The sequence below is a fragment of the Candidatus Thiodiazotropha sp. AKAK2 genome, assembly GCF_058244685.1.
In genome coordinates, this window is sequence record NZ_JBSYOP010000004.1 from 1 (window position 1) to 46,027 (window position 46,027).

Annotated in this window: 41 protein-coding genes and 2 pseudogenes; 31 read left to right on the top strand and 12 right to left on the bottom strand. The window is 49.9% G+C overall.

Annotated features, from left to right (window positions below; genetic code table 11):
* Window positions 1-68 precede the first annotated feature (68 nt).
* From AC4IE8_RS00465 to AC4IE8_RS00510, 10 genes and pseudogenes are all read left to right on the top strand, one after another.
* Window positions 69-221: pseudogene (locus tag AC4IE8_RS00465) on the top strand (transposase); the annotation flags it as partial.
* A 246-nt stretch (window positions 222-467) separates the two neighbouring features.
* The gene (locus AC4IE8_RS00470) at window positions 468-1,496 is read left to right on the top strand and encodes a transposase (RefSeq protein ID WP_490790028.1); all 1,029 of its coding nucleotides are present in this window, start codon (window positions 468-470) and stop codon (window positions 1,494-1,496) included.
* A 385-nt stretch (window positions 1,497-1,881) separates the two neighbouring features.
* Entirely contained in the window at window positions 1,882-3,540 is a 1,659-nt protein-coding gene (locus tag AC4IE8_RS00475; RefSeq protein ID WP_490790029.1) for a hypothetical protein, read from the top strand.
* Window positions 3,541-3,899: 359 nt separating this feature from the next.
* The gene (locus AC4IE8_RS00480) at window positions 3,900-5,339 is read left to right on the top strand and encodes a TolC family protein (RefSeq protein WP_490790030.1); all 1,440 of its coding nucleotides are present in this window, start codon (window positions 3,900-3,902) and stop codon (window positions 5,337-5,339) included.
* Between the two features lie 22 nt (window positions 5,340-5,361).
* Entirely contained in the window at window positions 5,362-6,252 is an 891-nt protein-coding gene (locus tag AC4IE8_RS00485) for a phosphate/phosphite/phosphonate ABC transporter substrate-binding protein (protein WP_490790031.1), read from the top strand.
* 8 nt (window positions 6,253-6,260) lie between these two features.
* Complete coding sequence (locus AC4IE8_RS00490; protein ID WP_490790032.1) at window positions 6,261-8,699, top strand: putative bifunctional diguanylate cyclase/phosphodiesterase; 2,439 nt, start codon at window positions 6,261-6,263, stop codon at window positions 8,697-8,699.
* Window positions 8,700-8,792: 93 nt separating this feature from the next.
* Entirely contained in the window at window positions 8,793-9,278 is a 486-nt protein-coding gene (locus AC4IE8_RS00495) for a substrate-binding domain-containing protein (RefSeq protein ID WP_490790033.1), read from the top strand.
* Window positions 9,278-9,703: a PhnD/SsuA/transferrin family substrate-binding protein gene (locus AC4IE8_RS00500; protein WP_490790034.1), complete on the top strand. Its 426-nt coding sequence runs from the start codon at window positions 9,278-9,280 to the stop codon at window positions 9,701-9,703. The genes AC4IE8_RS00495 and AC4IE8_RS00500 overlap by 1 nt, the downstream gene beginning before the upstream one ends.
* A gap of 125 nt (window positions 9,704-9,828) precedes the next feature.
* Window positions 9,829-10,782 (top strand): phosphate/phosphite/phosphonate ABC transporter substrate-binding protein, encoded by a 954-nt coding sequence (locus tag AC4IE8_RS00505; RefSeq protein WP_490790035.1) that lies wholly within the window; start codon window positions 9,829-9,831, stop codon window positions 10,780-10,782.
* Window positions 10,783-10,814: 32 nt separating this feature from the next.
* Window positions 10,815-11,750, top strand: a complete 936-nt coding sequence (locus tag AC4IE8_RS00510) for a phosphate/phosphite/phosphonate ABC transporter substrate-binding protein (protein ID WP_490790036.1) — start codon at window positions 10,815-10,817, stop codon at window positions 11,748-11,750.
* A gap of 256 nt (window positions 11,751-12,006) precedes the next feature.
* Here the strand turns inward: AC4IE8_RS00510 and AC4IE8_RS00515 are convergent, their stop codons facing one another.
* Window positions 12,007-12,282 carry a hypothetical protein gene (locus AC4IE8_RS00515; RefSeq protein WP_490790037.1) on the bottom strand — a complete coding sequence of 92 codons (276 nt, stop codon included), beginning with the start codon at window positions 12,280-12,282 and terminating at the stop codon, window positions 12,007-12,009.
* 923 nt (window positions 12,283-13,205) lie between these two features.
* Here AC4IE8_RS00515 and AC4IE8_RS00520 point away from each other — a divergent pair.
* A complete protein-coding gene (locus AC4IE8_RS00520; protein WP_490790038.1) occupies window positions 13,206-13,736 on the top strand; it encodes a hypothetical protein in 531 nt (176 codons plus the stop codon).
* 250 nt (window positions 13,737-13,986) lie between these two features.
* Complete coding sequence (locus AC4IE8_RS00525) at window positions 13,987-14,430, top strand: secondary thiamine-phosphate synthase enzyme YjbQ (protein WP_490790039.1); 444 nt, start codon at window positions 13,987-13,989, stop codon at window positions 14,428-14,430.
* A gap of 12 nt (window positions 14,431-14,442) precedes the next feature.
* Here AC4IE8_RS00525 and AC4IE8_RS00530 read toward each other — a convergent pair whose 3' ends face one another.
* Both AC4IE8_RS00530 and AC4IE8_RS00535 read right to left on the bottom strand, forming a co-directional pair.
* Window positions 14,443-14,745 carry a hypothetical protein gene (locus tag AC4IE8_RS00530; RefSeq protein ID WP_068991848.1) on the bottom strand — a complete coding sequence of 101 codons (303 nt, stop codon included), beginning with the start codon at window positions 14,743-14,745 and terminating at the stop codon, window positions 14,443-14,445.
* A 156-nt stretch (window positions 14,746-14,901) separates the two neighbouring features.
* Window positions 14,902-15,621 carry a spondin domain-containing protein gene (locus AC4IE8_RS00535; RefSeq protein WP_490790040.1) on the bottom strand — a complete coding sequence of 240 codons (720 nt, stop codon included), beginning with the start codon at window positions 15,619-15,621 and terminating at the stop codon, window positions 14,902-14,904.
* A 233-nt stretch (window positions 15,622-15,854) separates the two neighbouring features.
* Between AC4IE8_RS00535 and ribBA the strand changes: the two genes are divergently transcribed.
* The 5 genes from ribBA (at window position 15,855) to AC4IE8_RS00560 (ending at window position 19,738) form a co-directional block, all read left to right on the top strand.
* Window positions 15,855-16,970: a bifunctional 3,4-dihydroxy-2-butanone-4-phosphate synthase/GTP cyclohydrolase II gene (gene ribBA, locus AC4IE8_RS00540; RefSeq protein ID WP_068991850.1), complete on the top strand. Its 1,116-nt coding sequence runs from the start codon at window positions 15,855-15,857 to the stop codon at window positions 16,968-16,970.
* 78 nt (window positions 16,971-17,048) lie between these two features.
* Window positions 17,049-17,519, top strand: coding sequence for a 6,7-dimethyl-8-ribityllumazine synthase (gene ribH, locus AC4IE8_RS00545; RefSeq protein WP_068991853.1), 471 nt, complete (start codon window positions 17,049-17,051; stop codon window positions 17,517-17,519).
* Window positions 17,519-17,953: a transcription antitermination factor NusB gene (nusB, locus tag AC4IE8_RS00550; RefSeq protein WP_068991854.1), complete on the top strand. Its 435-nt coding sequence runs from the start codon at window positions 17,519-17,521 to the stop codon at window positions 17,951-17,953. Before ribH ends, nusB begins: the two co-directional genes overlap by 1 nt.
* A 468-nt stretch (window positions 17,954-18,421) precedes the next feature.
* Complete coding sequence (locus AC4IE8_RS00555) at window positions 18,422-19,336, top strand: hypothetical protein (RefSeq protein ID WP_490790041.1); 915 nt, start codon at window positions 18,422-18,424, stop codon at window positions 19,334-19,336.
* A 60-nt stretch (window positions 19,337-19,396) separates the two neighbouring features.
* The gene (locus AC4IE8_RS00560) at window positions 19,397-19,738 is read left to right on the top strand and encodes a hypothetical protein (RefSeq protein WP_490790042.1); all 342 of its coding nucleotides are present in this window, start codon (window positions 19,397-19,399) and stop codon (window positions 19,736-19,738) included.
* A 30-nt stretch (window positions 19,739-19,768) separates the two neighbouring features.
* Here AC4IE8_RS00560 and modC read toward each other — a convergent pair whose 3' ends face one another.
* The 4 genes from modC to AC4IE8_RS00580 all read right to left on the bottom strand — a co-directional run bounded on the left by modC (window position 19,769) and on the right by AC4IE8_RS00580 (window position 23,010).
* Window positions 19,769-20,842 carry a molybdenum ABC transporter ATP-binding protein gene (modC, locus tag AC4IE8_RS00565; RefSeq protein ID WP_068987227.1) on the bottom strand — a complete coding sequence of 358 codons (1,074 nt, stop codon included), beginning with the start codon at window positions 20,840-20,842 and terminating at the stop codon, window positions 19,769-19,771.
* Window positions 20,839-21,516: a molybdate ABC transporter permease subunit gene (modB, locus tag AC4IE8_RS00570; protein ID WP_068987226.1), complete on the bottom strand. Its 678-nt coding sequence runs from the start codon at window positions 21,514-21,516 to the stop codon at window positions 20,839-20,841. Before modB ends, modC begins: the two co-directional genes overlap by 4 nt.
* Window positions 21,517-21,579: 63 nt before the next feature.
* A complete protein-coding gene (gene modA / locus AC4IE8_RS00575) occupies window positions 21,580-22,326 on the bottom strand; it encodes a molybdate ABC transporter substrate-binding protein (RefSeq protein ID WP_068987225.1) in 747 nt (248 codons plus the stop codon).
* A 270-nt stretch (window positions 22,327-22,596) separates the two neighbouring features.
* Window positions 22,597-23,010, bottom strand: coding sequence for a phosphate-starvation-inducible protein PsiE (locus tag AC4IE8_RS00580; RefSeq protein WP_490790043.1), 414 nt, complete (start codon window positions 23,008-23,010; stop codon window positions 22,597-22,599).
* A 113-nt stretch (window positions 23,011-23,123) separates the two neighbouring features.
* On the opposite strand from AC4IE8_RS00580, the gene thiL reads away from it, so the two are divergent.
* From thiL to AC4IE8_RS00595, 3 genes are all read left to right on the top strand, one after another.
* A complete protein-coding gene (gene thiL, locus AC4IE8_RS00585; protein ID WP_490790044.1) occupies window positions 23,124-24,107 on the top strand; it encodes a thiamine-phosphate kinase in 984 nt (327 codons plus the stop codon).
* A 174-nt stretch (window positions 24,108-24,281) separates the two neighbouring features.
* Window positions 24,282-25,133, top strand: a complete 852-nt coding sequence (locus AC4IE8_RS00590; RefSeq protein WP_490790045.1) for a GNAT family N-acetyltransferase — start codon at window positions 24,282-24,284, stop codon at window positions 25,131-25,133.
* Between the two features lie 4 nt (window positions 25,134-25,137).
* Window positions 25,138-26,271, top strand: a complete 1,134-nt coding sequence (locus AC4IE8_RS00595; protein ID WP_490790046.1) for an FG-GAP repeat domain-containing protein — start codon at window positions 25,138-25,140, stop codon at window positions 26,269-26,271.
* An 85-nt stretch (window positions 26,272-26,356) separates the two neighbouring features.
* Here AC4IE8_RS00595 and AC4IE8_RS00600 read toward each other — a convergent pair whose 3' ends face one another.
* The 4 genes and pseudogenes from AC4IE8_RS00600 to AC4IE8_RS00615 all read right to left on the bottom strand — a co-directional run.
* Entirely contained in the window at window positions 26,357-27,691 is a 1,335-nt protein-coding gene (locus tag AC4IE8_RS00600; RefSeq protein ID WP_490790047.1) for an esterase/lipase family protein, read from the bottom strand.
* A complete protein-coding gene (locus AC4IE8_RS00605; protein ID WP_490790048.1) occupies window positions 27,688-29,946 on the bottom strand; it encodes a hypothetical protein in 2,259 nt (752 codons plus the stop codon). The genes AC4IE8_RS00600 and AC4IE8_RS00605 overlap by 4 nt, the downstream gene beginning before the upstream one ends.
* A gap of 413 nt (window positions 29,947-30,359) precedes the next feature.
* Window positions 30,360-30,860, bottom strand: a complete 501-nt coding sequence (locus AC4IE8_RS00610) for a CZB domain-containing protein (protein WP_490790057.1) — start codon at window positions 30,858-30,860, stop codon at window positions 30,360-30,362.
* Window positions 30,837-31,070 (bottom strand): annotated as a pseudogene (locus tag AC4IE8_RS00615) (methyl-accepting chemotaxis protein); the annotation flags it as partial. The pseudogene AC4IE8_RS00615 and the gene AC4IE8_RS00610, both read right to left, overlap by 24 nt.
* Before the next feature lie 1,056 nt (window positions 31,071-32,126).
* On the opposite strand from AC4IE8_RS00615, the gene ocd reads away from it, so the two are divergent.
* The gene (gene ocd, locus AC4IE8_RS00620) at window positions 32,127-33,137 is read left to right on the top strand and encodes an ornithine cyclodeaminase (RefSeq protein ID WP_068987219.1); all 1,011 of its coding nucleotides are present in this window, start codon (window positions 32,127-32,129) and stop codon (window positions 33,135-33,137) included.
* Here ocd and AC4IE8_RS00625 read toward each other — a convergent pair.
* A complete protein-coding gene (locus AC4IE8_RS00625; protein WP_490790049.1) occupies window positions 33,022-33,852 on the bottom strand; it encodes an arginase family protein in 831 nt (276 codons plus the stop codon). The genes ocd and AC4IE8_RS00625 overlap by 116 nt on opposite strands.
* A 511-nt stretch (window positions 33,853-34,363) precedes the next feature.
* Here AC4IE8_RS00625 and AC4IE8_RS00630 point away from each other — a divergent pair.
* The 10 genes from AC4IE8_RS00630 (at window position 34,364) to AC4IE8_RS00675 (ending at window position 45,572) form a co-directional block, all read left to right on the top strand.
* Window positions 34,364-34,768: a response regulator transcription factor gene (locus AC4IE8_RS00630; protein WP_490790050.1), complete on the top strand. Its 405-nt coding sequence runs from the start codon at window positions 34,364-34,366 to the stop codon at window positions 34,766-34,768.
* Window positions 34,769-35,120: 352 nt separating this feature from the next.
* A complete protein-coding gene (locus AC4IE8_RS00635) occupies window positions 35,121-35,357 on the top strand; it encodes a hypothetical protein (RefSeq protein ID WP_068987216.1) in 237 nt (78 codons plus the stop codon).
* Window positions 35,317-38,085 carry an ATP-binding protein gene (locus tag AC4IE8_RS00640; RefSeq protein ID WP_490790051.1) on the top strand — a complete coding sequence of 923 codons (2,769 nt, stop codon included), beginning with the start codon at window positions 35,317-35,319 and terminating at the stop codon, window positions 38,083-38,085. The genes AC4IE8_RS00635 and AC4IE8_RS00640 overlap by 41 nt, the downstream gene beginning before the upstream one ends.
* Before the next feature lie 57 nt (window positions 38,086-38,142).
* Window positions 38,143-39,417 carry a PAS domain-containing protein gene (locus AC4IE8_RS00645; RefSeq protein WP_490790052.1) on the top strand — a complete coding sequence of 425 codons (1,275 nt, stop codon included), beginning with the start codon at window positions 38,143-38,145 and terminating at the stop codon, window positions 39,415-39,417.
* Entirely contained in the window at window positions 39,354-40,265 is a 912-nt protein-coding gene (locus AC4IE8_RS00650) for a 3'-5' exonuclease (RefSeq protein WP_490790053.1), read from the top strand. Before AC4IE8_RS00645 ends, AC4IE8_RS00650 begins: the two co-directional genes overlap by 64 nt.
* Before the next feature lie 119 nt (window positions 40,266-40,384).
* Window positions 40,385-40,768 carry a response regulator transcription factor gene (locus AC4IE8_RS00655; protein WP_068987213.1) on the top strand — a complete coding sequence of 128 codons (384 nt, stop codon included), beginning with the start codon at window positions 40,385-40,387 and terminating at the stop codon, window positions 40,766-40,768.
* 4 nt (window positions 40,769-40,772) lie between these two features.
* A complete protein-coding gene (locus AC4IE8_RS00660; protein ID WP_490790054.1) occupies window positions 40,773-42,269 on the top strand; it encodes a DUF294 nucleotidyltransferase-like domain-containing protein in 1,497 nt (498 codons plus the stop codon).
* Window positions 42,270-42,656: 387 nt separating this feature from the next.
* Window positions 42,657-42,929 (top strand): hypothetical protein, encoded by a 273-nt coding sequence (locus AC4IE8_RS00665; RefSeq protein WP_068987212.1) that lies wholly within the window; start codon window positions 42,657-42,659, stop codon window positions 42,927-42,929.
* 526 nt (window positions 42,930-43,455) lie between these two features.
* A complete protein-coding gene (locus AC4IE8_RS00670; RefSeq protein ID WP_490790055.1) occupies window positions 43,456-44,829 on the top strand; it encodes a 1-acyl-sn-glycerol-3-phosphate acyltransferase in 1,374 nt (457 codons plus the stop codon).
* 20 nt (window positions 44,830-44,849) lie between these two features.
* Window positions 44,850-45,572, top strand: a complete 723-nt coding sequence (locus tag AC4IE8_RS00675; RefSeq protein ID WP_490790056.1) for a lipase family alpha/beta hydrolase — start codon at window positions 44,850-44,852, stop codon at window positions 45,570-45,572.
* Window positions 45,573-46,027: the final 455 nt, after the last annotated feature.

Sequence of the window (46,027 nt, forward strand, 5' to 3'; positions counted from 1 at the left end):
CTCCCCGATAATTGGTCCATCGATAATTAGAGTTCTCCGGTTAAACTATGACCAACGGGGGAATGAAAATGAAACGATCAAAATATTCTGAGACACAGATTGTCCGGATATTGAAAGAAGTTGAAGGCGGCAGGATGGTCAAGGAAGTCTGTCGAGAATATGGGATTTCTGATGCCACCTATTACAACTGGAAAAGCAAGTATGGCGGTATGGAGGCATCGAAGCCTCCCCCTGAAAAGTAGACGCCTTGGTTAATATCATCTTATGCGGCCATTTTTTCAAATTAATTTGGAGATTTAAATCCCAAAGAGCTATGTAGCCTATCGCAATTATAATATCTCTCCATATACCAAGACAGAACCATCCGTAGTTCATAATTACAAGGACACTCACCGTTTGAAAAGATTATTCATGTGAGATAGAGTTAAAAAACATACACGGAATGTATAAAAGCCAAGGAGCCGGCAATGACGATATCGCGCAAGCAACAGATCTGTCTCGAAGAAACCCCCTATTATCATTGTATATCCCGCTGTGTTCGACGTGCCTTTCTTTGTGGAGAGGATGAGTTAACCGGCCGTAGCTTTGAACACCGTAGAGATTGGATAGTGGAGAAGCTCAAGCAACTTGATGGGGTATTCTCTATCTCTATCTGCGCCTATGCCGTGATGCACAACCACACCCATACTGTTTTGAAAGTCGATCGAGAGTCTGCTTTAAATTGGTGTGATGATGAAGTGATATCCCGATGGACCAAGCTCTACAAACCAAGCCCTATCGTTGAGCGCTATCTGAATGGCGTGAAGCTAACAAAGGTCGAATTGGATGTAATTGCCAAAGATATTGAGAAGTGGCGGCACAGACTCTACGATATCAGCTGGTTCATGCGCAATCTCAATGAAGGTATCGCAAGGAAGGCCAATGAAGAGGATGGTTGTACTGGGAAGTTCTGGGAGGGTAGGTTCAAAAGCCAGGCTCTGCTCGACGATGCGGCGCTATTAACCTGTATGAGTTATGTTGATCTTAATCCGATAAGGGCAAACATAGCCGATAGACCCGAAGAATCAGATTTTACATCCATACAAGATCGCATCAGACACTATCAAAAAGCACTTGAGCAAACAGGGAATCGTTTTGAAGCAGAAATCTTAGCACCAGAGCATTTAGAGCCATTAGTTGGTGGCGAGCATCAAGACAAAATATCAGGCTTAAACTTTAGCCTGTCAGACTACCTTGAGCTAACCGATTGGGCAGGGCGAGCCATCAGAGAGGAGAAATCCGGTGCTATTCCCTCAGAACTGGCACCAATCCTTGAGCGGTTGAATATCGACTCGAGAGCCTGGCTTGGTAGTGTAAAAAACTATGGCAAAAACTACACCACAGTCATAGGAACACGGGAAGGTATTAAGCAGTTTACTCAAGCCATAGGCAGAGGCAGAAAGTGGTTCTGCACGAATGGGTATTCGTTGCAGATCTATCAGACATCACCTGCCTGATATCCTTCAAACCCAGCCTGGGTCATACATGCCAATAAAATAGTTTTGGCAGGAAGTTTCTTGCTCCTTGTTCGGAAAATCCATACCTATATCACTCAACTAGATGGCGATCATCGACAAAACCTCCTGAATTAGTCGATTGGGACCATTGTTTTTCCAACAGAAATAAATGGAAATGGGGAGTTGGCTTTTTCCTCCCAAATGATGCCTGTCCTCACTTCCCCTGATTTTCGTTTTTGGCCCTGCTGATAATTACTTAGGACCGATAAACACATTCGTTATAAGTCTTTATCTGAAACAGATAAGTGGCTAACTCAACTATACTCGACCCATACTGACTTTGCTTGAACCGTCACGATAGAACAACAATCATTGGGGACAATGGATGAGATCGATCAACGGCCTGTTACCTCTCCTGTTTATCACCACACTTATCACCGCCTGCAAAGAGGCTCCGCAAGAAGATAACCAAACATCCGGCCATGGGAATAGCAAAGGCTCGCAAGCCACCTCTGTCGAGATGGTCGAACGCCGACACGCCCAACCCGTCAGCGTCAACTATCCGGAGACCGGAGTCGATGTGGGCTGGGGCTGGGACTCTGAAGAGGGTATCCCTCAAGCCAATGTCTGTATCGAATACTCCATCGAAGAGGACAAGGGCCAGACCAAATATATGACCATGCAGGAAATCACCGACAGCAGTGAACTGATGTCGAGCATGAACATCTCCGCCGCCGCATCGGTCAAGACAGTCGCCTACAAGGCCAGTGGCAGCGCCAAGTTCGCCAAGAGCAGCAAGATCAACAGCTTCAACTCCAACTTCGTATTGAATGTATCTGTTGATAATGGCGTACGCTATGCCACCCCGCTTATTCCCGGCAGCCGGGGAGAGATTATTGATCCTGAGACGAAGAAGCAGCTGCCTGACGCCGGTGCCATCCGACTGACTTCCGAAGCCCTGCGCCTGGCCAAACAACGGGATCTGACAAAGTTCCTCAACCACTGCGGCGATGCCTATGTCGCGGCCCTCTATGGTGGCGCAAGATTGACTGCGTTGATCACGGTCAGTAACAGTTCCAAAGAGGAAAAGAAGACGGCTTCAACAAGCTTTTCCGGCTCAGGCTGGGGCGCAAACGTAAAGGCCAGCGCCAGTGGGGCCAGTACGGCCAAGGTCGCCAGCAGCCGGGTCAGCATGCGTTTCTATCAATCGGGCGGCAGGAAAGATGAGATCCCGATCAGCAAGGAGGATCTGCTTGGTAAATTGAAGACCATCACCACAGAGGCGAGTGACTTCCCCGCCTACTACCGCCTTACCCTGATGCCCTACACCGCTCTCTCCAACTGGCCCGACCGGGTGATCGAGCTCGATCTCTCGGAACAGGATCTGTTGGCGGATCTCTGGGCCAAGTACGCCACCCTGTATGAAGACATCGAGTATATCTTGCAGAACACGCAGAAGTTTCAGGCCTTAAGTAAGGAGGGTACTTACGCAGCAGTAGACTACTCGCGTATTGAGGCGTTGAAAGTGGTGCAGGATCAGGTACACAAGACTCTGCTACTACTGCGGGACGAGGCCGTCCAGTGCAGTGTGCCGGAAGCTCCCTGTGGCTTCTCATTGGCAGACTACCTCTCTCCCTACGCCTATCGTATCGAGTTGCCGATCCCAATTGACACCAATTCAGATAATGAAAACTGCCCCTGTTCCATCGTCTCCCCGGAAAAGGATAGCGACAAAAATATCGCCGCCCTGGTGGATTACTATATTCGCGAGCCGGTGAAGAACAGCTGCAAGAACAATCCTGTCGCCAGGGATTGCCTGAGCAATGCGGAGATCGACCGCTGGCTGAAGCGCGTGGGAAAAGAGTCCATTGCCCTGCCTGATGGACAGAGTGCAGAGAAACTGATCGCCTTAGCTAAAGAGAAAAAAACCGAATTTGACTGGCTGGATGTCATCGACGGCCCACCTCATGCCTGGGTCGATCCCACGAAAATCCCAGAGGGTCAATCTGCACTGGATACGTTGTTGGAGCTATTGAAAAACTAATTATCGGGGTCAGAGCCCTTTAATCAAGAGCCCTTTAATCATTTTAAAGCTGGCTTTGTATGGCGCAATGTTGGCGATCCTGTTTCGAAGCGCAGCCCATTTTTTATTTTCTAAACAATCAGAACAAGATCTGATCATCGGAAAATGAGAATCGTTACAGATAGCTTCTGAAGTGCCTTTAAATCTCCCTGCATCCCGTATAAGAATTCTACGATTTGTTGGTGCAATTAAACGAGGTTATATTATACTGCTAGATGCAAGGGAGCCTAAGGAAATCAGGGTGTTGCAACATTATTAACCAATAGTCGCTACCTGCGTTCTGAGTTCATGGTGGCGCCTGACGCCAAACAGAGGCCAACATGACTATCAATCCGTTACCAGAGCATTCGCTTGGTCTCCGTGAACTGCTGAAAAAAGGGCTCGCATCAAGTGTAATCAGCCTGTTCACAGCTGTTTTTCTGGTCGTTTTCCCCACTCTAACGGCAGCGGATTCTTCCGCCAAAGCCTATGATCTGGATCAGGCAATCGCCGTGGCCTTGGAAAACAATCGCCTGAGGACCATATCCCAACAATCCATGCAGATCGCCGAGGAGCAGTACCAACAGGCTAAGTCCACCTACTGGCCGGGCCTCAGTCTGAACGCCAGCTTTCAAAGGCGGGACGAAAACGCCAATTTTGAGTACCCCGCACAGCGTTTCGATCTGATGCCGGGTATGCTGCCGCCGGTGGATATACCCACCCAGGAGATCGATATCCTGGGACGGGATACCACCCTCTATTCACTCGATATGAACTACCCCCTCTATACCGGGGGCAAGCGCTCCAGTCTGATCGAACAGGCCAGACTTGGAGTGGACATCGCGGCTCAAGAGGTGCGACGTACCGATCTGCAAGTGGTACAGGATGTGAAACGCTACTTTTATGCAGCCCACTACACCCAGCAGTTGGAGGATCTCGCCGAGGAGATTTCCATCGCCTTCGAGGCCTTACGGGATATCACCCAGGCGTTTTACGAGGGCGGCTCGAATTCGGTCAACAAGCTGGATCTGCTGCAAAGCAAGCTGGCCTACACACTCGCTTCAGCGACCCATGCTGAACTTGCCGCCAAACATGCCTCGGCCCTGGCAGCTCTGGCGTTTGCCATGGGCCTGGATTGGCGTGCAGAGATTCGTCTCAATAATCCGGATTATGCCGTGACCATTCCGCAGGATGCCCTGGAAAACCTGGTTGAGCAGGCGCTGGATTTCAATCCCCAGGCGCAACAGTTGAAGTTGGCTGTCGATGTCTATGAGGCGAAGATCGAGGAGGCAGCCAGCGATCACTACCCCATGGTCGGTCTGATGGCCTCGGTAGGTGGATTTGATAACGATCTGGATGGTGGGCTCGATACGGATGCCAACCGCAACTCCTGGACCCTGGGTATCGGTGTCACAATGAAACTGTTTGAAGGCGGCCGGACCCAACACCGGGTCTCTGCAGCCCGGGTGGGGCGTGACCAGAAGGAGCAACAGCGACTCTTGTTGAATGAGAGTCTGGCTACACAGATCAAACATCTGTTCCTACAGACACATGCGGCAAAACAGCAGATCGAGATCACCCAGACCGCAGTCGAGACGGCCCGGGAGAATCGCGATTTAAGCAGCCGGGCCTATCAAACCGGTGCCGTAAAAACCGAAAAGGTGATCGAGGCCAATCTGATGGATGCGCTGGTACGGGCCAACCACTATCGTGCCAAACACGACCAGGCCCTGCATCTGGCTGAAATCACTTACTTGCTGGGCAGGGAGGCCACTGAGTAAATGTGACCTTTGCGGATTGAAAATGGGATTGAGAAAACCTGCCTGTGGCCTAGTCCTTTGGGCTCTTCTATGGAGTCTTGGGATACCTCTGGGCATCGCCAATGATGACAAGGTTACCATTGTTGCAGGATTGAGTGAGGAATCCCTCTATGATACGAGTATTACCGATGCGAAGATCGTATTCTCCCTAATATTCAATCAAGCGATCAAGGAGTCTGAGGAGCAGTTTGTTCTTGAGATATACAAAACTGATCTGGAAGTGGAAAGGAAGCTGATTGCCGGTGAACTCGATGCTGTATTTACCAATACGATCCACTACCTGGAAATCGAAGAATATTTGAATCCCAAAGGCAGCTATATTATCCAGCATGGTCCAAAGATAAAACCTCAATACTATCTTTTAACCACGCGTAAAAGTGGTATTGACCGTCTTAGTCAGTTGCAAGGGATGAAACTCAGTATTCCCAGAGGACATGCGGTAGGGGAGTTGTTCCTCGACGTGATGTTGTTACGACAGAACCTACCGGTAACTGATCAGTTTTTTTCTGAAATACGCGAGACCCGGGAATCCAACTCCGCGGTGGTCAATCTGTTTTTTGGCAAAGTGGATGCTACCTTGATCACAGACTATGCCTTCAACGTGGCCAGTGAGCTCAATCCGCAACTTACGAAACAGTTGATCGTGATCGGTGTATCAGAACCCCTTGCTCATCAGGTGGTATCGGTACGCCACGATTTTCCACCTGAGCGTATCAAGAATATAGAGCCCTATATTCTCAATGTTCATGAATCCCCCAAGATGAGCCAGGTTTTGAAGACCTTTCGGCTGACTGCAGTAAGAAAGATTAAAAGCAATACCTTGGCAGAAGTTCGTGAGTTGAGTGATGAACATCGGAGCTTGTTAGTCAAATGACCAGTGCTATGAATAAATCAACCATATTCAAACACTTGTTTAAACGAATTGCACTGATCCTGCTTGTGATCAATGTATTGTTTTCCCTGGTTTTGCTGCCGATCTATCAAGATAAACTGATCAAAATGATCGCCAGTCAGGGCGATACATTCGCCAACTCTACGATTGCCGCGTGTGGGGAGGCGCTGTATACGGAGGATTACAGTTTTATCATTTCATACATCAATAAAGTCCTCAACAATACGCCTGAAGTGCTATTCATTAGTTTCTCATCTCACCAAGGTGAGATCATTGAGTTGACGTCGGAAGGTTGGTCACTGAAACAAGCTACAAATCGTGACGTACTGAACTTGCAACGCACTCAAGACTCACACTTGATCGATCATGTAGAGAATATTGATAAAGGGGTTATAAAGAGCGGATTTGTGTTTTCCAAACCAATTATAATCAGCGGCTATGACTGGGGCGACTTTACAATTGGTTTATCTGATTCAGAGTATCAATCGCTGCTTTCCAGCTATTTCAGAAATGTCCTGTTATTCAGTCTGATGTTGGTTGCTATCACCCTGCTGCTGCTGCATGGCAGTTCATTGAGCCTGTCTCAGCAGTTAACAAAGCTCAGGGAAACTGCATCGCAACTGGCAAAAGGTAATCTGTTAGCCCGTGCGCCAACAGATGCCATCGGTGAAATCAGTCTATTGGCCAATACATTGAACGGCATGGCAATCAGCCTGGATGAGAATACCCGGCATCTGAGGCGGCTCGCACGACTTGTCCAGGATACCAATGACGCGATTGCAATATTCGATGACACCAGCAAAGTCATCTATGTAAATTCTGCGTTGACCAATTTTTTTGGGAAAGATGCCAATGATTTCAAAGGAATGAATCTCTCGAAATTTTTCGTACACCTAAAGATCGGTCGAAGCAAACAAAAAGAGCTGCAGAATGAACTCTCAGGCAGTGATTTTCATGACTGTACAACCGATTTGACATTCAAAATATCAAGTGAAAAAACCTACCATCTGACCATGCGGATCGAGAAGTTTGATCTGCATGAAGTGGAATCCGGTGGCTTCTTCATCATTCTCTCGGATATTACAAGAAGAAAGCAACTTGAACAGGAGCTGGAGACCCTGGCGTATATCGATAAACTGACTCAGCTTCCAAATCGTCGTTACTTTATGGATCGTATGAATGAGGCGGTCGAAGAAGCGGAAATGTTCAATACGGCTTTTACATTGATATTTCTGGATGTGGACAATTTCAAGATTATCAATGATTCACTGGGTCATGAAGTGGGCGACCAGGTGCTGGCGGATGTGGGCTGGAGAATGCAGGATTCCTTGAGAACCGACGATACCATATGTCGTCTCGGTGGCGATGAGTTTACTGCCATTATTCGCGGTGCCAACGATTATGACGCGATCAGTCGCTTGTGTGACACCATACTGACCAAGTTCAGTATGCCAGTCTATATCCATGATCATGAGCTGAGGACCAGCGCCAGCATAGGCATTGTGACCTTTCCGAATGACGGTATGACCACCAAAGAGTTGATCAAAAATGCCGATATGGCCATGTATGCTGCGAAAAAGAGCGGTAGAAACTGCTATCGTTTCTTCTCTGAGGAAATGCATGAAAACATGCGTGATTATCTTGATATAGAGAGTGCGCTCAGAAAATCGATTAACGATATGGGTCTCTATCTTGTCTACCAGCCATTTGTTGATGAAAGAACGAATGACATTAAGCATTGTGAAGCCTTACTTAGATGGAAGCATCCTGAGCGGGGGATGATACCACCAGGGAGGTTTATTCCAATAGCCGAACAATCCGGACTGATACGTTCTATCGGTGATTGGGTATTTGATCAAGTCTGCAGACAGATTCAGGAATGGGACACCAGTATCACTGTCTCGGTCAATGTTTCGGGCGCGGAGCTGGTTAATACCAATTATGCAGAGAGACTGCGAGAGAAATTGGTTGATTATGATATAGATGCTCATCAAATACAGTTGGAATTTACCGAGCATGTACTGGTAAGTGAGGAAGGAAAAAATCTGCCGATGTTGAATCAACTCAAACGCATGGGTTTTCAACTGGCGTTGGATGATTTCGGAACCGGTTTTTCTTCATTGAGTTATATCTCAGAACTACCGATTGATGTGATCAAACTTGATAAGACCTTTATCAATCGTGTGCCAGATGACAAGCGAACTGTTGCCGTGGTGAAATCGATCATATCGTTAGCCCATAGTTTGGATATTACCACTGTGGGTGAAGGTGTAGAGCAGAAAAAACAGATGGAGTGGTTGAGGTCGGAGGGTTGTCATCTCATACAAGGTTATTACTACCATAAACCGATGATTGCGAGTGCATTTTATAATTTGGTCAGCCGAGGTGTGACTCAAGCCGTTGTGACTGATATCAAAGCGAAAAAATGAGTTGAGGAGTATACGGTCCTGACTTTTTTATTAACTTGTTATAGCTGACTTAAGGCATAGGGCTGATAAAGAGAACAGATTAGCTGAATAAATATGCAACTGAAAAGTATATTAAAAAGCATTGTAGGCGTAACATTCATACTGATACAGGGATTATCTCTGGTCAATGGCAGTGAGCGGAATGCGACTATCCTGGCAGGTATCAGTAAAGATACACTTTATGATATTAGTGTGGCCGATGCGAAAATAGCATTCGCCTTGGTACTTAATGATGTCCTGAAAGAGTCTGGTGAGTTTGTTGCGCTTGATGTCTTTCAAAATAAACTGGAGGTTGAAAAGAAACTACTGAAAGGTGATCTCGATGCTGTATTTACCAATACACTCCAATATCTGGAGTTGGAAGAGCATCTGAACTCTAACGGTACTTACATCATTCAGCACGGCCCCAATATAAAACCAAAATTTTATCTGATTACAAGACGTAATGCCGGAAGAGACAGCCTGGATGAACTGAGAGGTAAAAAATCAGTATTCCAAAAGGGTATGCCGTTGGGAATATGTTCTTGGATGTACTACTGATGCGCCAAAATCATCCTGTCTCGAAACGTTTTTTTTCTGAAATTCGTGAAGCTAGCGACTCCAATTCCTCATTGGTCAATCTTTTTTTTGGTAAAGTCGATGCCGCTCTTGTAACCGACTTTTCATACGAAGTGGCCTGTGAACTCAATCCTCAGATGCGGAAGCAATTGACTATTATTCAAGTATCTGAGCCTCTGATACATCAGGTTGTTGCTGTAAGAGATGATTTTTCTCAGTCTAAACTCGATAAAATTGAACCCTATTTTCTAAATACTCAACGTTCACCTAACTTGGCTCAATCAATGAGCTTGTTTCGTATATCAGCAATCAAGAAATTAACCGGAAATTACCTGACTGAGGTTCGAAAATTACGTCATGAATTTAATCATTTACATCACAGAACAAACAGTTCCGCCACTCACTAATATATCTGAGAAAGGGTTTTAAGGAGTTTACCGACAATAAAAAAATGAAAGAGGCTGTGTTAACTAATATTCAAATTCAAATCTACAACGAAGGGATGTTGATTGTATAGTTCAACATATGACGCATGATGGTTGTTAGAAAAAACACTACTGGTTGGCCTTGTAAAGGTCATTGGTTTGTTGCTCCATTTATCGTAATAGTCCTGTTGCTGGCTTTATGCCCACTCTTTGTTGTACAAGCGGAAAAATTACCTGACCGGTATACTCACACGCCAGAGAATGGATACTTCGGCAGAATGTCAAAAGTCCTATTCGATGCCAATGTTACGGACACCACAATTGCGACGGATATGATCATCCGGGAAGTTTTCGGCACGATGGGTATGAGATCAGAAATAGTCGTTTATGAGGATAAGGATAAGCTGACTAATGATCTGGCTAATAATCGAATCGATGCGATATTTATCAATACGATAGACTTTCTTGATATGCAGCATTTGATTGATATGGAAAGGCTTTATACCTTGATCTACGGGGATCGTGTTGAACAGGCAGTGTTACTTCTTGTTAGAAAATCTGACGAACTCGATATGATATCGGATCTACGTGGGAAAACCGTATCGATACCGGCAGGACATTTCCTGGGAAGAACCTATCTTGAGGTACTGCTAATGGAAAATGGCTTCCCGCCAATAGAAAAATATTTCGCCAATGTTCAAGAGACGATCGATACCAATAGCGCTATTGTGGATCTTTTCTTTAATAAGACAGATGCTGCTCTTGTTTCAGACATAGCATTCGAACTTGCTGCGGAGCTGAATCCCCGTATAAAAACCAGTCTGAAACCCCTGGCGGTATCGCAGGATATGATACCTCAGATCATCGGTCTGAATAAAAATATCTCGGAGCAAAATAGGGCAAGAATCGATGAAATCATGGGTAAATCTCATGAAAACAGAAGAATACAACATCTGCTATCACTATTTCGGGCTAATAAATTCATTAAGCTAAAACAATCTGATATCGGTTCAACAAAACAGCTAATCGATCGATATAACTATTTAACTCAATCCAGATAGCCATAACACTCTATCTTGAATGCATGTGATTCATGAAAATAAAATCTCATAGCGTGATCCTGTTGTTACTGCTTTTAAGTGGCATCATGGCTATTCATTCAGCCCGGGCTCAAAGTGATCCCTATGATAGAGATACAGCATTTATCGGTATCATGTCCCGCCTGTTTTATGCGACACACAGCACGGATTCGCGAATTGCCACTGAGATGACATTTATTGAGTTCATGAAAAACATCGACAAAGCGTGTGAATTCACGAATTTTGATGATCCATTAAATGTGGTTACTCAAATGCGCAAAGATAATCTCGATGCAATACTGGCTAATCCTGTGGATTATCTGAAAATAGAGCAACAGATTGATGAAGATCATCACTACTCCCTACTGTTTGGTGATCGATTGAAGCAAAGAGTAATCCTATTAGTCAGAAAATCTGACAATATCAACTCCCTTTCACAACTGGCAAATAAAACATTAGCCTTTCCCTATGGCCATCACCTAGGAAAAATGTTTCTTGATATGAGTCTGCTGGAGCGAAATCTGCCGCAAGCTACAGATCATTTTTCGGAAATTCAAAATATTGAAAGTCTCAATGACGCCATTATTAATCTTTTTTTCAATAAGGTGGACTCGGCACTGGTTACAGATGTGGCTTTTGAGCTTGCACAGGAGCTCAATCCGCAGATTCGCCATTCTGTCGTACCCTTGATCGTATCCGAACCCATGATTCAAATTGTAATAGGTATTAATAAGCGTGTGCCGTCAAGTTTCAAACAGCGTGTGGATCAGATGGCAAGTAATTTGGATCAATATCCAAGAACGCTACACCTTCTATCAATGTTCAAATCCAAGCGAGTGATAAAAATATCTGCATCGGAACTCGAAAAAATTCGCAAAATAGTATGGAAATATGAAAGCCTGTCAAAAAAGCAGAGGAACAAAATAGATGACGCTTCCGAACGGCTTTAACCGCATATAATCTCTAACTTTTTATCCCTGAGCTCTACACTGCAGGTATCGAATTCCGGACAATTGGTTCAGTGCGTAATCCCCATGCTAGGCGCTCAGTAACATAAAAGATGAGATCAATAGGCTGGTGTCCAATGGGATGTCTACAGGATAGTGAAATTATTTCATCGATGAAAACTATTTGAACGCAAACATCAATGAAGAATTGAAGTATAAAATTACCTGTAGGCGAGTGAATAAGGATTGTTTTCTATTCTCATGAAACCTTGATTCGTACAACTCTCATCACATCCATATCGATTCCGGCCACACTTTCCGTGTCTGAATAGTAGCTGAGGTTGACCCGTTGTCCTGCGAGGCTTTTGTAGCGCTTTTTTCTTTTGTACTTGAATGGCACGTCCGTGCCTTCAATCAACAGGGTATTGACAATCCAGTCACCGCTCTCTCTCTGAACATGTGACGTCACTTTCTTCATTTCAGAGTGGGTCAGGTCCCGGTGGGTTTTCAATAGATCATCGACTGGTGATTTCATTCTATCCTCACGCTTTGCTGAGGATACGATTATATCGCAACAATAAATAAAATAGGATATTTGAGGTTGCTCAGATTACGTCAGTAGTCAGATAGGTTAGAGATTGTATCACTAGGGTGCTCCGGATACCGGTATTCGCCTTGATCACGGGGTGCGGTATTAACTGGTTAGTATGAGCGCAGGTTTCGTAAATTCGGGTTTCATCATGAATAGTGAGATCCTCAGTTCAGCATTGAGCTTGCAACTGATGAGGGGTAGTGTTGTTTCAGGAATATAAGCATCATCAAGGATGCCGTGTCATTGATGTGGATGTGCTTGGTAAGCGGTGCGCATCTGACTCGTGCCATGGTCTTTAGTGAAGGATTTCAGTTAGGGAAGTATGAATAAGTCTCAAATAAGACTAGTGACCATGTGGTCAGTTCTTCTACTTTTTGTCATCTTTATTTTTGTTGATCATGTGATGACGCTAGACATGCGGATTGGGCGAAGTGGCCTTTGCTGCTGCTTTTCATTGCCTATGGACTCTCGCAGGGTATCGAATTCCATAACTCACCTGGTACCTGGTTACTCTGGGGTTTTGTACCTTTGCTGTTACCGCTATTTGTTGTCTCGGAATACCAGAGATTCAAGCGGTTGGGGCGTGAGTCTGATGAATTGTCGCAACCTGGCAGGAAATAACCCTATTATTTTTCCACTCTCTCTCTGGTCTTAGTCAAACAAATACCGCTGGATCTTCAGGTATACTAAAACACAGTATTACACTAGGATATTTTCTATCGGTCATCCCTGGGTTGTTTAAGGGGGGATACTCTGGCCTTTGATACACAAGGCTATCTCAGTTACCTGTCTGCCTGACCGGTGTTTTAAGTGACTGAATGAATTGTCGGTTATTCAATGAAACCCATATTCACAGGAGAACTGAGATGCCCCAGCGTTGGTTACAGATCAAAGGTGACCCCTCGGTAAGAGAGTTTCTGTTTCATCAGACAAGAAAAACAAGTTTGTTTGATGAACATCTTGTGCGCATTCACTACATCATTCACACCATGTGCACCAAGAAGGGCGCATTTCATGTGAAAGCGCACTACTCATCATCCCAGTTGACCTGCTGGTTTTATGACGATCCCTATAACTACAAGGTTTATGTCAAGGAAGAGGTCCTTGAGCCTGGATTTCTCGATAGTTTTCCCGATCTGAGTTACGAGGGGAGAAAGCCCTGTGGGAGCCCTCAGCAGATGCTGCTAATACTCGATGAGTTCAAGCGGTTGCGCTTCACCGATGAGCAGATCTATCTGCGCAGTGCCTCGGTCAATCGACTCAACGGCTTGATCGGTATGAACTTCTCCTGTGATGGAAGTCACTACATCGAGCATGACGAGTTTTTTCGGCGACTGCTAGAATTCGGGGTGGTTGAGCAGGAGGCTCAGGCGATCTGTTCCTTGTCAGGGAATTGAATTGGCCGCTCATGGACGCTAACCACCGCAAATAGACGCGAAGGGTTTTGCTGGATAGCCAAACGGGTGTCTGCTCAGTCCGGGCATGTCTGGTGAGTTGATCATCTATTCTGATTAACGATTTTTTAGCGGTGTTTCGTGTCCATTTGAAGCGAATAAACCACACCCCACCCAACTCAGTCGAAAATCGCAGCTCAGAGGGGATTGTGCTATAAACCGGTGCAAGTCCTTACCCCTTTGAGAGTTCTGCATGTTGAGTTTTTACGACGAAATCGAGCTGCCCACCGGGAAATCGTTTGAAGTGATCGATATCACCGATCAAATCAACCGCATCGTTGAGCGGTCGGCGCTAAAAGAGGGATTGGTCACAATCACTTCTCTGCATACCACCTGTGCCTTGGCGGTCAACGAGAATGAGGAGCGGCTGTTCGATGATATTCGTAACTACTTTTTAACCATTGCGCCGGAAGATCAACCCTACAAACACAATGATCTGCATCTGCGGGTGAATATTCCACCGGACGAGCCAGAGAATGCCCATGCCCATCTGATCGCCATGATGATTGGTAACAGTGAAACTGTCATGGTGCACAACGGCAGTCTGGTATTGGGAAGATATCAGTCTGTATTGATGCTTGAGATGGATGGGCCGCGACAGCGGAAGTGTGCGGTTCAGGTGGTGGGTAGATCCTGACAGATCTTGATATCAACAGTTGAACCTGCAGACGTTGGTTGAAATGAACGCCTCGTAGGCTTCCCCGGACTCCAGCCATTTCTGCAGTGCTTCATCCATTTGGGGTTGAGTCATACCTTCAGGCACTTCGCAATGAATTCCATAAGGGTGACGCGGTTCACTCCTTGGCTCAGCAATCACTCTGTTGTCATCAACGAACAGTGTGTAGTCAGGCATTTTACCGGGTGGGGCACAAAAGGCTCTTGTTCCCAACTCGTTGATCAGTTCGGTCGCCTGGGCGTTGAATTCATCCCGGCTTGGTGGTGTCTGACTCATCTGTTCATCCTGCAATTATCCCGTTTCAGGGAACTCTACCACAGGCGTCTTTAGCGGATGGTGTTGAGAGTTGATTTTCAACCCCACCACCAGGCAGAACTCTCCGGTGGCGGGGTTTGGAGACGATAACGATCGGCTCGATATCAGCATTCAGGTCTAATCATCATCCCGAACCCGAACTACCACTTTGGCTACCGGACCATCCCAACTGTGAACCCGTGCATCCAGGTCGCTGTGGCCGCCGAAGGGGTCGTTATCGCCAATATTGCCACGATGGATATGGACAGTCGGATTGTGGTCAGGTCCAGCTGTCGCAACTGCCCCGCTGCCTGCATTACCACCCGGATCCGCTGGAATACCGGGGGTGTTGGGCGCGCCGCCGCCGTTGATGATCTCATCATTGGCCTCGGTGCCGGCGTCATAGGCATGCAGATAGTAGGTGTAGGTACCCTTTCGTTTGGGGATTCTCATGCTGTCCAGACCGACAAATCCGTCATTGGTCGGCAGCAGCATGGCAACGATGGAGAGGAAGCGCTTTTTCTTGCCGAATTCGTAGAAATCCGCGGTTGCTGAGGCACCGGGTGCCAGCAGGCCGCCGGCCGGGTTATCCACATAGTCATTGCCGCTGGCATCCAGGTCCGCGATCAGGCCGCTGGTATCACCACCTTCCGCCATTGCCTGCAGATTGGCTGAAGCCGCTTCGCTGAGCTCAAACAGGTCGGCATGACGGTCGTGTTTGGCGACCAGCAGGGGGGTGAAATAGATGGCGTTGGTCAGGTTGGTGATCTCCACGCTGAGGGTGCGGTCATCTGCCAGGGATGTGGTTCCATACAGCATGCTCGCTGATACCAGCAGGCTGGTTAAGGTCTTTTTCATGGTTAATTCTCCTTTAGGTATAAGACAGCGCAGTCCCAAGGGGTCGAGTGAAAGCTGAAACAGATTGGTTGGGCCTGCGCTGTAATGAGGAGTCTGGGCTTTGAGTCTCCCGGCAGGATCACGAAAACATCACGAATAGGTCACAAACCGCTGGGTAGGATTGCTTGATGTTCTGAAGGGCGGCCTCTGATACAATAACCGGTTCACTTTGGACAAAACCAATAGAAGTTTCCATGTCGTTGAACACCACAGAAGAAATCATTGAAGACCTGAAGCAGGGCAAAATGGTCATCATCATGGACGATGAGGATCGGGAAAACGAGGGTGACCTCGTGATGGCTGCCGAGGCGGTGACCCCGGATGCGATCAATTTCATGGCCCGCTATGGTCGCGGATTGATCTGCCTGACCCTGACCAAAGAGCACTGCAGTCAGCTGCGCCTGCCGTTGATGGTCACCACCGACGATGAGTTGGCGGCGACCAATTTCACGGTCTCAATCGAGGCCGCCGAGGGCGTTACCACCGGGATCTCCGCAGCAGACCGCTCCACCACCGTGCTGGCCGCCGTGGCGCCGGATGCCAAGCCCCAGGATCTGGTTCAGCCCGGACATATCTTCCCCTTAATGGCGCAGCCTGGTGGTGTTCTGGTACGCGCCGGCCATACCGAGGCGGGCTGCGACCTGGCCAGACTGGCCGGTCTCTCTCCAGCCTCGGTGATCGTGGAGATCCTCAATGAGGATGGCACCATGGCCCGCCGCGCCGATCTGGAAAAGTTCGCCGCCGACCACGATTTGAAGATGGGCACCATCGCCGATCTGATCCAGTACCGGGTGCAGAATGAGACCACCATCGAGCGGGTGAGTGAGTGCCATTTCCCAACCGAATTCGGCGATTTTCGTCTGGTTGCTTATCAAGATATGGTGGACAACGATCTCCATCTGGCTCTGGTCAAAGGCCACCCCAGTGCAGATCGACCGACCCTGGTGCGAGTGCACATGCAGAACAGTTTGTGTGATCTGTTCGAGGCCAAGGTCAGCGAGTGCGGATGGCCGCTGCGTCATGCCATGAGCTACATCAGCAAGCAGGATGAAGGGGTGATCGTGGTGCTGCGAAATCACGATACCGCCCGGGAGATCGTACAGCGGATGATGGAGTTCCATACTCAAAGCAGCGGTCATGAGAATTACCACAAAAAGGACAACAGCAAAGAGCTGCGTACCTATGGTGTGGGGGCGCAGATACTCTCCGATCTGGGGGTCAGGAAAATGCGTGTATTGAGTGCGCCGAAGAGTATCCACGCCCTATCCGGATTCGATATGGAAGTCACCGAATATGTGGAAACAGAGTAGGCTTCGCGCTGAGTTGCATCTGAATCGACGGATTCAGGTAATATTGAGTTCAATTGGTTACTAATCAGGAATAACAGAATGACGATCAAGACAATCGAAGGGGCAATGACTGTCGACAATGCACGCTTTTGCCTGGTGGTGGCGCGCTTTAACAGCTTCATTGTTGAGAGTCTGCTGGATGGGGCGATCGATACCCTGAAGCGCCATGGGGCCAACGAAGACGATTTGACCCTGGTGCGTCTGCCCGGAGCGTTCGAGATGCCGGTGGCGCTCGACAAGCTTGCGGCGAGCGGTAAATACGATGCCATCATCGCCCTCGGCGCGGTGATTCGCGGCGGTACCCCCCATTTCGATTATGTGGCCGGCGAGTGTGTCAAAGGTATGGCTCAGGTCAGCCTCAAGCACGGTGTACCAATCGCTTTTGGCGTGCTCACGGTGGACACCATCGAGCAGGCCATCGAAAGAGCCGGTACCAAGGCAGGCAACAAGGGGGCAGAAGCCACCCTCTCCGCCATCGAAATGGTCAATCTTCTACGTCAGATCGATTAATGAGCGAAAAACGCAGTCAGGCGAGACGACACGCAGTGCAGGCCATCTACCAGTGGCAAATGGCCGGGCAGGATGTCTCCGATATCGCCAATCAGTTTCTCGAAGAGCAGGAGCTCTCCAGCTTTGAGGTTCCCTATTTTCAGGATCTGCTGCAGGGGGTTCCCTGCAACCTGGGGCAGCTGGATGAGCTGCTCAAACCCTCCCTCGACCGGGCCATCGAAAGTGTCGATCCGGTGGAGCGGGCGATATTGAGAATTGGCGCCTACGAATTGCAGCACAAGATCGAAGTGCCCTATCGGGTGGTGATCAACGAAGCGGTGGAGATGGCCAAGGTGTTTGGCGCCGAGCAGGGGCACAAATTCGTCAACGGTGTGCTTGATCAGGTGGCCAGAAAGGTCCGCGCGGTTGAGATGGATGCCAAATCGAAAGGTTGATATCTGAGCACCGGATTCGTCTCTGGCATCTGCGGTTGGTCAGGCTGATGGCAACCGCAAATGGACGCCAATCACCACAAAGATCCCGCAAATACTAGATTTGGCTATTGTAGTCATTCCGGCGAAGGACTCAATCCATCCACCTGTTATATCTGAATCTTTGTCTGACTCAGCATTAATCAGCGCAAACCATTTGCGTTTGTTCGTGGACTGAATCAGATCATCATTCCAGCACTGTGTTTAATTATGTTGGTATCCGAATGGGCGTGTATGGCCAGCCCCACATTCCTGGGCTCGATCTAAACACGGTGCGTGACATCCTACTGGCAGATTCTCCCTTGGAACCTCCTCCCGATTACCCGGCTGGGAGATCCACTGACTAGGGTTATCTCTTATACACGCATTGTTGTGACTGGATGTACCATTCGAGCTAACAGATTTCATTCGGCAAATAAAGGATGGTTTGCAATGACTGATTCGGCTGGTGGGGTCGGGGGATCTGCAAATGGTGGAATGGGTGGAGGATCAGCGGATGGTGATTCTTCAATTGGAGGTGGTTCCCCGGGAAGTGAAAATAGTCTCGGCTCGCCAACAAACGGGGCTGGATTAGCCGATTCGCCAACGACAGCTGAGACATTGAGCCGCTCTCCTACAACGGCAGATCAACTGAGCTGTTCACTCACAACGGCTGAACAACTCGCAGCTTCAGCAGGCACTTTGGGTCAGGCATTGGATCTGTCCAAGGATGCCAGTCTGGATGTTAGTATCTGTTCAACTCAAGACAAGAGCGTCAATATCGGTCATGTGGAAGCAGAGTATTCAGCGCCGGATGCTGATCTCAATACCGAAAAAGCCAAAGCCCATGCATCGGTTGGTATATCCGGAGAGATCAATATTGCTGATGCTGAAACTGAGATCGGTTTGGGCCGCCTGGGGCAGCTCGATGCTAAAGTAACGGCAGGAACCATCAATGCGCATGGAAAGATCGAAGCAAAAGCAGAGATAAAGGGGCTTACCGATACAAGTGCCAGCTTAAAAGCCAGTGCCGGAGCTGAAGCGATGGCGATTGACGGTCATGCAGGATTTGAGGTGAGTATTACGCCGAAAACAGTCGGGGATACCCTGGGTGGGCTCTATAACAGTTATGTTGATCCGGTAGTCGATTCTGTTGCAGGTCGAGATGTTCCTGAGATTCCGGAAGTGCCGGACAATTTTGATCACGGTGTTGTGATAGGTGGGCATATTGATGGAGGCTACGGCGCCTCACTCAAAGGGAGTGCGGGTATTGAAATTGGTGATGGCAAAGGTGTCAAAGTCAGTGGCAGTTTTAAAGCGGGTCTTGGCCCGGTGGTCGGTGCAGGTGTTACATTCGGTGCGAAATAGACTGAATGCACTGCCCGCATGTGAGATTAATCAGAACGTCAACTTTGAGATATTCTCTCCTTGACCACATCAGATAACAGCCAGACTGATTTGTTCAGAGTTCATAGGAAGGTCATACACGGTCTGTGGCATGCGCGTTGGTGGCTGTTATTGGTAGCCGGTCTATTGGCGATCATCACTGTCTATACGATTCCGATTAGTAACCAGGAAATCGATGTGCCTGCCATGGCGGATCATTGGCTTAGGCTAAAGCTAGCACTTCTTTTCGCACTCTTGGCTTTGCAACTCACGGCATGGTTCATCTCTATTCTGAAGGCACTTTCCATGCATCAGATGAGATGGGTTGTATTGCTTCTGATCATTCCTCCGGCAGCATTTGCCTATCTGATCCGTTACCACTGATCGTATGAACAGCCTCAGACCATGATCAGTTTATGCGAGCAGGGCGACACTCTTCACCTGGGCATAAAGCATCATCCCTTCATGTATCCCCATGCCCATGGCTGAGCGACGGGTAATGCGCGACAGCAGTGTCTGACCATCCTCCAGTTCCAGGCGCACCAGCATCTGGGTCGGGTTGATATCGTGGGTATCGATCACCCGGGCCGGGAGGATGTTTAATATGCTTGTGTCCGAATGGGCACGTATCGCCAGGCTCACGTCCCTGGCCTGGATCTGAACCCGGGCGTGACGTCCGACGGGTAGATCCTCCCTCGGCACTGCCACCCGGTTGCCCTGCAGGGAGATCCAGGTGAGATGGTAGCTGTTGTCATGGGAGCTTACCGTGCCTTCCAGAAACGCCGAGGCATCTCCATAGCCTGAGAGGGGGAGATCGAGGCGGGTCAGCAGGTTGGCCGCATCACCGGATGCAATCACCTTGCCCTGATCCAGCAGTACCATTCTGTCGGCCAGTCTGGCGACCTCGTTGGGGTCATGGGAGACATAGATCGAGGGTATGCCGAACTCGTCGTGCAGGCTCTCCAGGTAGGGGAGAATGAGCTGTTTGGCGCCATGGTCCAGGGCCGACAGGGGCTCATCCATCAATAACAGCTTCGGACTGGTCAGCAAGGCGCGGGCAATCGCCACCCGCTGACGCTCTCCGCCGGAGAGCTTGTGGGTCTCCCGTTTGAGTAGTCCGGCGATGCCGAGTAGCTCCACCACATCGTGAAAGGCAATCAGACGCTGCTTCTCCGCAACCCGGCGCATGCCATACTCCAGATTGCGCCGAACCGAGAGATGGGGAAACAGACTCGCCTCCTGAAACACGTATCCCAGGGCTCGGCGGTGAGGCGGCAGAAAGCGGCGATGATCCTGCCACACCTCCTCGCTGATACGAACCAGCCCCTGTGGAGGGCGCTCCAGCCCGGCAATCGTCCTCAACACACTGGTCTTACCCGAGCCGGAAGAGCCGAACAGGGCGGTGACCCCCACGGCCGGTACGGAGAAGGCCACATCCAGATCGAAATCACCCAGCTGATTGGATATTTGGACCTCGATTTCGCTCATGGACGGTGGCTCCTGGTGTAACGGCCATTGACCAGGTAGAGGGTCATCAGCACCAGGAATGAGAAGGCGAGCATGCCGGCGGCGAGCAGGTGGGCCTGACCATATTCGAGGGACTCCACATGGTCGTAGATCGCCACAGAGAGCACCTTGGTCTCACCGGGGATGTTGCCGCCGATCATCAGAACCACACCGAACTCGCCGATGGTGTGGGCGAAGCAGAGTACCGCAGCGGTAAGGAATCCGGGGCGGGCCAGGGGGATCACGACGGTGAGAAAGCGGTCCCAGGGGGAGGCGCGCAGGGTTGAGGCGACCTCCATCGGCCGGGGTCCGAGGGCTTCGAAGGCATTCTGCAGAGGTTGTACCGCAAATGGCAGGGAGTAGAGGACCGAGGCAAACACCAGACCTTCGAAGGTAAAGGGCAGGGTGCCGATACCCATTGCCTGGGTGAGCTGTCCCACCGGGCCGTCCGGGGCAAGCATGATCAATAGATAGAAACCGAGCACCGTGGGTGGCAGCACCAGGGGCAGGGCCACCACGGCTGCCAGGGCCTGTTTGTACCAGACATGGGTTCTGGCCAGCCACCAGGCGATCGGGGTGCCGATGATCAGCAGCAGCACGGTGGTGGTGCCGGCCAGTTTCAGGGTCAGCCAGACAGGCTGCCAGTCAAAGTCCATAGTCCGCTCCAACAGACGCTGATTGTGATTTATGGTGGATCACCATACCTCGACTCGTGCTGTCTACTCCACCCCGTAGCCATAGGTCTGAATCACCTGTTTTGCCTCGCCGCTCTTGAGAAAATCCAGAAAGGCGTAGGCAGCAGGGTTGTCCCGGCCCTTGTTCAACAAAACCGCTGCCTGATCGATCGGTGCATAGTAGCTCTCCGGGATCTCCCATAAGCTACCGTTTTCCCCCGGCCATGCCTTGATCTGGGCCAAAGCGACAAATCCCGCCTCCGCATTGCCGGTTGCCACGAACTGAAAGGTTTGTGCGATCGAATCGCCTCTCACCAGTCTGGGTCGGGTCCGCTCCAGTATACCGAGATGCTGCATCACCTGTTGTGCCGCCAGGCCATAGGGAGCGGTTTTCGGATTGGCAAGTGCCAGATGGTGGAAATCACCCTCATTGAGATAGCGCTCACCCTGTTCAAACAGGGACTCTTTGAGACTCCAGAGAACCAGTTTTCCCCGGGCGTAGACAAATCCGCTGCCGGTTACCGCGAGGCCTTCCTTTTCCGCCTTTTGCGGCCTTGCGCGATCGGCGGCAAGAAAGACCTCAAACGGTGCCCCATGCTCGATCTGTGAATAGAGTTTGCCAGTGGATCCGTAACTGATTCTGGTGGCATGACCTGTCTGCTGCTCGAAGCGTTTGGCGAGGATGCGGGCCACATCGGTGAAATTGGCGGCGATCGCGATTGTGACCTCTTCAGCCGCCGCGTTGGTGACAGAGAGAAGAATAGTCAGCAGGATGATGGTTAACGGTTTCACAGATCTTCCAGGTCATGATTCGGTACTACATTGGGACCACGATTCGAATCTGTCATTCAGCCGCTGTTGGCGATCGGTAGGGAGCATTCGGTAAGTGGTTCAATCCAACCCTATCGTATTTTGCAATCCAGGTGCCAATATTTTTTTATATTAATTACAATGGGATAGGCTGATGCTTGTCATTTGATGCCTGTCGATAATACGACAATTGTCGGATTTATCTCAGCCGATGAACCGGCTCCAGCTCATCCCGGCCGATTGTCGCTCGGCCTAGAGATCCTCATGCTCGGCTTTAACCTGGCTGTGTCTGAAGCGAAGCACCAGAATCGCGAAGGTCAACATCAGAATCGCGCCGGTGACGGTGAGAATGGTCTCATTGGGCATCTGTTTGATATCGATGGTCAGCAGGCGGGTCAGCGCGGTGATCGCGATGTAGATCAGAAACTGCACCGGCAGTCTGCGGGTCTTGAAATAGATGCCGACCATGGCGCCCAGTTCCAGATAGATGAAAAGCAGCAGGATGTCTTTCAGGGTTGCGTGGCCGTGGCTGACCATCTCCATGTAGGCCACCACGCCGGACCAGACCACCGTGGCTCCGATCACGAACAGGCCGACGATATGGAAGGTCTCTACCAGGATATCCCCCATTTTCTCGATGATCTGGAAGCTCTTTGGTTCACTCATTACTACGGCCTCTTTTTTCTTTTTTTAATTCATCCCCAGAGGGAATCTCGCTTTGTTCTTCTTTCAGTGGAAAGTTACACTGCCTATTATAGGAGACAACTGCTGATTACCAGATGAAGAGCCATAAAGAGACCCCTGAGTTCGCACTGATTAACCAATATTTCAAACAGCTCACCACCCCTCGCCAGGATGTGGTTCTGGGGGTTGGCGACGATGCTGCGTTGCTACAGGTGTCGGAAGAGCGCTTGTTGGTTGTGAGTGTCGATACGATGGTTTCAGGGGTGCACTTTTTTGAGGATGTGGCCGCCGATGCCCTGGGGCATAAGGCACTGGCGGTCAATCTGAGTGACATGGCCGCGATGGGCGCCGAACCCAGCTGGGCCACCCTGGCACTGACCCTGCCGGAGGTGGATGAACAATGGATCGTTGGGTTTTGTCGCGGATTTGCCGGGTTGGCGAATCGATACAACGTCTCTTTGGTGGGAGGCGATACCACCAGAGGTCCACTCAGTGTTACCGTGCAGATCCATGGGATGGTGCCAAAACATCAGGTAATGCGTCGGGATGGTGCGCAGGTCGGGGACGACATCTATGTCACCGGAACCCTGGGGGATGCGGCAATGGGACTGAAATTCCACGAATCCTCAAAAGCTTTGACGGCTGGCCAACAGACCCTGGTAGACCGATTGGAGCGGCCGCAACCGAGAGTGGAGGCGGGCGTTGCACTACGCCACCTGGCCCATAGCGCCATCGACCTCTCCGACGGTCTGCTCGCCGATCTGGGACACATCCTGACACAGAGTGGTGTCGGGGCCAGTCTGCAGCTTGAGCGGTTACCTCTTTCAGCCGAACTGCGTGCGGCCATGGGAGATGATATGGATTGGTCCCGGGTGGTCTCCGCGGGTGATGACTACGAACTCTGCCTGACCCTGCCTGTGACTTGTCGTGAGGCGGTGGCGGCCGTTGCCCGTCAGCTGTCACTGCCGATCAGCCGCGTTGGATGCGTTGAAGCGGAACTGGGGTTGCGTTGTTTCGATAAGCAAGGCAAATCATGGCATCCACCACAATTGGGTTTTGATCACTTCAGTGCCGGCTAACACGATGCCTGTCGAACACGAGGTGTTGGCAAATTGACGATGGATGCCTGATTTACCTATACTGTTTTTTCAGTATCAATCATATGGATAGTGATGGTCAGGCATTGCAATAACCTGAGTTACAGGATTAACGGACTGGTCCAAGTCGAATATCGTGCGTCCGATACAATCAGTTTGACAGCAATCGAAACGACTCATTCGAACCTGCTTTACCCAGCACTCCATTCTCAGACCTTTGGCAAACCTCTCCGTGAACCACTGGTTGGCGTAACCGCACTAATCGATCTTAAACCTGTTGGGCTGATTCTCTGTGAGCTTGATGATAGCGGAACGGCGAGAATCGTCTGTTGGAATGTTCTGCCTCAGTACCGTAAGAAAGGCGTCGGCCACAGGTTGTTGTCACGCCTGGAACAGATGTTCCTGGCGAATGGAATACGAATGCTAAGCCTCTCCATCCGCAGTGATCTAGCCTCATTTCAAGCTGTAAAAGCGATCCTGATCCCGCAAGGGTGGTCTTGTAGTGAGATATTGAGGCTCTATAAAGTTACCAAAAGCAGTTACCGTAAACCACTATGGTTTGACCGTGTGCCTCTTCGGAATGGGTATTCGCTGTTTCCGTGGCATGAGCTCCGGCCGACAGAAAAAGCACAAATCGTTGCAAGACAACAAGTCGACAACTGGTTTCCCAGCGAGCTGAACCCGTTTCAGGAGGAATCCACCATAGAGTGGTCAAACAGCCTCGGGTTACGATATCAGGATGAGGTCATTGGCTGGATGATTACCCATAGAGTGGCAGCCGGTGTTACTCAATATACCGTTCTGTTTGTGGCGGCAGAACATAGACCCCGGGCAACAGGTATTGCCTTGATTGCTGAGTCTGTTAGACGACATTTGGCTGCTGGTGGAAGTCGTGCAATCTTTCAGGTGCGTTCAGATAATCAGCTTTTTTTAAGGTTTGTTGAGCGCCGCTTCAACTCAATACTCTCATCAACAGCGAAACGCATGCAATTTAATAAGGAACTTTGATCAGATGATGGACAGACAAAACAGGGACGCAAAAGCACAGACAAAAGAGACATCAGTGCGCCAGGAAACTGCTGAGTATCAACCAACCTCTCTGTTCGATTCTTTTGTCTCATTAAGAAGGTTGAGCCTTGGTATGGTGTTGGTCATCCTGTTTGGCTGTAATGGCGGCTCCTCAAACAGTGGAGTGGACAATGGATCTGGGGATGAAGACCCCATCGATGAGGATCCAGTCGGGGACGATCCTGTAGAAGACGAACCGGAGCCAATCGAGGTTGTCGGTATCTCTTTGGGAGAGGTTAGTGGCCTTGTTAAAGCTGTGATGGCAATGGATGCGGATATGGATGGTGACCTGGATATCATCGCCACCTCAACAAATCGAGCCTTTATCTACGAGAATGTTTCACTGACACCTACCCCTGAATTTTCCGGGCCGGTACGTTGTGCTGTGTTTTCCCAGAATAGCAACTACCGCATCATGGTCGATATGAACCGTGATGGTGACCTCGATGCGATTACAACGGTTGCCGGAAATTATTCAACTAATCCTGAAGTGGTCTATGAAGCCAATCTCGGCAGCAATGAATATCCGGAATTCAAAACCAGTGATCTATTGTCGAAAAACGAATGTTCCGGTGACTGGATTCGATCAGATATGTCCGATGATGCTGTCTATACAGCACTGGCGGATATCGATGCCGATGGGGATCTGGATCTGTTTATCGGGCAAAAGGGTGGCGATATGGTTACTGCTCATATTGGCTATTGTGAGAATACCGGAACTGCTAGCTCACCCTCATTTGCAAAAGCAACCAGGCCGAATCCTTTCGGTTTATGGGCCTCATCTCATAGTTCAAACTTTTTAACTTTCGGCGATATGGATAACGATGGCGACCTGGATGCCTGGGTGAATTATGATGGCGCATCAGTAAGCTATCAGGGAAACTACACGATTTATGAAAATACCGGTACAGCTCAATCCGCTTCCTTTCATCGTGTTGCGACCGAAACGGAAGGGAGACATGGATTCCCGGAACAGGGCTGTCAACACCCGGCTTTTGCCGATTTCAACGGGGATGGCGATCTCGAAGGGATATGCGCCGATGGTATGGATGTAAAGTATTTCAATAATAGTCAGTAACACCAATTCCGGGTTTGTCTGTTAGGGCCTATTGGATTCGTGTTAACAGGCCCTAGTGCGATATATCAAGCTTGGATCAAACGCACTACCCATTCGTCATCTCAAACGATTTGCGAATAAAAGCCAGGGTTTTAGCCTGTTCAAAGTAGTTGGTATGAATGACCTTGCTCTGGGTACCGTAGTCGAGAATTTGTGAGCTTGGGATGATCAATTCGTCAGTCATATCGGTCATGGATAGGGTGTCGACAACCAGATCGTTTTTACCTTCGAACAGCATGTCCGTACCGATATCGGCAAGCTTCATCTTCAGCTTTCCTTTGCGAAATACTTTCCAGAATTTCCAACCGACTTTCTCACTTTCAAAATCGGACACAATAAAAAAATAGTCTCGATCGGCGCGGGGGTTGGCGTAACTTCGCAAGCTCAGCAGTTCATAGTTGTTGCCGACCCGGGATTGTCCGGCGAGTCCGGGAACGATGGCCACAACCGCATCGGCCAAGGGTGTTTTGCCGGCGACGCGCAATATCGAGGTTATGATCTGAAACATACCGGTGGCAAACATCATCAGCGGTACCGCAGCACTGACCTTGGTGAGTACATTGCCGATGTTGTAGGCCATATCGAGAGCACCGCGGATGTTTGCCGGGGAGGCCAGCCCGGTGCCGGCCAACGGTGATCCGGAAAATGCCACCCGCCTTTTACCACGCCCCCGGTCCAAGGCTTCGACCCACCAGCGTGTTACCACACCGCCCCGGCTGTGGCTGATGACATCCACATCGGCGCTTGTATTGCCCATCGCCAGTGCGAGACTGTGGGCGTTCACAAAAGGGCTCTTCGATAAAGTGGCATGGTCGAAGGTGAGTATCTGGTCATATTGTCGGCTTGCCCAGCGCAGAAATTCATCACCGGCCTTGAAGCCTCTTCTGTCGATCTGGTCAAAGTAGGCATCCGACTTGCTGAAGGTACCGTGTACGAACAGCAATATTTTTTTACCTTTGCCCAGGGGTTTGATGTCTGTTCCGTCTCCGACGATTTTGCCGTTCCGCCATTCGCGCAAACCGCGATCGGGGGTTAATTTATCGTCGAGCAGGGCCACTGCCTGGGTGACCTGGTTATAGGGCAAGAGTGACATCGGGCGTTCCAGTTTGACCTGCTCTCTGCCGGTTACTTTACGTGGGCGTCCCCGTCGTTTGGGTGAAACCGGGGTCAGTGGATGCTCTTCAAGGCTCAGGGCTTCACCACCGACATCCAGCACACGCATTTTGGTCATTTGTAAGGCCGCCTTTTTCGCACCGGCACGGCGAGGGCCCGGCCGCCCGAGTGAGTCGGCTGCTTTCAGAGTGTCGGGATCCGGCGAGAGATTCAATTCCTCGAGCGCTCGATCCAGATGCTTGCTGTTTACACGAATTTCATCTGTCATGACATTTGATTATTAATGGGTAGTGGGGTGGCGCCTTGGGGATCGCTTCTGGCACGGCGCACATCGATCAGAAATTGGAACCGGTCGGGATCGCTGAGTGACTCGATGCCTGCATCGCAAGCGGCAAAAAAACCGCTATTGGATGTCAACAGGGTACTTTCGAGGGGTACCAGGTGCCCAGCGGAGACAAAGGCGTAAATACGCTCCAGGTGGGCTTTGGAATACATCCAGGACGGTGTGCCCATATCCTCAGTCAACTCGTCAGCATCTGTCTCACCGTCCGGGTAGTCACCTTGAACAAAGTAATCCGCCTGCTGCGGACTGCGCCAGTAGCCTGGAAAAGCGTGACCTTCGATCAGGAACAGTACCGGATGGATTTCAATGTACTCCAGGCAGGCGGCCAGCAACAAAGTCAGATCAATGCAGGTACCATGAGAGCGTCGCAGTACCTCCGATGGACTGCGTACCCTTTGTGCCTTGGCATAGTAGGATGGCGGTGGATTGATGTATTGCAGACGGTGGTCGAGGACAAGTGCTGTCCAGATTGTTCTCACCTGGGTATCCACCGGACCGTAGGGATCATCCGCGTAGAGGCCGTAGCTCTGGTAGCCATCAAAACCGGCATTGGGGTCATCGCTTAATGCGCTCAGATAACGTCGTGCACCGGCCACCGCGTCGATTACTGCAACATCTCTGGGTAAAACAAAGGATGGTAACCAGATGCGATCTTCGTTTGTATCACTCCACTCCTCGAGCGGCGCCACATCCACCTGATAAGTCTTCTCTTCGATGACATTATCATGAGCGGTAATTCGTACATATACTGTGGTTCGCAAAGTTTCCGAGAGCGTACGCAGGTAGTCCCAGGAGAGTGGAATTCGAATGTACTTACCGATATCTTCTGGCTTACCCACCTCGCCGGTACTGTGGGATCCCCGGTAGGGGTACTCCTCCGCACCAACACGGGCGACCACTTCCACGTGCACCTTGCCCGCAGAGTTCCGTGAAGTGCGCGTCACGTTGAACTGTTTGAACAGGTGGCCGCGATTGTGCAGAATCGCGTAGTTGAGACGTTGATAGGGTGTGATATCGAGTAACAGGTCACCAACACCATCCCCGGTACCTGTGGATGGCAGCTCAGTCAATGGTAAGGTCTGCTCACGCCCGCTGATTTGATACAACAGGGAGGTGTTGGACCAGAGAACGATACCGCTGCCCTGCATACGATACTCATCGGGCAGTTTACGGGTCTCTTCAAAGGCCGCCTGAAAGGCGGGTAAAATGTAAGTGTCAGGATCGTTGTGCCAAGCACGATAGAGACTGGCAAAAAATATCTCGGCCAGATGGTCATCGATCTCATCCTGAAATCCCACCGCAACCTTGGCGCCATGGGCGACAGCCAAGGCACAAAGGCGGGCGGCGGAGTTGTAGACATTGACCGATACGAGGGCCGGTTTCAGTGCGCCGGCATTGACGATTTCGGCCAGTTCTTCAGGTTTCAGGGCTACCGCCACACCTTGCGGATCGGCGATGATAAAACCATCCTCATGCCGGCCTACCCCGTCGGTGATCTGCGGTGGAAGATAGCGTAGCGCCTGGTGCAGATCGAAACCGGCCAGATGCACGAGACCGGGAGACTGGGCAGCGATGCGATCTTTCAGCACAGCACTGTTGGGGTTGGGAAGAACGAAATCCCAGTCTTTCAGGTCCAGGTTGATCCGCATCAGTTCCACTTCAGAGCGGAAGCTGTAGAGCGCCTCCAAAGGTTCCGGGGCGCATTGCACCATCAGTATGTTGTCGTCCGCAATGGTTGCGTAATCATTGCCGGACTGCTCCAGCGGCAATACCCGGGTGATCAGAAAAGGCAGAGCCGGTTGCTGTGCCTTACGGGTCTCACGGGTCAGTGTGGATAGAAAGTACTCCCAGGGAAAAATTCTCAGTGCCCAATCCTTACCCTCACTTTCAAAGGGCGGCAGGGTCACTTCGACGATACCGCCGTTTGCCAGGCGGGTAATGATCTCCTGATGTTTTTTCGGGCTCTTCAGCTCAATAAAGATTTCAGCTGCTTGTTCGACAGCCTGGAGACGGCGTTCAATGATGGCATCACTGGTCAGCCAGCGGCGGCGATTGCGCAGGGAGCGACTCCAGCGAATGGCTGCGGCCTGAAATTTGGCCCAATCGCAGGTCAGAGTGACTTCATTTCCATACAGAGGACGCAGAGTAACGCTACGGTGCTCATCATGCTTGGAATTCATAAGCTGTTGATCCTCTTTGTATTTATTCTTCCAACAAAGCGGCTTATTCTATTTCCGGCAGATCCCTATTTAATATTAGGAAGCATAGACCCACTTTCGAAATATTTCCTATAGGTAAATAGAAAGTGCCAACCGAATGGTAGCTTGCGAATCAATCAAGTCAGAGTCTGAAAATCTATTGATCTTGCTGTTTTGTGCGTTTTGAATACAGCTCTGTTTCTGCACGTTTTACCCATAAGTGGGCAGTGGAATGCTGAGATCACACCGGCTCTCAGATTTTATTCGGATCAGTGCGGAACCTTTCCGTTGAAGTTTGTAAACCATTCACTTGATAGTCTGTATACTGAATCAACATGGGTGTCGGCAGATGGTAATTGAGGCTATCCAGCTACGCAGTAAATCTAACTTGGTAGCTATGATTCATCCTCATCTGTGCACAGGATATGAGCGTTGGATTCCCCAGAGTGTGCCAATCGCTCAAGATTTGCGATTACCTGCATGCTGGCTTCTTCCATCAAAGCGATGTTGTCGATACTGGCCTCTTTATCATCCTTTTCCAGATGGACCAGGGCCTGTTTGCCATACTTATGTACAAGCTGATGAGGTTTCTCTATTTCACGATAACCGGAAAGTGTTGAAAAACACGAAACTCCCTCACCACTGTAATACCACTGCCCTAGGCGGCAGTTTCTGTGGTCTGAGAGAGAGTCGGCAGGTAGTTCGGCCAGTCCAAGAAATGCTTTGTAGATACCAAACTTAAAGATCATATGGTCAAACTTCGCCAGTTCAACAAAGGTTCTAAGCGCAGTAGAAGATATCACCATTTCCATTGATTTCGATAATTCAAACTGCTGTTTGATCGTATCGACAGATTGTGCGACTTTGTCTTGAAAACCTGTAGTCACATCTCGCATCGATGACATTGTTTGTTTAGATTTCTGAGTTTCCTGGGTGATTGTTTCCACAAGAGATGCAATTTCTGTTGTGGCATCACGCGTATGTCCGGCTAAAGTTCGGACTTCATCCGCCACCACAGCAAAACCACGACCCATATCTCCTGCACGAGCGGCCTCGATTGCTGCATTTAATGCCAGTAAATTAGTTTGCTCTGATATCCCTTGGATGATGGTAACGAAATTACTGATATTGCCTGCCAGTGTGGCCAACTTATCAACACTCTCTGAGCTCTCTCTGGAGATAAGACTGACATTGTCAATTTCATCGGTCATGACGCCGATACTGGAAATTGCCTGAGTTGAAATCTCTGAACTGCGAATTGCATTCGACTTTTCTTCTTTCATGTTTACAGCAGCATGCATCATTGATTGCTGAAGTTCACTGAATGAGTCGCTCAGTGTATTGAAATTTATCAGTAACTGCTGCTGTAAGCGAAGCTCATTCAACGCATCTTGAGCCTTTTCTGATAATTCATCATTACTTTCTTTGAGCAATCTGATCTGATTGGTTTTTTCTTCCAACTCTATTTTTACTTGGGATAACTCTTGCCTGAGGTCTGAAATTTCTTTTTTGTTAAATAATCCAATCATGTAGTGCCACACCATTGCCAAGCCATTTCACATATTTTTGTATCGGTAATACAAGCATACAATGTAGGGTTATTGGCTTTAAAAATACTGGAAAAATGTTAATTTTTGTAAAATGCATGTGATTGAACTGCCTTTACAATGGATAACTGACAGATTGTCAGATTATTGAATGACAATCTGTCAGGAGAGAAAAATCTTTATCTAAATTGATTCGTCATCATCAGAATGAAACTAGGTATTACGGATACGATGGTAACTGCGATCATTCAGTTGGCCGGCTGTCTTCTCTGGAAGAGAAGAGAAGTGAATTGAATTGCAACTGCAACCCGGCAGGCTATTGTGTTTGATGCCTTAGATTAAGAGATCAATACCAGTGAATCTATAAAGCCGATTCAGTGACAAACAGGGCTTGTGTATTGATGTCCAAGCTTTCATTGCATTTATCGTTAAACCGAGACAATCGCACTTTGACATCCTGTTACCGCTACTTCGTTTGTCGAGATTCACTCTCTTGATTGTTGATCCTGTGTATTCCGGATTGCCTGTTAATGGTAAAAACCGACAGAAAGACTTTTTCGGGAGATAACATCAGGCTTTCATTGTCAAAGAGTAAAAGCCTTATGGTGCATCGAAATGCGTCTACTAACGATAAATCATATTCGTGACCTCATGCGGCAAACTGGCCTGCAGGCCTTTCTCCGGGATCTGACTACACGTATCAAAAGTGATTTTTCCCGCTGGGATGAGTTCTCAAAATCGGAACGTCATGCTACGCACTTTGAGCATGGCGTACTGGAGCTGATGCCCTGTTCCGATCAAGCACACTACAGCTTCAAGTTCGTCAATGGTCACCCAGGGAATATACCAAAAGGACTGCCGAGCATTCTTTCACTTGGCGTGCTCGCCGAGGTGGAGACCGGCATGCCGATACTGGTTGCAGAAACGGGAATCATGACCGCGCTAAGAACAGCGGCAGTCACCGCTCTGGGAGCGCGCTATCTGGCGCGTCGTGACAGCCGACGGGTCGGTATCATCGGTTGTGGTGCACAAGCGGAGTTTCAACTGCTTGCACTGGCTAATGAGTTCCCGATCGAGCAGGTAAACTATCTGGATATCGATCCCCAAGCAGCAGAGAAGTTTGCACGAAATCTCTCTGGTCAGGCATGGCAGATGCATCACAAGCAAAACCCAGAGAGCTTGCTGGAAGGGATCGATATCCTTGTGACCGCGACAGCCGCACGCAAGAAGGCGGTTTTATTCCATGCTGACCAGATCACTCCTGGTATGCATATCCATGCCCTTGGTGGGGATTGTCCCGGTAAAACGGAGTTGCCACCGCAACTGATCGACAGAGCAACCGTTGTCGTGGAGTATCTGCCCCAAACCCGGGTTGAGGGTGAGATTCAGAATCGGCAAGGTACTACAGCTCCTGTGGAGCTACAATCGCTGGTTCGCCAGAATCATCCTGGCCGCCAACATGACAGTGAGATCACGCTGTTTGATGCCGTCGGTTTTGCACTCGAGGATTTCAGCGCCCTGATGCTGCTAGAGGAATTGGCGGTAGCTCATGATATCGGTGAGTCGATCCAACTGCTCGCGATCCCACCCGATCCGAAAAACCTCTACGGCTATTTGATCGATTGAAGACTGCCTGGGTAATCAACGAAATCGAACGCATTGTCTTTAGGTTTCGATCTGCACACGGATTGTACTCCGATAGCTCGATAGCTGCGGGCGTGGGCATGAAGGCGAGTGCTTGCAGCAACTCCTGTAAGCGTATTCCGTGTGCTACAGGCACTGTGACCCCAGGTGCGTCTCTGGGATCGATTGCGTCCAGATCGATACTGATGCCGACTAGATCGCAATGCAGTAACAGCTTTTGCCAACAGCGATGGAGTATCGTTCGCAGCCCCAGCTGACGAACCCTGCTCATCATGTAGTATTCGACACCCAAACCGTCCAGGTGTCTTTTCTCGATCGATTCATAACTGTGGACGCCAACAAGCACGATCTGTTCCGGCTTGATGGTTGGCTGACCATCTCCAATCCGCTTCAATATGGGATCATGCATACCCAGCAAGCCGGCAACCGGCATGCCGTGAGGATTGCCTGATGGACTTGATCTTGTGGTATGAGCATCCATGTGAGCATCGATCCAAATCAGACCAAGCTGTCGGTCGGTTTTTGCCAGTGCACGCATGACGCCCCCCCAAATACCAATCGCTGTGCTGTGGTCTCCGCTTAGAAATATGAAACGCCGTCCCTGCAACAGCAGAGATTCCGTGCAAAGGCGCACATCCCGGTTGAGTGCGATCAAGGAGTCTATTCGCTCACGAGTTGAGGTTGTGATAGGCCGCATCCAGTTCACACTGGCTGTTCTGTCGTATTGGCGTAAAACCGATGGGCCTAAATGATACGCACAGGGTCGACTTCCATGCGAGGACGCTGTACTGAGGCCCACAATCGCTCTTTTGAATTCTCCTGCCATTCCGAGAACCAATTCAAGTTAGCATTTTTGATGATTCAATTGCACTAACCCTACAGGGCAAACACAAACCTTGAGATCAAATTTCTCAATGCGATGAAATTGCTGATCGGCCTTAAGATTCTAGGGCCTATTGGGTTAGTGTTAACAGGCCCTAGTCTGTTAGACAAGAAATCGGAGCAAATGTTATGGCGTTGTAAGCAGCAGATATCTTTACACAATACCGCCAACTTCCGGGCTGTTGACTGCATCACAGGCGCTACCGAGAAGCTATTCTGGTCCACAGGTTTCAGTTCGACCAAGAGCGCCTGATTTCATGAATACGGTCGAATATTAAAACTATACTATTGACTGAATCCAAAGATAACCGTTTATTGAAGCGGTAATGGCATCCAATGCGGGAGAGAGGCTTATGGGTGGAGAGATTCTGGTGGTAGACGACGAACCCAATATCGTTCTTTCATTGGAGTTTCTAATGAAGAAGGCGGGATATAACGTAACGACGGCCAACAATGGCGTCGATGCCCTGAGCACCATTAAGCAGCTGCGGCCGGATCTTGTGCTGCTCGATGTGATGATGCCGCGAATGGATGGTTACGAGGTTTGTCAGGCAGTGCGGGGTGATCCTGAGTTGAGTTCAGTGCGTATTATCATGTTGACGGCCAGGGGGCGGGACGTGGAGCGCGATAAGGGTATGGCGCTCGGGGCGGATGACTATGTCACTAAACCCTTTGCTACCCAAGAGTTGGTGGAAAAGGTGAAATCCCTCTTGGATCATTCTTCGAGTTAACCATCAGTAACGAATCGGTCAGTTTATATTCACAGTGCGACTCTGCGCTTCAATCCGACACTCTCCATACAGATGGATTGATCAGTCTATTTGCGGATAGACGTCACGCTCTTTGCGCAATGCAATCAGTTTCTTGCGGATTCCTGTTATCCCGGTTGTTCGGAGTTGTCGACACTTTTGATTCGACCAGGTAAAGGGTCAAGATTTTTCTTAAATCGTGCAATTGACCTGAAGTTTATTAAACTTCAAAGAATACGACCTCATTATTCACCTTGGCGTGGATGGGTGGGGCACCGGGAACGGAGTCTGTATCTCGACAATTGGTTGATCATCAGTGAGTTGGATAAAGACTATGACAAACGGGCGAAATCATGAGCGTCTCATCGTTCTTTTTCTGTTGGGAGTGATCCTGCTCAACTATCCGCTGTTGCATCTGTTCGGTGCGGGATCCTTATGGTTGGGTATTCCTGTACTCTATCTCTATCTGTTTATCGCCTGGTTACTGATTATCGTTTTCCTGGCGCTGCTGATGGAGACACGCCGGAGCGGTGAAAGAGAGAGCCTGCGTCGCGAACGCAAAGGCGGTTGAACAGATGCTCTCCGGCTGGTTGATGTTACTCATTGCCTTTGCCTATCTGGGGCTACTGTTCGCAATTGCCTTTTATGCGGACATGCGTTCGGATGCAGGGCGATCGATCATCAGTAATCCCTATATCTATACGCTATCGATCGCTGTCTACTGTACCGCTTGGACATTCTACGGCAGTGTCGGCCGGGCCGCCGGTTCCGGTGTCGGGTTTTTACCCATCTATCTGGGGCCTACTCTGATGGCCTGCCTCTGGTGGTTTGTGTTACGCAAGATCGTTCGTATCAGCAAGGTGCATCGAATTACTTCGATTGCCGACTTTATCGGCTCCCGCTATGGAAAAAGCGCTCTGGTGGGGGGGGTGGTGACCGTGATTGCGGTAGTAGGCATCATGCCCTACATCTCCCTGCAATTGAAGGCCATCGCCGTCAGTTCCAATGTGCTGCTAACCTATCCGCAAATTGCCGACAATGCAGCAACCCGGGCTATTTATGCCGATACCGCACTCTATGTCGCACTCGCCCTGGCAGCGTTCACCATCCTCTTCGGTACCCGGCATATCGATACCACCGAGCGTCATGAAGGGATGGTCGCTGCGATCGCATTCGAATCCCTGATCAAGTTGATCGCATTTCTGACAGTCGGATTGTTTGTGGTATTTGTGCTGTTTTCCGGGCCGGGGGATCTGTTTGCCAAAGCAGCCACTGTGCCGGAGGTGGCCCTTCTATTCAGCTTTGATGCCATGCCCGGTAGCTACGCGAGTTGGTTGTCCCTGACCTTTCTTGCCATGATGGCAATTATGTTTCTGCCGCGTCAGTTTCAGGTTCTGGTGGTTGAAAATGTCAATGAAGCGCATATTCGTAAAGCGAGCTGGTTGTTTCCTCTCTACCTTTTGTTGATCAATCTGTTTGTGCTGCCAATTGCTATCGCCGGTTTGATTCTGTTTCCTCAAGGCACCATTGATCCGGACACTTTCGTGTTGACGCTGCCGATGACAGAGAGTGCGGAATTTTTGGCACTTTTCGCCTTTATCGGTGGACTCTCGGCCGCAACCGGTATGGTGATTGTAGCAACCATCGCGATATCCACTATGGTATGCAACGACCTGGTGATTCCGTTTTTGCTGCGTATGCGTCTGTTGCATCGTGAGGATATGAGTGGCTTGTTACTGGCGATTCGACGCGGCGCCATCATCGCCATCTTACTGCTGGGGTATCTCTACTTCCAACTCATTGGAGAGTCCTATGCACTGGTCACCATCGGCTTGGTCTCTTTTGCTGCAGCCGCCCAGTTTGCTCCACCGATATTGATCGGTATCTATTGGAAGGGTGCCAGCCGTGCAGGTGCGGTGGCCGGTCTGCTTGGGGGCTTTTTGGTATGGGCCTACACGCTGGTGATACCCGGTTTCGCCCTTTCGGGTTGGCTCCCTCAAACGTTTCTTGAAGAGGGACTGTTTGGTTGGTCCTGGTTGCGGCCTTACCAGTTGCTGGGTCTCGATCTGTTCGATCCGATAACCCATGCCGTATTCTGGAGTATGTTGGTGAATGTGGGACTGCTGGTGGGGGTCTCACTGTTTGCCAACCAAAGTGCAATTGAACGTATCCAGGCGACCCTGTTTGTTGATGTATTCAGGCAAGGTTCGCAAACCCGGGATTCGCGTATCTGGGAGAGCACATCATCGGTCGCTGAAATACGGGAAATTCTCGCTCGATTCATCGGGGTGGAGCAAGCGGCCAAGGCGTTTGAAGAGTTTGCCCTGGCAGAGGGTCAGTCACTGAACGATGAAGCACCCGCCGAAAGCGGATTGGTTGAGTATGCCGAGCGCCAGCTGGCCGGCGCGATTGGCGCCGCGTCGGCACGCGTGATGATGGGCACGGTAGTGAAGGGCGAGGAGCTGAGTATCGAAGGGGTGATGAAAATTCTCGATGAGACTTCCCAGGTGCTCGAGTACAGCCGTCAACTCGAACAGAAGTCCCAGGAGCTGGAAGCCGCAACGGGCAAACTCAAAGCGGCCAACGAGCGTCTCAAGGAGTTGGATCGGTTAAAGGATGATTTCGTCTCGACAGTCAGCCACGAGTTACGTACGCCGCTCACGTCGATACGGGCGTTTTCGGAAATCCTGCGGGACAGCCCTGAGATGCCCGCCACGCAACGCCAAGAGTTTTTGGACATTATCGTCAAGGAGAATGAGCGCCTGACACGTCTGATCAACGAAGTCTTGGATCTGGCGAAAATTGAATCCGACAGTGTTGAATGGGAAATGCAATCCACGGATCTGCGTGAGGCGATCGAGGAGGCGCTCGTGGCCACGCAGCAGCTGGTGGCTGAGAGTGGCACAGCCTTACACAAGGATATGACCAATCAGGCGGTTCAGGTCACTGTGGATAAGGACAGGTTGATCCAGGTGGTGATCAATCTGATCTCCAATGCAGTCAAGTTTTGTGATGGAGAACGTGGGCGGATCCGTGTCAGGGTCTATGCACGTAATGGCATGGCCAATGTGGAAGTATCCGATAACGGTTGTGGTATCGCCGCTGGTGAACAGGAGCGGATCTTTGAGAAGTTTCATCAGGTTAGTGATGTCCAGGAGGGGAAGCCCCGGGGGTCGGGGCTGGGTTTGCCGATTTGCCGAAAAATTGTCGAGCATCATGCTGGTCGGATCTGGGTTGAGAGCGAACTGGAAAAAGGTTCGATATTCAAGTTTGTCCTTCCCCTGGAGGGACAGGCTTGAGCGACGGAGGCCCTGGAAAGACGTCGTTGCGATGGCGCCGGGTGAGGTGGCTTAAACATGATAGAAAAGTGGAGTCTGCGTTTTAGGGTATTCCTTTTCTTTGCCCTGATTGCATTGATGGTGCCAGCACTGTTGGGCTCGGCACTCTGGTTTGCGGCCGGCAGGATCGGGCCGGAATCGGTGCCGCATCTGGTGTTGTGGGGTGGCGCTGCCGGGTTCGCTCTGATCGGTCTGGTGCTTTGGGTATGGCTGAAGTTCGACGATCATGTGGTCGCCCCCATCAACACCCTTACCAGCGACCTGCAGACACTCACGCATACCAATGCCGAGCATGGTATTGAGACAGAACCGGGCAGGTATCTTGGATTACTGGCCCCGGCTGCACGGGAAATGGCGATAGCTTTGGAGTCAGCCCAAAAAAAACTCAATCAAGAGATCGAAGAGGCTACTCGCAAGGTTGAGCTGCAGCGGACGCGTCTGGAAACCACACTGAGGGATCTGAATGAAGGCGTGCTGGTCTGCAATATGAACCACAAGATCCTTTTGTATAACCGGCGCGCACTGAATATTCTCCACTATACCGGTGAGATCGGCCTGAATCGTTCGGTCTCGAATCTGCTCAGTACCCCCTCTATCGCACACAGCCTGGAATATCTCACCGGCCAGTTGGAAATCGATCAATCGGAGCCGGAGTTTTCGGCCCATGTGGTCTGCTCCACCAGTGATGGACGCCACATCATCGAAGGTCAACTGAGCTTGATACTCGACAGTGACGAGCGCACCGCAACCGGGTATGTCGTGACCTTCGACGATGTTACCGAGAAGCTGGCCGAGTTGGCAAAACGGGATCGAATTCTGCGTGATGCTGTCGAGGGCTTGCGGGCTCCGGTAGCAAACTTGCGTGCCGCCACGGAGATGTTGATCGATAACGAGAACATGGACGATGAAGGCCGCCGGCAGTTTGAAAACGTTCTGAGTGAGGAGAGTGATCATCTATCAAAACGTTTACAGGAACTCAGTCAAGACTATCGTGAGATCGTTACCGGTCACTGGCCGATGAGTGATGTCTACTCATCCACCTTGCTGAATTGTGTGGTACGTCGATTTAAAGCGGAGGATACAATTCAATGCCTGATCAACGGTGATCCGCTCTGGATGCATTGTGACAGTCTCTCGATCGTGGAACTGACAAGCGGATTATCCGTAAAATCGCCGAGGAAACCTCCGCAACAACCTTTGAGCTGGAACCCAGATCCGAAAAGGATAAGGTGTTTATCGATATCTGCTGGGCCGGGGAGTTGGTCCGTAGCGGAATGCTCGATAGCTGGTTGAGTGAGTCATTCGATGAGTGTCTCAAGGGAATGACCGGTCACGACATACTGGAGAACCACAAAGCGGTCATCTGGAGTGAAGCGCAGGCTGATGGCATGGCCTACTTGCGTCTGCCGTTACCCTTGGCCAAGGAGGATCATAGGCCACTCAGTTTCGATCTGCATGGAACGGGGGGGCGCCCGGAGTTTTATGATTTTGATTTACTGAAAAATCTTGATAACAACCAGTTCAGCGAACGGGATCTGCGAGAGTTGACCTATGTGGTCTTCGATACGGAAACCACCGGACTGGAACCGTCGGACGGGGATGAAATCATACAACTGGCAGGTGTCAGGATCGTCAACGGCCGAATTCTGTCGGGGGAGTATTTCAATCAGTTGGTCAATCCGGGGTGCACGATTCCAGCGAGCTCAACCGATATACACCATATCACCGAAGCGATGGTCAGCGATCAACCACCGATTACTGATGTGTTGCCTCGTTTTCATGACTATGTCGGCGATGCTGTCATGGTTGCTCATAACGCCGCATTCGATATGAAATTTCTACAATTGAAAGAAGCGGTCTGCGGGGTGACTTTCGATAACCCGGTGTTGGATACGGTACTGCTCTCGGCCTATATTCACGATCACTCCAAGCAACACACCCTGGATGTCCTAGCGGAGCGCTTTGGGGTTGAGATCGAAGCACAATACCGTCATACCGCACTCGGTGATTCCATTGCTACCGCCGAGGTCTTTTTGCGCATGATCGACCTCATGAAGGCGAAGGGGATCCACACCTTCGCCGATGCCGTCGCGGTTTCGGAAAAGATGGTGGAATTCAGAAGTCAGCAGGCCCGATATTAAACTGCCGCTTGATTGACAGTGTTCGAATGCCTGGGTAATGCAGATTTGAGAAAGCTGCTACCTTTATCTATATCTGAATAAAAAAGGATGTTTTTAACTATAACGCGTCGGAGAACCTCATGTCGAAGAAAATCCTGATTGTCGATGACGAGCCGAATATCGTCTTCTCCGTCGAATTTCTGATGAAACGTAGCGGTTATGAGGTGGTGAGCGCAGCGGACGGTGAGCAGGCGATGCAGTTACTCGCTGATGAAGTTCCTGATTTAATGATTCTGGATGTGATGATGCCGCGTAAGAACGGTTTCGAGGTGTGTGCCGAGGTGCGTAACGATCAGCGATTGTCGGACCTTCCCATTTTAATGCTGAGCGCCAAGGGACGGGATGCGGAGATAAAGAAGGGCTTATCACTCGGTGCCGACGCCTACATCACCAAGCCGTTTTCAACCCATGAGCTGGTCGAGAAAGTCAACCAATTACTGCAACGAAGAAGTGAGGAGGAGTAGTCATATGATGCCTGCAACCAAACCTTCCACACCTCCGAAACCGCCAAAGCCGCTGGACGAGTTGCGTGCCATGCATAGCACCATGGGTATCGGTGAGATACGTCTTCGTGATCTGGTCAGACAGCAGCTGTTGATATTCAGTCCCGACGCTACCCTGCGCAATGCCATGTTTGAGCTGAATCGGGTTGGCGCACATGCCGGTGTGGTGGCTGAGCAGGGCGACATGCCGCTTGGTATCGTCACCTTACACGATCTGATCGATGCAATTACCTTCTCGGGCGCAAATCTTGACGATCCTGTGTTCGCCTTCATGACTGCCGCTCCGGTAACCCTGCCTGTCGATTCGGCCGCGCACCGGGCAAAAGTCGCATTGACCCGCGGACGCTTGAATCACCTGGTGCTGGTGGAGGCGGATGGTCAGATTTTCAATCTGTTGTCACCGGCCGACCTACCAGGATTTCGCGAGGGGGGTGCCGAAACCCTGATTCAAAGCATCGAATTAGCGAACAACGTGGATAGTATGGCCAAGGCTACGATTGCAGTACGGCAACGGGGCAGTGAGCTTTTTTCCAATGGCATGGGGGTGGAAGCCCTGTGTCAATGGATGTCAGGTCTGAATGACTTAATCTGTATGCGGGTGATTGAACTGGTTGCTGATGAGTTCGATCTGCCGCCGGTCTCCTGGTGCTGGATGGCCTTCGGCTCGGAAGGGCGCTTGGAGCAGACCTTCGCAACAGATCAGGACAACGGCTTGATCTTTCAGCCGGAGAACGAGTCGGATACGCCCAGAATCCGAGCCGCCTTGTTGGCGTTTGCCAAGGCGGTCAACAAAGCCTTAGATCACTGCGGGTTTGCACTCTGCCGCGGGGGTATTATGGCCGGTAATCCGAGCTGGTGTTTGTCAGTTGAGGAGTGGCAGCAGCGCTATCTGGGCTGGATGTCGACTCCCGACCCCAAGGCGTTGCTGTACGCCACCATTTTCTTCGATTTCCGACCGCTCTACGGACAGGACGAGCTGGTTGATGATCTACACCAATGGCTCCTGCCTCAACCGGCTGAGCACCCACGGTTTTTATATGCGATGGCGGATGAAGCCCTGACCTGTGTCCCTTCGCTGGGATGGTTGGGGGGCTTTTCCTATGACGGTGGCAACCGCTATCCCCATACCATTGATTTGAAGAAGCGTGGAAGCCGTCCGTTTGTGGATTCAGCACGTATCTGGACTTTGAAGCATGGCATCTGGTCCACCAATACGACAGAGCGTTTGCGCCGTGCAGGTGAGGCAATGGAGCGTGCCACGACCGATACCATTGCCTCAATCGAGGCGTTTGATGTTATTCAACGTCTGCGCATTCAGAGACAGTTGGCCGGTGGTGATTACGATGAGGTCAATCGGATCGATCCGAAACAGCTCAGCATAACCCAGCGCCAGATGTTGAAAGAGGCCTTCAGACAGGCCAAATCGCTACAGCTGAGGTTAAGGCAAGAGTTTCTGGGCTGAGTCGCTCACGACTACTGCCAACCTGGTAGCAACAAGTTCTGATTACCGTGGTGGCAGACCCGAGAGTTACGGGATAGTGAAATCGTGAACCGCAGATTTCGTGTTTGTGCGCAGAGCGCGTCTATGGTCTGCTGCCGGCAACTCCCTGGCAGATCGATTTTTAGTGTAGTTCAAAAGGTCAATAAGACGTTCCGTCTTGTTAGGGCCTGTTAACAGGCCCTAGCAACCCCTTGCCGATTATCTGAATTATCACCGGTCGAGATGTCATGCACCGGCTAAAAAATTCACTCAGAAACCGTTTTGAATCCAACCCAGTTTACCCTGCGTATAGGTAACTGAACGCAGCAATTTCTGCGAATCCAAACGAAATAACAGAGGAATAACACCATGAAAAAAATCGTACTCACAGCAGCCATGATACTTTCAACCAACCTGTACGCCGGTGCATTTGATGTAACGGGTCAAAACCCCGATCTGTATGCGGGAACTGCAGAATCGACTCAACTCGCAACAGCCGTACAGCCGGGTATTGGCGACTCTTATGGTAGCTCCATCCTCCACACCGGCGGCTATGCGGATACCCGTCATGTTGTACAAAATGGACTGGATGAAGGCTATGGCAGCATCCTGATCGATGTCGGCACACCGGTTAATTGGTAAGCCAGCCGAAGATCTAGGGCCTGTTAACAGGCCCTAGTGGGCCGCACTAATCAAAATGACGAATGACTAACGTCAGCCCATCAGGTATAAAAAACCCTCTCCCCCGGCTCCTCTCCCGCAAGGGGCCATACTGTCCGGAATAGATACCTTTCATCTGGCTGAAAGCCATGCAACACTTGATTTTGAAGGGTATAAGCCATGGTAGTGATTCACGATCAAAGATTCATAATCTGCACAAGGCAATATTAAACAGGCCTGAATGGTGCTTACTCACACGCTATTTGGTGGGGCATGGCCCCACCCTACACCCTGAAATCAATGGTAGGGTGGGGCCATGCCCCACCAAATGCGCTTTGATTAAACACAATGAAGCACCTTGGCACTTACTGAGCTACCATCAGCCATAATACTGGTGGTCAGGTTAGCAATAAGGCGAAGCATCGCCATGATCATCGAATAATCACAGATGCACTGATTGCCTAATTATAATAGCTCTATAAAATGAGAAAGGATTGAGAATCGACTCATGGAACATGAAACTTCTACAATATCCAGAGTTACAAAGCTGAGCCGGTTTGAAAAACTCTGGCAGACCTTCTGTCGATGGGTGGTCAAAATCTTTTATCGACAATTTGAGGTCTCGGGGTTGGAAAATCTGCCAGAGGACCAAGGTATCGTGCTCTGTGCAAATCATGTCAATGCCCTGGCCGATCCGGTGGTGATACAGGCAGCAACACAAAAGGCCATTCGACCTTTGACACGTAGCGGATTATTCGATAACCCCTTGCTAAGGCCGCTCCTGCAACGCATTGGCGCCGTGCCAATCTATCGGCGAGCTGATCCGGGGGTTGATGTCAGTAAAAACACGGACACTTTTGAAAAATGTTACGGACTGCTAGCAAAAGGGGAAACCCTGATTATCTTTCCCGAAGGACAAAGTCACGATGACTCTAAGTTAAGCCTGTTAAAGACAGGAGCGGCACGTCTGGCTTTAGGTACGATTAAAGTGACCGGTGTCGAACCTGCTGTGATTCCCGTAGGCCTGACATTTCCGCAAAAGGGTCAATTCAGAAGTGCCGTATTAGTGCAGTTCGGCAAGCCGATCGAGCTGACATTTCCTGCAAGCCATACCGATGAGCTGAAAGCTATCGAACTTACCGAAAGAATCAGACAGGGTTTGACATCACTCACACTGAATGCAGAGAGCTGGGAGGAGATTCATCTCGTCAACCGGGTAGAGCGATTTTTCGCCTTACGTCACGGAATATATCATCGGCGAAACCTGCAACAACGGTTTCGTGCCCAGCAACGCATCATCGATGCACAAAAGCTGCTTAGAAATCATGAGCCTGACCGGGTGAGGGCACTGATTGTCCAACTCAAACATTTCGAACGGATCTGCCACTATTGCGGTGTCAAAGATTATCAAATTTCATTAGATTACAGGCCTACTTTGATCGTACTCTATGTTTTAAGAATGACAGGGATGCTGATGGTCGTGTTCCCTATTGCGCTTTGGGGTATTGCCAATAGCTATATCCCGTATCAAATCACTAAACATTTAACTCGCCATTTCGCCCGGGGAACCAATCAATACGATACCGCCCAAATGGTATTGGGGCTGGTCGCTTTTTCATCCGTCTGGAGCCTGCAGATTTATCTGATATTTCAATCTTTCGGTTGGCAATGGACGTTGACCTATATCGCGACACTGATAATCAGTATTCCAGTACTGTTGATGGTGCGTGGAGAAAAGCAGAGGATTGTCGAAAATATCCGGGTATTCGTTCTGTTCCTGAGAAAACGTGATCTAAAGAGCTATCTACGGAAAAAACGGCAGGCACTGGAAAAGGAGTTGGCCAAAATGGTCAGGATCGCCAATCGACTCTCAAACCACTGAATCAAACCGATGTCGATCAAATGAAAAGAAAGATACTTTTTGTCGCGGCTCTACTGTTGCTTGTATCTACACCCACACCGGCAGACACAGGCGTGGGCGATTGCGCCATTCTTCTGCACGGCATGGGCCGCACCTCCCAGTCGATGGGCTTAATCGAGGACGCTTTAATAGCCCAGGGATATACGGTATGGAATGAAGATTACCCGAGTCTGACCCAGAGTCTGGAGGTATTCACCATACCGATGATGGAGTCGGCAATAAGATACTGTCGCGACAACCAGGCTGCATCTATCCACTTCGTCACACACTCCCTCGGTGGAATTATCGTCAGGTATTACCTGCAGAATCATCAGATTGGCGACCTGGGCCGCATCGTGATGTTGGCGCCACCCAACAAAGGCAGCGAAGTGGCAGACGGGATGAAAGATGGATTTCTCTATCAAACAATCATGGGGCCCAATGCCCAAGTGCTGGGAACGGATCAGAACAGCCTGCCTAACCGCCTTAAACCAATAGAAGGTGAAATTGGGATAATTGCAGGAGAGGCAGATGGCGAGCCCTGGTTTCTACCTGAAATACCCGGTGCCGATGACGGTAAAGTCGCGGTTGAACGTACCAAACTCCCAGAAATGAAGGATTTTCTCAGGGTAAAATCAGGGCATACATTTATCATGCGGGACGATATGGTGATTGATCAGATCGTGTTTTTTTTAAAATATGGCTATTTTGATCACAAGACTTGAGTCTAGTGGGGCGGCCCGAAGGGAGGCCGGCTGATCGTTTCCTTATTTACCACCTGGCCCACGAGTGTAAGTGATGATCAGACGGGCATGTAGAAGAATCAGGTGCCAATGTGATAACCCAAAGTAACCAAGTTGCCGCCATGGAGCTTCGATAATCTTTGTTGACTCAGAGGATTCCTCGATTTTCCATCAATTAGGGTGAATCCGTTAGCCCTTTTATCAAATGATCGGGCCTATTTTCTGCTCAGCTGCGTTATCATTCGCTCATTCTGCCTCGCTGGAAACAAATACAGCCCCAGTTAGGCGTACTGGTTTCGTGTTAACAGGCCCTAGTGGGTCATGCGGAAAGTTCACAAACTAATTATTGAAATTGATATAATGAGGTATGGCAAAGAAAGCAGCTCCTTTTTATATCACAAAAGATGCTCAAGAAGAGTTAACTGGCTGGCTGAGGT

What these genes read in the sequence shown, in the direction of transcription:
- AC4IE8_RS00470 (WP_490790028.1), top strand. Translation starts at nt 468, where the DNA reads ATGACGATATCGCGCAAGCAACAGATCTGTCTCGAAGAAACCCCCTAT.
- AC4IE8_RS00475 (WP_490790029.1), top strand. Translation starts at nt 1,882, where the DNA reads ATGAGATCGATCAACGGCCTGTTACCTCTCCTGTTTATCACCACACTT.
- AC4IE8_RS00480 (WP_490790030.1), top strand. Translation starts at nt 3,900, where the DNA reads ATGACTATCAATCCGTTACCAGAGCATTCGCTTGGTCTCCGTGAACTG.
- AC4IE8_RS00485 (WP_490790031.1), top strand. Translation starts at nt 5,362, where the DNA reads ATGGGATTGAGAAAACCTGCCTGTGGCCTAGTCCTTTGGGCTCTTCTA.
- AC4IE8_RS00490 (WP_490790032.1), top strand. Translation starts at nt 6,261, where the DNA reads ATGAATAAATCAACCATATTCAAACACTTGTTTAAACGAATTGCACTG.
- AC4IE8_RS00495 (WP_490790033.1), top strand. Translation starts at nt 8,793, where the DNA reads ATGCAACTGAAAAGTATATTAAAAAGCATTGTAGGCGTAACATTCATA.
- AC4IE8_RS00500 (WP_490790034.1), top strand. Translation starts at nt 9,278, where the DNA reads ATGCGCCAAAATCATCCTGTCTCGAAACGTTTTTTTTCTGAAATTCGT.
- AC4IE8_RS00505 (WP_490790035.1), top strand. Translation starts at nt 9,829, where the DNA reads ATGATGGTTGTTAGAAAAAACACTACTGGTTGGCCTTGTAAAGGTCAT.
- AC4IE8_RS00510 (WP_490790036.1), top strand. Translation starts at nt 10,815, where the DNA reads ATGAAAATAAAATCTCATAGCGTGATCCTGTTGTTACTGCTTTTAAGT.
- AC4IE8_RS00515 (WP_490790037.1), bottom strand. Translation starts at nt 12,282, where the DNA reads ATGAAATCACCAGTCGATGATCTATTGAAAACCCACCGGGACCTGACC.
- AC4IE8_RS00520 (WP_490790038.1), top strand. Translation starts at nt 13,206, where the DNA reads ATGCCCCAGCGTTGGTTACAGATCAAAGGTGACCCCTCGGTAAGAGAG.
- AC4IE8_RS00525 (WP_490790039.1), top strand. Translation starts at nt 13,987, where the DNA reads ATGTTGAGTTTTTACGACGAAATCGAGCTGCCCACCGGGAAATCGTTT.
- AC4IE8_RS00530 (WP_068991848.1), bottom strand. Translation starts at nt 14,745, where the DNA reads ATGAGTCAGACACCACCAAGCCGGGATGAATTCAACGCCCAGGCGACC.
- AC4IE8_RS00535 (WP_490790040.1), bottom strand. Translation starts at nt 15,621, where the DNA reads ATGAAAAAGACCTTAACCAGCCTGCTGGTATCAGCGAGCATGCTGTAT.
- ribBA (WP_068991850.1), top strand. Translation starts at nt 15,855, where the DNA reads ATGTCGTTGAACACCACAGAAGAAATCATTGAAGACCTGAAGCAGGGC.
- ribH (WP_068991853.1), top strand. Translation starts at nt 17,049, where the DNA reads ATGACGATCAAGACAATCGAAGGGGCAATGACTGTCGACAATGCACGC.
- nusB (WP_068991854.1), top strand. Translation starts at nt 17,519, where the DNA reads ATGAGCGAAAAACGCAGTCAGGCGAGACGACACGCAGTGCAGGCCATC.
- AC4IE8_RS00555 (WP_490790041.1), top strand. Translation starts at nt 18,422, where the DNA reads ATGACTGATTCGGCTGGTGGGGTCGGGGGATCTGCAAATGGTGGAATG.
- modC (WP_068987227.1), bottom strand. Translation starts at nt 20,842, where the DNA reads ATGAGCGAAATCGAGGTCCAAATATCCAATCAGCTGGGTGATTTCGAT.
- modB (WP_068987226.1), bottom strand. Translation starts at nt 21,516, where the DNA reads ATGGACTTTGACTGGCAGCCTGTCTGGCTGACCCTGAAACTGGCCGGC.
- AC4IE8_RS00580 (WP_490790043.1), bottom strand. Translation starts at nt 23,010, where the DNA reads ATGAGTGAACCAAAGAGCTTCCAGATCATCGAGAAAATGGGGGATATC.
- thiL (WP_490790044.1), top strand. Translation starts at nt 23,124, where the DNA reads ATGAAGAGCCATAAAGAGACCCCTGAGTTCGCACTGATTAACCAATAT.
- AC4IE8_RS00595 (WP_490790046.1), top strand. Translation starts at nt 25,138, where the DNA reads ATGATGGACAGACAAAACAGGGACGCAAAAGCACAGACAAAAGAGACA.
- AC4IE8_RS00600 (WP_490790047.1), bottom strand. Translation starts at nt 27,691, where the DNA reads ATGACAGATGAAATTCGTGTAAACAGCAAGCATCTGGATCGAGCGCTC.
- AC4IE8_RS00605 (WP_490790048.1), bottom strand. Translation starts at nt 29,946, where the DNA reads ATGAATTCCAAGCATGATGAGCACCGTAGCGTTACTCTGCGTCCTCTG.
- AC4IE8_RS00610 (WP_490790057.1), bottom strand. Translation starts at nt 30,860, where the DNA reads ATGCGAGATGTGACTACAGGTTTTCAAGACAAAGTCGCACAATCTGTC.
- ocd (WP_068987219.1), top strand. Translation starts at nt 32,127, where the DNA reads ATGCGTCTACTAACGATAAATCATATTCGTGACCTCATGCGGCAAACT.
- AC4IE8_RS00625 (WP_490790049.1), bottom strand. Translation starts at nt 33,852, where the DNA reads ATGCGGCCTATCACAACCTCAACTCGTGAGCGAATAGACTCCTTGATC.
- AC4IE8_RS00630 (WP_490790050.1), top strand. Translation starts at nt 34,364, where the DNA reads ATGGCATCCAATGCGGGAGAGAGGCTTATGGGTGGAGAGATTCTGGTG.
- AC4IE8_RS00635 (WP_068987216.1), top strand. Translation starts at nt 35,121, where the DNA reads ATGACAAACGGGCGAAATCATGAGCGTCTCATCGTTCTTTTTCTGTTG.
- AC4IE8_RS00645 (WP_490790052.1), top strand. Translation starts at nt 38,143, where the DNA reads ATGATAGAAAAGTGGAGTCTGCGTTTTAGGGTATTCCTTTTCTTTGCC.
- AC4IE8_RS00655 (WP_068987213.1), top strand. Translation starts at nt 40,385, where the DNA reads ATGTCGAAGAAAATCCTGATTGTCGATGACGAGCCGAATATCGTCTTC.
- AC4IE8_RS00660 (WP_490790054.1), top strand. Translation starts at nt 40,773, where the DNA reads ATGATGCCTGCAACCAAACCTTCCACACCTCCGAAACCGCCAAAGCCG.
- AC4IE8_RS00665 (WP_068987212.1), top strand. Translation starts at nt 42,657, where the DNA reads ATGAAAAAAATCGTACTCACAGCAGCCATGATACTTTCAACCAACCTG.
- AC4IE8_RS00670 (WP_490790055.1), top strand. Translation starts at nt 43,456, where the DNA reads ATGGAACATGAAACTTCTACAATATCCAGAGTTACAAAGCTGAGCCGG.
- AC4IE8_RS00675 (WP_490790056.1), top strand. Translation starts at nt 44,850, where the DNA reads ATGAAAAGAAAGATACTTTTTGTCGCGGCTCTACTGTTGCTTGTATCT.